This window comes from Streptomyces novaecaesareae (assembly GCF_000716875.1).
Lineage (GTDB): Bacteria > Actinomycetota > Actinomycetes > Streptomycetales > Streptomycetaceae > Kitasatospora > Kitasatospora novaecaesareae.
On the sequence record NZ_JNWQ01000057.1, the window covers coordinates 1 to 45,135 of the forward strand.

Sequence of the window (45,135 nt, forward strand, 5' to 3'; positions counted from 1 at the left end):
GCTCCGCAGTGGCTCCCTCCTCCGCCTTGCGATGCACGCACCCCAACGCCGCCCCGCCCGCCCTCCGGGCGGACGACGGGAGTCCGAAGACAGGCCCTAGCGGTTCGGCAGCGCACACGCCGCCGTACCCCCCGGCAGCCGGTGCCGGTTGCGCGCCACCCACCGGTACGCCAGGGCCGCCACCGGCCGCACCGGCGCCGCCGTCAACACCGCGCCCAGATACGCCCACGCCCCACCGGAGCGCATCAGCAGCCGCGCAACCGCCTGTGCGCCCCCGTACACCCGCCCCGTCGGCGTCACCCACAGCACCTCGCGCTCCGCCCGCTCGGCCGACACCTCGCCCCGGCCGCCCGCGCGCGCGTCCAGCCCCGCCAGGTCCGCGAACTGGAACGCCTCCGCCTCCCAGCCCCCCGAGGCCAGCGTCTGCCGCAGGTACCGCTCGGCCCACCGCACACACGACGAACAGAACGCGCAGTCCCCGTCGAATACCAGCACCGGATCCTTCACAGCGGCTCCCCTATCCTCGGCTCCCCCACCATCCTCCTCCACCCCACCCCGGCCGGCCCCGGCGGGTATCGACCGGCCCCGAGCCGGGCATCATGCCTCCCGAGCCCGGCACGGCTCGATCGTGACGGTACTTCAGACGATCATCGGCGCCGGGGTACCGCGGCACGGTAACCTGCCGCTGACAAGGGGAGGAGGGGACGCCACCGTGACCACACTCGACATGACCCCGGGTGCGCAGATACCCCGAACGGACGCCGGCCCGCAGACCGCCGTCACCCAGGCGCTCTCCTCGGCCGCCTACCGCGACGGCGAGGTCGGCGCCTTCGTGGAGGCCGTCACCGACGCCAAGGAGAAGAAGGGCCGCTTCGCCCTCTTCCGCCCCAACGCGGGTGAAGCCTTCAGCAAGGCGCTCGTCTCCCGCGCCCTCGGCGGCGGCCGCAAACCCCTCGTCCCGTCCTTCGGCGTCGACACCCGCCAGGTCGTCGAGCACTGCCTGGCCGCCGAGGAACTGCGCCACACCCGCGACCGCAAGCTCACCGGCATCACCCTCGTCACGGGCGTGCTCGCGCTCCCCGGCACCCTGCTCTGGCTCGCCGCCTTCCAGGTCCGCGCCTGGCTCAAGCGGGACAACCCGAAGAACGCGGCCGTCTTCGGCGCCATCACCCTCCTCCTGGCCGCCGTCCTGGCCGTCGTCTTCACGGTGCGCCCCCCGGCCACCGGCGCCCTGGGCGTCTACCTGCGCATCACGATGCTGGCCCCGGTCATCGGCTGGTACCTCGCCCGCCGGATCGTCCTGCGCTCCGCCAAGGACATGCGCGCCCGCTGGCAGTCCCTGGTCGAGGGCAGCGCCGTGGCCGCCACTGTCGCCAAGGCCGTCCCCCGCGACGACCTCGACAAGAAGGCCGTCGACCTGCGCGACAAGCTGGGCCGGCTGGACGCCGAGCAGGAGACCAACGTCCAGCACTACGCCGTCCCCAAGGGCATCCTCGGCGCCGGCCGCCGCTGGGGCGAGTGGCGCCTCGCCGACACCCTCCACCCCGCCGAGGGCCACGCCGACTTCCGTGCCTTCCACCCCTGGGACCTGGTCCGCCGGATCTCCTCCCACCTCAAGGGCCTCGGCATCAGCCACGTCGCCAACAGCGGCATCCCCAACGTGGCCATCAAGCAGTGGGTGGTCTTCGACATCGGCGCCGGCGCGGACGAGATCAGCCGCCCCGGCAACGCCGACATGGACGGCGACCGGATGCGCGACTTCGCCGTGCAGAGCATCGCCGACAAGCAGACCTTCCCCGGCGGCCCCCGGCACTACCTCGCCACCCAGTTCATCACCCACGACGGCAAGCTGGTCATCACCTTCACCGTCACGGTCACCCTGCTCGCCAACGTGCTGACCATCTCGGTGGCCGGCTACGCGCTCGGCCCGGTCAAGGGCGTCTTCTTCGACAAACCCAAGGACAAGGAGAAGACGGTCGCCAAGACCGTGAAGTTCTGGGAGGAGCGCACCGTCAAGCTCCCCCTGATCGACAACGACGAGGTCGTCCGCCAGGCCGTCCGGGCCCCCTTCTACCGGATGCCCGGCCTGCTCGGCTGGCTCGGCGGCGGACTCGGCCTGCCCGAGCCGTTCGGCCTGCGGCACGTCTGGGTCGGCCGCGCCTGGGACAGCCGCACCATGATCGACAACGCCATGAACGCCTCCGTGCCGGTCCTCAACGCGGTCCACACCGCCACGCTGGAGTTCCTCCAGGAGCACGACCTCGACGCCGACCGCTTCTTCAAGAACCGCACCTCGATCATCAAGTCCGAGGCGCAGGGCAGCCGGCCGTACGACGTCGACACCTTCAACGCCGGCTGAGCCCGCACGCACGCGGAGGGGCCCGCCACCGAGGATCTCGGTGACGGGCCCCTTCTCGCGCCGCCGGTCAGCCCTGCGGCCAGACCTCGGCCAGCATCTTGCGGGTGTCCGCCAGCAGCTGCGGCAGCACCTTGGTGTGGCCCACCACCGGCATGAAGTTGGTGTCCCCGCCCCAGCGCGGCACCACGTGCTGGTGCAGGTGCGCCGCGATCCCGGCGCCGGCCGCGGTGCCCTGGTTCATCCCGATGTTGAACCCGTGCGCCCCGGAGGCCGCACGCAGCGCGGTCATCGCCTTCTTGGTGAAGTCGGCCAGCTCGGCCGTCTCCGCCTCGTCCAGGTCCGTGTAGTCGGCCACGTGCCGGTACGGGACCACCATCAAGTGGCCGCCGTTGTACGGGTAGAGGTTGAGCACCGCGAACACGGCACTCCCCCGGGCGATGATCAGCCCCTCCTCGTCGCTCAGCGACGGGATCGCGCAGAACGGACAACCGTCGTCCGGAGCCGGGCCGGTGGGCTTGTTCTCACCCTGGATGTACGCCATCCGATGGGGGGTCCACAGGCGGCGGAAGCCGTCCGGCTCACCGACGCCCCGCTGCAGTTCCGGCTCAGTCGTCATGCTGATCAGCATATTCGCCCGACCGGGCTTGCAAAGCCGCGCGGGGCAGACTCTTGAAGAGCCTGCCCCGCGCATCCCCGCGTGGGCGGGGCCGATGGCACCTTGGCCTTGTGCGCATTCCGCATCGGGCCACCCCCGCTCAGGCGGGGACTACGTCACACCTGGATACGGCGCGCCACAGCATCAACGATCTCGGCGATCGCCTCGTCGACTGGCACGCCGTTCTTCTGCTCGCCGCTGCGGTAGCGGAAGGACACCGCACCCGCCTCGACGTCGTCGTTGCCGGCGATGAGCATGAACGGCGTCTTGGAGCGCTGCGCGTTCCTGATCTTCTTCTGCATGCGGTCGTCCGAGGTGTCCACCTCGACCCGGATCCCGTGCTTCTTGAGCTCGGCCGCGACCTCCAGCAGGTACGGCACGTGCTCGTCGGTGATCGGGATGCCGGTCACGGTGACCGGGGCCAGCCACGGCGGCATGGCGCCGGCGTAGTGCTCCAGCAGCACCGCGAAGAAGCGCTCGATCGAACCGAAGAGCGCGCGGTGGATCATGACCGGTCGCTGGCGCGAGCCGTCCGCCGCGGTGTACTCCAGGTCGAAGCGCTCGGGCAGGTTGAAGTCCAGCTGGATCGTGCTCATCTGCCAAGTCCGGCCAATGGCATCTTTGGCCTGCACCGAGATCTTCGGCCCGTAGAAGGCCGCGCCACCCGGGTCCGGCACCAGCGGCAGGCCCTGCTTCTCGGCCACGCTCGCCAGGACGGCGGTGGCCTCCTCCCAGGTCTCGTCGCTGCCGACGTACTTGACCGGGTCCTTGGTCGACAGCTCCAGGTAGAAGTCGGTCAGACCGTAGTCACGGAGGAGGTTGAGCACGAAGGTCAGCGTGGAGTCGAGCTCCGCCGCCATCTGCTCGCGGGTGCAGTAGATGTGCGCGTCGTCCTGCGTGAAGCCGCGGGCCCGGGTCAGGCCGTGCACGACGCCGGACTTCTCGTAGCGGTACACCGTCCCGAACTCGAAGAGGCGCAGCGGCAGTTCACGGTAGGAGCGACCGCGCGCGTCGAAGATCAGGTTGTGCATCGGGCAGTTCATCGGCTTGAGGTAGTAGTCCACGCCCTCGTCGAGCTGCATGGGCGGGTACATACCGTCCGCGTACCAGTCGAGGTGGCCGCTCTTCTCGAAGAGCTTCCCCTTGGTGGCGTGCGGGGTGTAGACGAACTCGTAGCCCTCTTCCTCGTGCCGCTTGCGCGAGTAGTCCTCCATCGCCCGGCGGATGATGCCGCCCTTGGGGTGGAAGACGGCGAGGCCGGAGCCGATCTCCTCGGGGATCGAGAAGAGGTCGAGCTCGTTGCCGAGCTTGCGGTGGTCGCGCTTCTCGGCCTCGACGAGGAAGTCGAGGTGGGCCTTCAGCTCGTCCTTGGTCGGCCAGGCGGTGCCGTAGATGCGCTGCAACTGCGGATTCTTCTCGCTGCCGCGCCAGTAGGCGGACGCGTTGCGCATCAGCTTGAACGCCGGGATGTGGCGGGTGCTGGGCAGGTGCGGGCCGCGGCAGAGGTCGCCCCAGCACTGCTCGCCGCTCTTGGCGTCCAGGTTGTCGTAGATGGTGAGCTCGCCGGTGCCGACCTCGACGTCGGCGCCCTCGCCGGCGGTGGCGGCGGAGCCCTTGAGGCCGATCAGCTCCAGCTTGTACGGCTCGGCGGCCAGCTCCTCGCGGGCGGACTCGTCGGTGACCACGCGGCGGGAGAACTTCTGCCCGCGCTTGATGATCTCCTGCATGCGCTTCTCGATGGCCTTGAGGTCATCGGGGTGGAACGGCTTCTCGACGTCGAAGTCGTAGTAGAAGCCGTCCTTGACCGGCGGGCCGATGCCGAGCTTGGCCTCGGGGTAGAGCTGCTGCACGGCCTGGGCCATGACGTGCGCGGTGGAGTGGCGCAGGATGTCGAGGCCGTCCTTGCTGCCGATCTCGACCGGCTCGACCTCGTCGCCGTCCTGGACGGCGTAGGCGAGGTCCTTGAGCTGGCCGGCGACGCGGGCGGCGATGATCGAGCGGTCGTCGGCGAAGAGCTCGGCGGCCGTGGTGCCCGTCGTCACCACGCGCTCTTCCCGATCGGGTTCGCGGCTGATGATTACCCGGACGTCCGTCACCGGTCTCTCCTGACGTGCTGGATTTCAGAGGACGCAACACTGCGCTGCGCGTGACGATGGTACCGAGAGCGCCGCCCCCACCGTCCACCTACGTCCCTACTCCCCCTTCTTGGTCCGCCTCGCCGAGCGACTTCAGCAGCCGCTCCCGGTCCCCCTCCTCCCAGCCGCACACCTCCAGGCCGTGCGCGCGGGTGAGCCGGCGGAAGCCGCCGTGCCGCTCCAGCCGCCCGGAGACCCGGACCGGCAGGCCCGCGAGGTGGGCCTCGGCGGCGAGCCGGTAGTCGGGGTCGGGCAGGCGGAGCTTGAGGTCGCGGATCTCGGCGCCGCCGAGGACGCGCAGCCGTACCGAGCCCGGTCCGGCGGGGTCGTTGCGCTTGAGCCGGGTGACGACTCCGACCACGGTGACGGCGACGGCGGGCTCGATCCGCTCCAGCAGTTCGGCGGCCTCGGTGAGGGCGGGCAGGTCCCCTGGGGAGAAGTCGAGGACGATCCGGCGGTCTCCGAAGCCTCCCGGCGTCCCGGCGGCGGGCGACCAGGCGACGGAGAGCCGGGCCGCCGTGGCGTCGCGGACGAGTTCCTCGACGGACTGGACGAGTTCCCGGCTGACCCCGGCCTGGACGGCGTTCTCGAAGGCCTCGGGCCCGCCGCTGACCCGGCGGTAGTCGACCGCGTCGCGCAGCGCCTCCAGGGCGCGGACGAGGGTGGTGACGGCGGCGCGGCCCTCGGGGGCGGGGCTGTACGCGGTGAGGGCGGCGCCCTGTTCGACCACCAGGACGCGGTCCAGGAAGTCTCCGGCCAGGCCGTCCAGCCGGGCGCCGAAGTAGGCGGCCCGGGTGCGGGCGGCCTTGGCCCCGGCGGCGAGCATTCCGCGCGCCGCCTGCCGGAGCCGCTCGGCGTCGTCCCAGGAGGTGGCGTCAGCGGTGCCGGGCGGTTCGCGGTGCCAGCGCAGTTCGTCGCCGGGGACGGCGAGGGCGAGCAGGATCGAGCGGGCGGAGGGGGTATGGGAGCGGGAGAGCGCGGTGACGGCGTCGGCGAGGAGTTCGACCGCGTCGTCGAAGCCGTCGCCGGCCGGGACGAGCAGGCTGGTGCCGGGTTCGCCGTCGGGCGGGGTCCAGCGTCCGTACCGGGCCGCCGGGCCGCCGCGGCGGATCCAGCCGTGCCGGGCGAGCAGGGTGGCCAGCACCGCGGGGTCGACAGTGGCCGGGTCGGGCAGGGGGCGGGCCGGCTCACCCGGTCCGTGCGGCGGTGTCATGGGGTCGGTTCCTCGCTGCCGGGGCCGGCCGGTCACGGGCTGCCGCCCGCGCCGACCCGGGCCATGATGTCGCAGAGCGCGCGGTCGTCGAAGACCTTGTCGGTGGGCACCCGGACGTTGGTGCGGCGCTGTCCGGTGACCGGGTGGCCGGCCAGGTTGACCCAGTAGCAGCAGTGGCGCAGTTCCAGAGCGTCCGGGCGGGCCCGGAGCCAGTGGTCGACGCTGCTCGGCAGCAGCATCACGACCAGGATCCGGGGTACGGCGACCCTGGCCCGGGCGAGTTTGCGCAGGTGGTCGTTGTCCAGGGTGAAGCTGAAGAACCGTCCGGCCGGGTCGGGGGCGATCTGCTGGGTGGCCTTGAGCTGGATCTTGATGGTGACCTCGTCGTCCACCTGGTGCGCCCGGGAGCCGTGGTTGACCTGCCAGTCGATGCCGTTGTCCGGGAACGGCTGGGAGAGCGAGCAGCCGGCCGCGGCGGCGACCGCGTGCAGGTAGCCGACCTGCAGTGTCTCCATGCAGGCGGTGACCGCGAGGTTCCCCCGCAGGACGGCCGCCGCCCCCTCGGGCTGCGGCTGTGTCAGTGCCATCGCCCCCGTCGCCTCCCCGGGGCTCCGGGCCCGTCCGGATTCGAACGGCGCCAGTCATACGAAACGGGACGGTCATGGGCAGGATCCCCGGTCGGGCCTGGGCCAAACGGGTTGAAGCGGCGTCAGAACCGGGTATCAACCGGGCGCGGCAACGCTCGTCTGAGGGGCAGTCATGCAGCAGCACTGGTACACCGGCCCACTCGCCTCGTTCGACACCGAGACCACCGGCGTGGACGTGGAGACCGATCGGATCGTCTCCGCCGCCCTGGTCGTCCAACTCGCCCCGGGCGCACCGGTGCGGACCACCACCTGGCTCGCCGATCCGGGCGTCCCGATCCCGGACGGCGCCCGCGCGGTGCACGGCATCTCCGACGAGCAGGTGCGCACCCACGGCCGCCCGGCCCGGGCGGTGGTGGCGGAGGTCACCCGCGCGCTGGCGGCCGAGGCGCGGGCCGGGCATCCGGTGGTGGTGATGAACGCGCCGTACGATCTGACGCTGCTGGACCGGGAGTTGCGCCGCCATCACGGGCTGACGCTGACCGGCGGGCTGGAGGGGTGCAGCCTGCTGGTGGTGGATCCGCGGGTGCTGGACAAGCACGTGGACCGTTACCGCAAGGGCCGCCGGACGCTGACCGACCTGTGCGCCCACTACGGCGTGGAGCTGGCCGGGGCGCACGACGCGGCGGCGGACGCGACGGCGTCGCTGGCGCTGACCCGGCGCATAGGCGCCCGCTACCCGGCGGCGCTCGGCGGCCTGACGGCGGCCGAACTGCACCTGCGGCAGACGGTCTGGCACGCGGCGCAGGCGCGCGGGCTGCAGAGCTGGTTCGACCGCTCGGGGGCGACGGAGCGGGTGGACCTGTCCTGGCCGCTGCGGCCGGCCCGGTGCGGCTGCGGGCGCCGGCTGGAGTCGGAGCACGTGTGCGAGGCGGCGGCGTAACCGGGCGGCTCACGGCTTCCCGAGCCCTGGACGCGCCGCAGGCCCTGACCGGTTTCCTGGTCAGGGCCTGCGTGCTGTCCGGTGGGCGATACTGGGATCGAACCAGTGACCCCTTCGGTGTGAACGAAGTGCTCTCCCGCTGAGCTAATCGCCCGGGCAACGAGAAGAACCATAGCACCATTCGGGGGTCGTCGTACAACTCGCCCCTTCGGGGGTGCGGCCGGCACATCCGCAGAACTCGCACTCCGCACGGATGGTGACAGTGCCTCAGCCGATTACGGACGGCCCTTCAGAAGGATTCCGGAAATACATGTGAGGCCCAGCCGATAATCGACTGGGCCTCACATATCACAATGCATTCCGGTGGGCGATACTGGGATCGAACCAGTGACCCCTTCGGTGTGAACGAAGTGCTCTCCCGCTGAGCTAATCGCCCGGGTGCAGGGAAAACATTACCGCATCCCGGAGGGTGGTCCGAACACCCTCCCCGCTCGCGGCCCCGACCCCGGGCGGCTCAGCTCCGGCCCAGCTGCCAGGGGACGACCATGCCGTACCGGGCGAGGTACCAGCCGCCCGCGCCGACGAGGGCGGCCAGCCCGATCGCGGTGACCGCCAGGTTGCGGCGGCGCACCCTCGGGTCCATGGCCCGCCGGGCGGCCTCGGCGACCTTGCGTCGGGTCCAGCGCAGGGCCAGCCGGGCCCAGACGAACTCGGTGGCCCAGATCCCCATGCCCAGGAAGATCACCACCCAGCCGGGGCCGGGCAGCGGCAGCATGACCACGCCGAGCCCGACCACGGCGAGGCCGGCCAGGAAGATCGCCGCCTGCCAGGCCCGGTGCAGCGCCGGGGATCGACGGACGAAGGCCGGGGCTCGGGAGCCCACCGCCCGGCCGTCGTCGACGGCCGCGTCATCCGCTGTAGTCGCTTCACCCGTTCTCGTGTTCCCGCCCGTCTTGTCGTTTCGCACAGTCATGCCAGGAAACTAACCAAGAAGTGCCTCGCTAATGCCAGGCCCGGCCGCCCCGTGGCGATTCCGCAATGCGCCGTAAGGGGTACGACTCGCGCCCGAATCGGGACAGAGGGGTTTACATCGGTCTTGGGGGTGGGATGGTCCGTTCGCCGACGTGCGATTCCCCGAGCGCACACTGAGCGAAAGGCCATGGCGCTTATGAACACCACGGTCAGCTGCGAGCTGCACCTGCGCCTCATCGTGTCCAGCGAGTCCTCACTGCCCGTCCCCGCGGGCCTGCGCTACGACACCGCCGACCCCTACGCCGTGCACGCCACGTTCCACACGGGCGCCGACGAGACCGTGGAGTGGGTGTTCGCCCGAGATCTCCTCGCGGAGGGGCTGCACCGACCCACCGGTACCGGCGACGTCCGGGTGTGGCCGTCCCGCAGCCACGGGCAAGGGGTGGTCTGCATCGCGCTTAGCTCTCCGGAAGGAGAAGCCCTGCTGGAGGCCCCGGCCCGGGCGCTTGAGTCGTTCCTCAAGCGAACGGACGCCGCCGTGCCACCCGGCACCGAACACCGTCACTTCGACCTCGACCGGGAGCTCTCCCACATCCTCGCCGAAAGCTGACCCCGACCGGAGGCGGTCACGCCCCGCCGTCGGCGGGGCCGTACCCCCTGCCGTCATCGCAGCCGTCCTACTCGGGGGCACGGCAGCGGACTCAGCCGCGCACGACGCGGCCTCGGGGCCGGTGGACGGCCCGCTCCCACCGGAGCGGGCCCGCAGCACCGAAGGCGCCCGGCACCGTAGCCGGCCATCCGAACGGGTGGCCGGCCTCGGTGTCGGGCGTCGACGTCTTTCCGGGGTCGCACGCACCACCGGGCCCGGACACCACTCCGAGCCCCGGGCGGCGGGTCGGCGCCCGGTTTCGGACGCTCTGACGGGATCCGCACACGCCTTCGAAAGAACGCGCCACCCTTCTGGCACAAGGCCCGGTATGGTCTGGGGTAACCGTGGACGCGGGGTATCGGAGTCCCCCTGCGCGAGGAGCCCCCAACGTGCTGATCACCCATGACACCGAGTGCGCGCTGAGCATCCTCGTGGAGCTGCTCAACACCGCGCCCGAGGTGTGCGGCGCCGAGCGACTGCCGGACGTCGCCGCACTGGGCGCCTTCGTGGTCGGCCAGGAGATCAGCGAGATCGACTCGCTGACCGAGGACGACCTGTGCCGGGTGCACGAGCTGCGCACCCGGCTGCGCGAGGTGTTCGGGACGGAGTCCACCGCGGAGGCCGCCGAACTGGTCAACGCGATCGTCGCCGCCGCCGGCACCACGCCCCGGCTCACCGACCACGACGGCCACGACTGGCACATCCACTACTTCGCGCCGCACGCCGCGCTCGGCGACCACCTGGCGGCCGAGCTGGGCATGGCGCTGGCCTTCATCCTCATGGCGGGCGAGCGGGAGCGGCTGCGCCGGTGCGAGGCGCCGGACTGCGCGCGGGTCTTCGTCGACCTCTCCCGGAACCGCTCCCGGCGCTACTGCGACAGCCGCACCTGCGGCAACCGGCTGCACGTCGCCGCCTACCGGGCACGGCAGCGCTCGGCGGAGACCGTCCCCTCCGCCTGACCCCCGGTGCGCTCAGATCCCGCGCTTGCGGAGGATCTCCTCGATGTCGGCGAAGTCGCCCAGGCCGTCGTCCCGCTTGCCCCCGGCCTGCTTCCTGGCCGCCTTCGGCGCCTGGGCGGCCGGCGCCAGGGCCTGGCGTTCGGGCGCCGGGCCGGCGACCGCGGGGCGCTCCGGCGCGTTCTCCACCGCGCTGCCACGGCGGCCCACCCAACGGGTGGTGACCAGCAGGACCGCGGAGACGCCCAGCAGCACGACACCGGTCCACACCCGGGGGTCGAAGACCAGCTTCGCCGCCCAGTCGGTGAACGCCCGGCCGATCGTGCTCGCCAACGGGAACAGGCCGGTCAGATAGAGCCCGGCGGGCAGCAGGGCCACCGCGAACCAGCGGGTCGCCGAGAGGAAGCGCCGGCGGTAGGCCCGTAGACTCGCGACGGCCACCCCGGCCGCCGTGAGGATGAAGCTGATCGCCGCGCTCAGCACGGGGCCGCCTCTTCGCGTCCGGTCTTCCTGGTCATCGGTGCCTCCCTGTCGGTGCGCCCGCGGGCGCACCGCCGGCCGGAGCGGGCGCCCACTAGTGGAACACTGGGGGAATGATCGATGGTTCCCTCCCCCGCCTCGAGTTCTGGTGCGACCTGCAGTGCCCGGACTGCCGCACCGCGCTGGACGACGTACGGGCGCTGCGCGCACGGTACGGCGACGCCCTGTCCGTGGAGCTGCGGCACTTCCCGCTGGAGAAGCACAAGCACGCCTACGCCGCCGCCGAGGCCGCCGAGGAGGCGTTCGCCCAGGGGCTGGGCTGGCCGTTCGTCGAGGCCCTGCTGGCCCGAGTCGAGGAGCTGGACGCGCGTGGGCAACAGGTGCTGCTGGATGTCGCCCGGGAGGTCGGGGTGGACGTCGAGGAGGTCGACACCGCGCTGATCGACGGCCGGCACATGCTGACCGTCGACGCCGACCAGGCCGAGGGGAAGGCGATCGGGGTCACCGGCACGCCGACGTACGTGATCGGCCGCGAGCGGCTGGACGGCGGGAAGAGCCAGGAGGGGCTTCGGGAGCGGATCGAGGCCGTCATCGAGGCGGCCAGGGCTTCCTGACGGCACGTCAGAGTGCCTTGCCGTAGAGGCGTTCGGTGACCCGGTAGCCGAGCGAGCCGTAGAGCCGGACGGCGACGGCGTTGTCGGCGAAGACGTTGAGGCCGAGGTTGCGCACCCCGGCGGCGAGGCACTCCCGCTCGGCGAGCAGCATCAGGGTGCGGCCGTGTCCCCGGCCCCGGTGGGCCGGGGACACCTCGACCACCATCACCCAGGCGAGCGGTTCGCCGTCCGGCAGGTCGCGCAGGTGCAGGGCCAGCCAGATCGAGCCGTACGGGCCCGGCCCGCCGTCGGCGCCGTACAGGCTGCTGAGGACGACGCCGGGGGTCCCGGCACCCTCCGGCAGCCGGTGCCGCCGTCCGCCGTCCACCTTGGCGCGGGCCTGCTCCTCGGTGAGGCCGGAGGCGACGAGCGCCCGGGTGAAGCGCTCCGCGCCCTCGTCGAGCCAGGCCCGGAGGGCTTCCGCGCCGATCGGACGCACGGCCAGCCCGGCGGGCAGGGCCGGGGCGTCGGTCAGGCGCTTGCTCATGGTCCGCATCCGCTCGGTGTAGCCGAGGGTGGCGGCGAGGGAGCGGGCGATCGACGCCGGTTCGGGGATCCGGACGTCCACCCGGACGCAGCCCCAGTTGCGCAGCACCTCCTCGGCGGCGAGCGCGCCGAACGTGCCACGGCCACGGCCGCGCGCTTCGGCGACTTCCAACTCGGATATCTCGCCCCAGAGTTGGCCGCCGTTCGGGGTGGCGGTGGTGCGCAGCGCGCCGACCGGGTGGCCGTTCGACAGGATCCGCCAGCGTCTGGTGCGGCCGCCGGCCGCGGTGGGTGTCTCCGGGCCCTCGGGGCGCAGCGTGGTGGTCATGTGGTGGTCCCTTCCCCCTGCCGGGAAGGTTATCCACGAGTGTCTCCAGGCGGCCGGTTCGGCCTTCCGGAGCGGGCGGATCAGGGGTCGAGGTCGTCGCCGCTGCGCTCGGTGAAGACGGCCATGGCCTTGGCGGTGACGGGGCCGATGCCGGGCAGCTCGCGGTCGTCGACGCGGGTGACGGCCTGGACGTCACGGGTGGTGGAGGTCAGGAAGATCTCCTCGGCATCCTGGAGGGCGTCGAGCGGGAGGTCGGCCTCCTCGGCGCCGCACCAGTCGACGACGAGCTGCCGGGTGATGCCGGCCAGGCAGCCGGAGGCGAGGGTCGGGGTGAGCAGGCGGCCGCCGATGACCACGAAGACGTTGGAGCCGGTGCCCTCGCAGAGCCGGCCGGCGGTGTTGGCGAACAGGGCCTCGGAGGCGCCGGCGCGGTGGGCGGCGGCCAGGGCGACGACGTTCTCGGCGTACGAGGTGGTCTTGAGGCCGGCGACGGCGCTGTGCTCGTTGCGGCGCCAGGGGACGACGACGGCGGCGGTCTCGTCCGGGCGGCGGGTGAGGGCGCCGAGGGCGACGACGAGCGTGGGGCCGGTGGTGCCGCGCTCGGAGCCGAGCGGGGCGTTGCCCCCGGTGTAGGTGACCCGCAGGCGGCCGAGCGGCGCGGGGTTGGCGGCGAGGACCTGGGCGCAGGCCTCGCGGACCAGGTCGTGGTCGGGGTCGGTCAGGCCGAGGCCGCGGGCGGAGCGGGTGAGCCGGTCGAGGTGGCGGGTGACCGCGAAGGCCTCGCCGTCGACGGCCTTCATGGTCTCGAAGACGCCGTCGCCGGTGGTGAGGCCGTGGTCGAGGACCGAGACGGCGGCATCGGCGGAGTCGACGAGCGTGCCGTTGACCCAGCTCGTGGTGCGCTTGTGCATCGAGGGCTGCTCCTCAGCGGTGGGGCTCACGACCCGGTCGGGTCGGGTTCGGTGCCCGACGCTATCGCGACCAGGCGGGCGGCCTTCAGTTCCGTTTCCGCCCACTCGCGTTCGGGGTCGGAGCCCCAGGTGATGCCGGCGCCGGTGCCGAAGCGCAGGACGGGTGTGCCCGGGTCGGTCCGGTCGAGCCAGAAGGTGCGGATGCCGACAGCGAGTTCGGCCTCGCCGCGGTCGGCGTCGACCCAGCCGACGGCGCCGCAGTACGGGCCGCGCGGGGCGGTCTCCAGGGCGTCGATGATCCGCAGGGCGCTGGACTTGGGGGCGCCGGTGACGGAGCCGGGCGGGAAGGTGGCGGCGAGGAGTTCGGGCCAGCCGGCGTCCTCGCGCAGGGTGCCCTCGACGGTGGAGACCAGGTGGACCAGGCCGGGGTGTTTCTCGACGACGCAGAGGTCGGGGACGGTGACGCTGCCGCTCTCGCAGACCCGGCCGAGGTCGTTGCGGACGAGGTCCACGATCATCACGTTCTCGGCGTGGTCCTTGTCGAGGAGGTCGTGCTCGGTGCGGCCGGTGCCCTTGATCGGGCCGGAGGAGACGGTGCGGCCGGTGCGGCGCAGGTAGAGCTCGGGTGAGGCGGTGGCGATCTCGACGCCGTGCGCGGGCAGGCGGATGGTGCCGGCGTAGGGGGCGGGGTTGCCGTGGGCGAGGAGGCCGGTGAGGGCGTCGATGTCGCTGCGGGCCGGGTCGGGCAGCGGCGCGGACAGGACGCGGCAGAGGTTGGCCTGGTACACCTCGCCGGTGGCTATGTGCTCGCGGATGCGGCGCACGCCCGCGGTGTAGGCGGTGCGGTCCATGGAGCTGTGCCAGCTGCCGGCGTCCGGGCCGCGCCAGCCGGCGCCGGAGGGCGGGGCGGGGGCGGGGCGGACCTCGTCGAAGCGGGCGCAGGTCAGCCGGCCCTCGAAGTCGTAGGCGACGGCCCAGTGGCCGGAGGAGTCGAGGGCGGCCGGGTCCGAGGTGACGTCGCGCAGTCCGGTGGCCAGTCGGCCGCCGAAACGGGCGAGCGGGGTGCTGGGGTCGGGGTGGCCGGACACGGTTCTCCTGCGCGGTGTTGCTGGGCGGCGGTGCCTGAAGTGTAGGTCGGGGGCGCGGGCCCGGCTCGGGGGGCGCCCGCGACCGGGCGCGGGCCGGGGCGTGAGCAGTCCCGGGCGTCGCTCCGGTGTGCGCCGGGTGGCCTGCGGATGATCGTCCGGGAGCGTCGCAGGTGGCGGCCGGTGACCGGTCGGGAGGGCTGACGGCACGGCACTCGGCGGGCATCCCCTCGGCATGCTGCGGGAACGGATTTTTAGCTGGCCCGGGAATCCGCTAGAGTTCAACACGTCGCCAGGGAGCGCAGCCGGGAAAACCGGCGGAGATCCCCGGGAGACAGGCGGACGTGGCTCAGTTGGTAGAGCATCACCTTGCCAAGGTGAGGGTCGCGAGTTCGAATCTCGTCGTCCGCTCGATGGAGAACAGTGTAAGATCGTTCTTCGTGTGTTGCCTGGTGGAGTGGCCGAGAGGCGAGGCAACGGCCTGCAAAGCCGTGTACACGGGTTCAAATCCCGTCTCCACCTCCAAGAGGATCACCCGGTTCTGCCGGGAGACCTCCCCGCGCGATTAGCTCAGCGGGAGAGCACTACCTTGACACGGTAGGGGTCACTGGTTCAATCCCAGTATCGCGCACGTCGGGTCCTCCGGGATCTGCTGCAAGACCGCCTCACCAGGCGCGATTAGCTCAGCGGGAGAGCACTACCTTGACACGGTAGGGGTCACTGGTTCAATCCCAGTATCGCGCACGTCGGGTCCTCCGGGGCCTGCTGCAAGACCGCCTCACCAGGCGCGATTAGCTCAGCGGGAGAGCACTACCTTGACACGGTAGGGGTCACTGGTTCAATCCCAGTATCGCGCACAGTAACGGCCGGGGCCGTGATCCGTCAGGATCACGGCCCCGGCCCTTTTGCGTCGGCCCTCCGGTGGCGGTGCCGACGTTGCGGAAGAAGAAGAGCCGCGTACGGACGCCCTCACCGACGTCCGTACGCGGCGTCTCCGCCTGCCGGGGCGCTCTGCGCACCGCTCTCGCCCGTCCGCGAGTCATCGCGGCCGCGGCCTCCCCGGCGGCACCGCTCCCCGTCCCCTGGGGACCGGTGCCCGTTCTGTGGCCGCCCCAGGGGCGGCGCCTTCTCGCGTCCTCGTCAGCGGCTGATCAGATCGGCGACGGCCTGCGCCTGGTTCGCCATCTGCTCCCAACCTCCGAAGAGGATCACCAGGAGCACGGCGCACGGCAGGGCCATGGCCAGGGCCACCGCGGGGTGCCGGGTGGGCTGCTCGGTGGTGGACCGGGACTGGACGGAGGCCGGCCGACGGCGGCGGGGGGTTCCCGTGAGCTGCGGTGCCATGCCCTTACTCCTGATCCGGTCGAGTTGGCGCGGTGGACGGCTTACCTCGGGGGACGAGCTCCCCGTCCACCGCTGGACACAACGCTATTGGCCACGGGGTCCTTCGGACGTCATGCCGTCGTACTGTTCCTCGGACGTCCCGGAGGATGACGCCCGGACTCGGGGACTACTACCGCAGGGGGAGGGAAGATTGACCCGACCCCCGGGGGAACCCTGAGGGGGAACCCCGAGAAGCGCTCCGGCACCCCTCTGACCTGCGGGTCAACGCAAGATCAGACAATCCCACGGCGGCTTGAGGTGTTGCGTATCAGCACACCGCAGCGGGCAGTCCGTAAGCTGTGCCAGACAGGAACTGACGATGGCCCAACCGACGGGGCCTCACCCACAGGCTGACGGGGAACGGAACATGGCGATGATGCGGCTGAGGCGTGAGGACCCCCGCATCGTCGGGCCGTACCGCCTGCACCGGCGGCTCGGCGCCGGCGGCATGGGCGTGGTGTACCTCGGCTCCGACCGCCGCGGACAGCGCGTCGCCCTCAAGCTGATCCGCGCCGAACTCGCCGAGGACCAGGAGTTCCGCACCCGCTTCGCCCGTGAGATCGCCGCCGCCTCCCGGATCAGGGGCGGCTGCACCGCCCGCGTGGTCGGCTCGGACATCGAGGCCGACCGGCCCTGGCTGGCCACCGCGTACGTGCCCGGGCCCTCGCTCTACAAGCGGGTCGGCGACGAGGGGCCGCTGAGCTGGCCCGAGGCCGCCCGGATCGGGGCCGCGCTCGCCGACGGGCTGGTCAAGGTGCACGAAGCCGGCGTCGTCCACCGGGACCTCAAGCCCTCCAACATCCTGCTCTCCCCCCGGGGCCCGCGGATCATCGACTTCGGCATCGCGTGGTCGCGCGGCGCCAGCACCCTCACCCACGTCGGCACGGCCGTCGGCTCCCCCGGCTTCCTCGCACCCGAGCAGGTGCGCGGGGCCGCCGTCACGCCCGCCACGGACGTCTTCGCCTTCGGCGCCACCCTCGCGTACGCGCTCACCGGGGACACCCCGTTCGGGTCGGGGGCGTCCTCCGAGGTGATGCTGTACCGGGTCGTCCACGAGGAGCCCGACCTGTCGGCGGTGCCGCCGCAGCTGGCGCCGCTCATCCGGGCCTGCCTGGCCAAGGAGCCCGCCGAACGGCCCGGCGCGGCGGCCCTGCACGAGCGGCTCAGCGAGCTGGCGGTGCGCGGTGCGGCGGCGGGGGCTGCCGGCGGTGGAACGCGAACGGCACGTCCGGGGCGCGGGGCGTCCGCGCCCGCCCCGCAGGACGGTGCCCGCCAGGGTGTTCCGGCGCCCGGGCGCTCGCCCGAGCCTCCCGCCGCGGCGCGAGCCCGTGCGGCGGCCGGGCGACCGGGGGCGCAGGCGTCCGGGGGCGCGGGGCGGCGTCCGCAGGGCATGGGTGCCCCTCTCCCCCGGCCCGAGCCGACGCCCGTGACCCGTCCGCTGCGAACGGACCGTCCGGACCGACCTCAGACGCCTCCCCCGGCGCGCCCCGGCACCCGTGACCGGGCCAGACCCCGGGACCGCCAGCACACCCCCGCGCCCGGCGGGCGGCCCGGCACCGCGCGGCAGCGGCTGCTGCGCCAGCGGCTGATCGTCTTCGTGACCGTGACGGTCGGGGTGGCGCTGGCCATCGCGGCGGCGCAGGGCTGCGAGAACGGGAGCGACCAGGGGCTGCGGCCGCCGGCCGGAACGGTCGCGAGTGCGAAGGCCGGTACGGGCGGTGGCGGCGGGCCGGCGGTACCGGGGACCTCGGCGGACGTCGCCCCGCTGCCCTCGGCCACGCCGCTCCCGGCGGCGGCCCGCGGCGGTGCCGCGGCGGACGGCGCGTTGACGCCCCCGCAGGGGCCGGTGCCGGCCGTCGACTGGCCGAACCGCAGCTACTCCGACGGGGCGGGCGGGCCCGTCATCGCGCTGAAGGACGGGCACTCCGTCGGGGCCGGGCCTCAGGTCGCGCTGAGCGCCGTGCTGCCGGCCCGGTACAAGGGCCTGCCGGCCACGGTCGTCGTCCTGCGGCGGGCGGAGGGCTCGGCGCCGGTCGACCTCGTCCAGCTCTACACCTTCGCCGGGGACACCCCGGTCGCCACCACCTCCCGTACCTCGGCGGCGGACCCGCAGGCTGCGGCCGCCTGGCGGCTCGACGGCAGCACGGTCGTCCGTGAGGAGCGCGTGGCCGCCACCGGCGCCGTCACCTCCACCCGCTACACCGCCCGCGCCGACGGCACCCTCGACGAGTCCTGGCCCGGCGCCGTCGCCCCCGGCCTCCCCACCCCGCCGCCCGCCGCCGCCCCGGCCCCGCCCACGGCGGCCGCGGGCTGACCGACTTCCGGTGAAGTCGGGGCCAGCCTCCGGGTCAGGGGGTGGTGACGGCGTAGAAGGCCACCGCCGCGGCGGCGCCGACGTTGAGGGAGTCGATGCCGTGGGCCATCGGGATGCGGACGGGGTGGTCGGCGGCGGCGATGGCCTGGGGGGTGAGGCCGTCGCCCTCGGCGCCGAGCATGAGGGCGGCCTTGGGGAGGCGCTGCGGGGTGAGCGTGGAGAGGTCGACGGCGTTCTCGGCGGGGGTCAGCGCGAGCAGGGTGAAGCCGGCGGCGCGGACGGTGTCGAGGGCGGCGGGCCAGGGGTCGAGCCGGGCGTACGGGACCGCGAAGACGGCACCCATGGAGACCTTGACGGCGCGCCGGTAGAGCGGGTCGGCGCAGTCGGGTGAGAGCAGGACGGCGTCCATCCCGAGGGCGGCGGCGCTGCGGAAGATCGCGCCGAGGTTGGTGTGGTCGACCAGGCCCTCCAGGACGGCGACCCTTCGGGCCCCGGTGAGGACGTCGGCGGCGTCGGGGAGGGGCTTGCGTTCCATCGAGGCGAGGGCGCCGCGGTGGACGTGGTAGCCGGTGACGGCTTCGGCCAGCCCGGGCTCGACCACGTGGACCGGCGCCTCGGCCTCGGCGATGACGTCGGCCATCACGTCGAGCCACTTGGCGGTGAGCAGCATCGACCGCATCCGGTAGCCGGCGGCGAGGGCGCGGCGGATGACCTTCTCGCCCTCGGCGATGAACAGGCCCTCGGCGGGTTCGCGGCGGCGGCGCAGTTCGACGTCGGTGAGGCCGGTGTAGTCGGCGAGGCGGGGGTCGGCCGGGTCGGTGATGGTGCTGGGTTCGGACATCCTGCGATCTTGCCAAGCCGGGGTGGGGATGGCCAAACGGCCGACGGGACGGGGTGGTCCCCGGCTGGCGGGAGTGCAAATATGACCGTATGGCCCGTTATCCGGGCCGATCCTGGGTTCCGTCGGCCTCTGGCGCCACTGGCTCCACCGGCTCCACCGGTGGGCGCCCACACGGTCGGCCACAGCTGCCGCGCGCGAAGCGGCGGTGGCCGGTGTGGCACCGGTCGGTGGCCGGGCAGGTGTTCGCGCTGCAGATCCTGGTCGTGCTGCTGCTGGTGGCGGCCGCCGTGGTGGCGCTGGTGGTGCAGTCGCACCGGGACGCCGACAACGAGGCCCGCAACCGGTCGGTGGCGGTCGCGCAGACCTTCGCCAACTCGCCGGGCATGGTCGACGCGCTGCGCTCCCCCGACCCGACCGCGATCCTGCAGCCGAAGGCGCAGTCCGCGCGGATCGCCTCGGGTGTCGACTTCATCGTGGTGCTGAACAACCAGGGCATCCGCTACACCCACCCGAACCCGGCCCGGATCGGCCAGAAGTTCGTCGGCAACTACCAGCCGGCGCTGCACGGCCAGGTCGTGACCGAGCACATCACCGGCACGCTCGGGCCGCTGGTGCAGGCGGTGGTTCCGGTGTACTCGCCGGACGGCCAGGTGGTCGGGCTCGTCTCGGCGGGCGTCACGCTGGCGAACGTCAACACGGCGAGCGAGCGCCAGCTGCCGGTGGTGCTGGGCGCGGCAGGTGGCGCGATCGGGCTGGCCACGCTCGGGTCGGCGCTGATCAGCCGTCGGCTGCGGCGGCAGACGCACGGGCTGGGCCCGGTCGAGATGACCCGGATGTACGAGCACCACGCGGCCGTGCTGCACGCGGTGCGCGAGGGCGTGATGATCGTCGGCGGGGACGGGCGGCTGCTGCTCTGCAACGACGAGGCGCGGCGGCTGCTGGACCTGCCGCCGGACGCCGAGGGCCGCCCGGTGGCCGAGCTGGGCCTGGAGCCGGCGCCGCTGGAGCTGCTGACCGCCAACCGCCAGGTGACCGACGAGGTGGTGCTGTCCGGGGAGCGGCTGCTGGCGGTGAACGTCCGGCTGACCGACCAGGCGGGCGGGCCGCCCGGCTGTGTGGCCACGCTGCGTGACTCCACCGAGCTGCTGGCGCTGTCCGGCCGGGCCGAACGGGCCCAGCGGCGGCTGCGGCTGCTGTACGACGCCGGGGTGACGGTGGGCAGCACGCTGGACGTGACGCGGACGGCCGAGGAGCTGGCGCAGGTCACGGTGCCGCGGTTCGCGGACTTCGTCACGGTCGACCTCGCGGAGCAGGTCCTGGCGGGTGAGGAGCCTCCGGCGGGCACCTCGTTGGGGCGGATGCGGCGGGCGGCGGTGGCGGGCGTACGGGACGACTCGCCGTTCTACCCGGTCGGCACGGTGCTGGACGTGGTGCCCGGCTCCCCGCTGGCCTGGGCGCTGCACAGCGGGGAGCCGGGACTGGAGCCGGACCTGAGGGAGACCCGGCAGTGGCGGGAACAGGACCCGGAGCGGTCCGCGCAGGCGCTGGCGTACGGGGTGCACTCGCTGGTGCGGGTGCCGCTGCGGGCGCGCGGGGTGCTGCTCGGGGTGGCCCGGTTCTGGCGGGCGCAGCGGGCGGAGCCGTTCGAGCCGGACGACCTGGCGCTGGCGGAGGAGCTGGTCTCGCACGCGGCGGTGTGCATCGACAACGCCCGCCGCTACACCCGGGAGCACGCGATGGCGGTGACGCTGCAGCACAGCCTGTTGCCGCGCAGCCTGCCGGCGCAGAACGCGCTGGACGTGGCGCACCGCTACCTGCCGGCCCAGGCCGGGGTGGGCGGGGACTGGTTCGACGTGATCCCGCTGCCGGGCGCGCGGGTGGCGCTGGTGGTCGGGGACGTGGTGGGGCACGGGCTGCACGCGGCGGCGACGATGGGCCGGCTGCGGACGGCGATCCACAACTTCTCGACCCTGGACCTGCCGCCGGACGAGCTGCTGGGGCACCTGGACGAGCTGGTGAACCGGATCGACCAGGACGAGGCGGCGGGCGGTGAGAACGCCGGACTGACCGGGGCGACCTGCCTGTACGCGATCTACGACCCGGTGTCGCGGCGCTGCACGATGGCCACCGCCGGGCACCCGCCGCCGGCCGTGGTGGACCCGCAGGGCCGGGTGGTGTTCCCGGAGCTGCCGACCGGGCCGCCGCTGGGGCTGGCGGTGCTGCCGTTCGAGACCGCCGACGTGGAGCTGGCGGAGGGCAGCCGGCTGGTGCTGTACACGGACGGGCTGGTGGAGGACCGCGAGCGGGACATCGACGAGGGGCTGGAGCTGCTGCGTTCGGCGCTGACCGGCCCGCCGCGCACGCCCGAGCAGACCTGCGCGGACGTGCTCGGGGCGCTGCTGCCGGCGCACCCGCAGGACGACATCGCGCTGCTGGTGGCGCAGACCAGGGTGCTGGCGCCGGACCGGGTGGCGGAGTGGGACGTGCCCTCGGACCCGGCGGCGGTGGGGGCCGTCCGGGCGGAGGTGGCGCGGCGGCTGGCGGGCTGGGGGCTGGACGAGGCCGCGTTCGTCACCGAGCTGATCCTGAGCGAACTGGTGACCAATGCGATCCGGTACGGCTCCGGGCCGATCCGGGTGCGGCTGCTGCGGGACCGTGCGCTGATCTGCGAGGTGTCGGACGGCAGCAGCACCTCGCCGCACCTGCGGTACGCGGCGACCGAGGACGAGGGCGGGCGCGGGCTGTTCCTGGTCGCGCAGTTCGCGGACCGCTGGGGGACGCGGTACACGGCGACCGGGAAGGTCATCTGGGCGGAGCAGCCGCTGGAGTAGGAAGTCGGACGGGCCGACTTCCCACTCCGGGCTTCCTACTCCCGGCTTCCTACTCCCGGCTTCCTGCTCCCGGCGTGCGGGCCTACTGCCGGAAGGCGGCGGCCAGGACGTTGACGACGTCACCGATGACGATGACCGCCGGGGGCTTGACGCCCTCGGCCTCGACCACGGCGGCGACGGTGCCCAGGGTGGCGTCCACCCGGCGCTGGGCGGCGGTGGTGCCCTCCTGGACGATCGCGACCGGGGTGTCCGCCGCACGGCCGTACTCGACCAGCCGGGCGGCGATCGCGCCGATCTTGTCCACGGCCATCAGCAGCACCAGGGTGCCGCTCATCTTCGCCGCGGCCTCCCAGTTGGTCAGCGAGCGCTCGTCGTCCGGGCCGACGTGGCCGGAGATCACGGTGAACTCGTGCGTCATGCCGCGGTGGGTGACCGGGACGCCGGCCGAGGCGGGGACGCTGATCGAGCTGGAGATCCCGGGCACCACGGTGACCGGGAGGCCGGCCTCGGCGCAGGCCAGCAGCTCCTCGCCGCCGCGCCCGAAGACGTACGGGTCGCCGCCCTTGAGCCGGACCACGAACTTGCCGGCCTTGGCGTGCTCGATCAGCGTGCGGTTGATCGCCTCCTGGGCCATGAACCGGCCGTACGGGATCTTGGAGGCGTCGATCACCTCGACGTGCTCGGGCAGTTCGGCGAGCAGCTCGCGCGGGGCGAGGCGGTCGGCGACCACCACGTCGGCGTCGGCGAGCAGGCGGCGGCCGCGCACCGTGATCAGGTCCGGGTCGCCGGGGCCGCCGCCGACCAGGGCGACGCCGGCGCCGTGCGAGCGGTACTGGCGGGCGGCCAGCGAGCCGTCCCGCAGGCCGTCCACGATGGCGTCGCGCAGGGCGGCGGAGTGCCGCGGGTCGCCGGTGAGGACGGCCACGGTGGCGCCCGCGTCACGGCCGCTGGCCGGGGTCCAGGCGGAGGCGGCGGAGGCGTCGTCGCTGCGGGAGCAGAACACCCGCTCGCGCTCGGCCTCCGCGCTGACGGCCGTGTTGACCGCCGGGTCGTCGGTGGCGACGAGGGCGTACCAGGCACCGGCCAGGTCGCCGTCCTGGTACGGACGGGCGTGCCAGGTGAGCTCGCCCGCGTCGGCCATGGCCTGGACGGCCGGGGTGGTCGACGGGGATATCAGGTGCAGGTCGGCCCCGGTGGCGATCAGGGCGGGCAGCCGCCGCTGGGCGACCTGGCCGCCGCCGATCACGACGACGCGGCGGCCGGCCAGCAGCAGGCCGACCGGGTACGGCGTGCGGCCCTCGGTGCTCGGGTGCGGGTTGGGCGCGGTCATCGGCGGTGCTCCTGATCGGGGATGAGTGTTGGGGACGGTACGGCGAGACACCGCTCCGCGGACCGGCGCGCCCTCGGGCCGGTCCGCGGAGCGGTGACGGACGTGCGTCAGGCCTTCTCGGTGACCCCGGCGGAGTCGAACGTGGCTACATCGTGCATCGCCCGGGCCGCGCTCTGCACCAGCGGCAGGGCCAGCAGGGCGCCGGTGCCCTCGCCGAGGCGCAGGTCGAGGTCGATCAGCGGACGCAGGCCGAGCTTCGCCAGCGCGGCCTGGTGGCCGGGCTCGGCGGAGCGGTGGCCGGCGATGCAGGCGGCCAGCACCTCGGGGGCGATCGCCTTGGCGACCAGTGCGGCCGAACCGGCGATGACGCCGTCCAGGATCACCGGGGTGCGCAGCGAGGCGGCACCCAGCAGGAAGCCGGCGATCGCCGCGTGCTCCAGGCCGCCGATGGCGGCGAGGACGCCGACCGGGTCGCTCGGGTCGGGCCGGTGCAGGGCCAGCGCGGCGCGGATGACCTCGATCTTGCGGGCGTGGGTCTCGTCGTCGATGCCGGTGCCGCGGCCGGTGACCTCGGCCGGGTCGAGGCCGGTGAACACCGAGATCAGGGCGGCCGAGGCGGTGGTGTTGGCGATGCCCATGTCGCCGGTGACCAGCGCCTTGTTGCCCGCCGCGACCAGGTCGCGGGCGGTCTCGATGCCGACCTCGATGGCCTGCAGGGCCTCCTCGCGGGTCATCGCCGGACCCTGGGTCATGTCCGCCGTACCGGGGCGGACCTTGCGCGGCAGCAGGCCGGTGGCACGGCCCTGCTGGACGGCGTCCGGCAGCTCGGCGGCCACGCCGACGTCGACCACGCAGACCTCGGTGCCGATCTGCTTGGCGAAGGAGTTGATCACCGCTCCCCCGGCCAGGAAGTTGCCGACCATCTGGGCGGTCACCTCCTGCGGCCAGGGGCTGACGCCCTGGGCGTGCACGCCGTGGTCACCGGCGAAGATCGCCACGCAGGCGGGCTCCGGGATCGGCGGCGGGCACTTGCGGGACAGGCCGCTCAGCTGGGCGGAGATGATCTCCAGCATGCCGAGCGAGCCGGCCGGCTTGGTCATCCGCTTCTGCCGGTCCCAGGCCTCGCCCAGCGCCTTGGCGTCCAGCGGGCGGATGCCGCGCAGCGTGTCGGCGAGCAGGCTCTGCGGCTCCTCGCCGGGCAGCGCCCGGTTGCCGTACTGCTCCTCGTGCACGACCCAGGACAGCGGGCGCTTCTTCGCCCAGCCCTGCTGCTCCAGCTCCGGCTCGCCCGGGAAGGAGTCGACGAAGCCGACGCACAGGTAGGCGACGACCTCCAGGTGCTCGGGCAGGCCGAGCTCCCGGACCAGCTCCTCGTCGTCGAAGAAGCTCACCCAGCCGACGCCCAGGCCCTCGGCGCGGGCCGCCAGCCAGAGGTTCTCGACGGCCAGGGCGGCCGAGTACGGGGCCATCTGCGGCTGGGTGTGGCGGCCCAGGGTGTGCCGGCCGCCCCGGGTGCGGTCGGCCGTCACCACGATGTTGACCGGGGTTTCGAGGATCGCCTCGATCTTGATTTCCTTGAACTGCTTCGCCCGGCCCTTGGGCAGCGAGTCCGCGTACGACTCGCGCTGGCGCTCGGCCAGGGCGTGCATCCGGCGGCGGGTCTTGGCCGACCGGATCACCACGAAGTCCCAGGGCTGCGAGTAGCCGACGCTGGGCGCGGTGTGGGCGGCCTCCAGGACCCGGATCAGCACCTCGTGCGGGATCGGGTCAGGGCGGAAGCCGTTGCGGATGTCGCGGCGCTCGCGGATCACCTGGTGGACGGCCTCGCGGCCGGCCTCGTCGTAACCGGGGGCGGCCGGGCCGCGCGGCTCGGCGGGCTCCTCGGGCTGCGGCTCCTCGGGGTGCTGCTGCTCCTGCTGCTGCGGCTCCTCGGCAGACGGCTGGTCGGCCTGCTGCTCTGCGGGCTGCTCGGCCTGCGGCTCCTCGGGGGCGGAGGGCTCGGGGGCCTGCTCCTGGAGGGGCTCGGCGGTCTCGACGGCCTCGGCACTCTCGGCCGCGGCGGCCACCGGCTCGGCGGCGGCTTCGGCGGCAGCCTCGGTCGGCGCCTCGGCAGCGGGCTGGGCCGGCTCGGCGACCGGCTCGGCGGTGCCTTCGGCCGCGGCCTCGGTCGGGGTCTCGGCAGGGGTCTCGGCCACGGACTCGGTCTCCGGCCCGGCCGGGGTCGGCTCGGCGACGACCTCGGCGGAGGCCTCGGCACCGTTCTCCGCAGCCTGCTCGACCGTGGTCTCGGCCGACTGGCCGACAGCCTCCGGCGCAACCTCGGCGACGGGCTGCTGCTCGGACTCCTGCGCGACGGCCTCGGCGGGCTGCGCCGGCGCGGCCTCGACAGCAGCCTCGACGGCAGTGTCGGCAACCGGCTCGGCGGCGGCATCGCCGGGCGCCGCCACGGGCTGCTCCGCCTGCGCTGCCTCCTCCGCCTGCTCCGCGACCGGCTCCGCGACGGTCTCCGCCGGGACGGCCTCCTGCTGCTGCGGCTGCTCGGCCTCCGCGACGGGCTCGCCGACAGCCTGGCCGGACGGCATCTCACCGGTGCCCGCGGCGGTCTCGGCAACCGGAGCGGCGACGACCTCCGGCGCGGCCACGGCGGACTCGCCGGCCTCGGCGACCTCAGCGGTCCCGGCGGCCTGGACGGCCTCGCCCTCGGCACCGGAAGCGGCCTGAGCCGCCTGGACGGCCTCGCCGCCCTCGGCGGCCTGCGGCGCGTCGGCGGCCGCTATGGGCGCGGGCTGCTGCGGCGCCGCCTCCTCGGCCGCCGGGGCCTGCCCGGCCGCCTCGACCTTGGGCAGGCCGTGCGAGGTGGGCGCGGCGAGGAAGGCGGAGATCCGGCGCGGCTGACCGGCCGGGGCGGCAGCCTCGGGCTGAGCGGCGTCCTCGACGGCGACGCCGTCGACGGCAACGCCCTCGGCAGCGACGGGGGCGGCGGCGACGGGTACGGCCTCGGCCACGGCCTGGGCGGCCTCCGCCACGACCGGCTCGGCCACGAGGTCCTGCGGCGCGACCTCCTGCGGCGCGACGGCGACGGCCTCCGCGACGGCCTCGGGCGCTGCCGGGGCCTGGGCGGCGTGAGCGCCCTGGCCGGCCTGAGCCGCCTCCGGCAGCTCGACGACCTCGATCACCTCGATCGCCCCGATCGTCTCGACCGCCATCACGGCCTCGACCGGCTGGGAGGCGAGTGGCACCTGCACCGCCTGCAGGGCGTCCTGCGGGTAGGGCAGCTGCTGCCCCTCCGTCATCGGAGCGCCCTGGACGGCCGGGGCGACCGGCGGCGCCGGGGCCATCGGGGCGGCCTGCGGCACGGCAGCCTGCCCCGGGACGGCGGCCTCGGCCATCGGCGGCCGGCCGACGACCGGGATGCCGTGCGCGGGCGTGCCGCCCAGCGACGGGCCGCGGTCGGCCAGCGAGCGGACCGGGACGTGGCCGGTCATCAGCGACGGGTCCGGGATCGGCGGGCCGGCGTGCAGCGGGCGGCGCGGCTGCTGAGCCTGCGTCATCGGCTGCTGCGCCTGCGGCTGCATCTGGACGGGCTGCTGCGGGGCGTGCTCGGCACCGAGCACCGGCGGGTCCACCGGCGGCCAGGACGGCTCGACCGGCATGCCGTCCTGCTGCGGGGCGAGCGGCAGTTGCTCGGCCGGGACGGACGCCATCGGCTCGCCCCAGGAGCCCTGCGGGCCGGGCATCAGCAGCACGTCGTCCTCGTCGTCCAGGCCGTCCGGCTGGTCGAGGAAGTGGAAGGCCGGGCGCGGGGCGCCCTGGTCGACGGCCCAGCCGTCGCCGGGGACACCGGGCGACGGCATGCCGGGGACGGTGAAGCCGGGCTGGCCCTGCGGCGGGATGACGCCCGCGCCCGGGGGCATCGTGCCGGGCATGCCGCCGACCGGGGCCGCCTGGTTCGGGATCACACCGCCGTCCGTCGCGACGCCCTGCAGGGGTGCAACGCCCGCGACGCCCTCCGGTCCGCCGAGCGGGTCGGGCCCGGCGTGCGGGTGCTCCGGCAGTCCCTCGCCCGGGACGTGGCCGCCATCGGTCATTGTCAAAGCTCCTTCCAGGCCGCTGCCGCGCCCTTGGCGACGCGATCACCGATCGCAGCGCCCATCCGCACGGGCCGGGCCTGGCCGACCCGCCCCTCAACCACACGCGGCCGCCGCGCCATGGCGCTGCGGCCCAAGTCCTTCCGGCGCGCTGCGGCACCCCGGCCCGGCGTACCACCCCCGAGGGACGGCACGTCGTCTGAAACAACGACAACCCGGAGCAACCGGCACGACCGCACCGGACCCTACGGCATTCTCCAGGTCCGGCACGAGGCCCGTCGAATTGCCCACACTCCGAGCGGAATCGGGTTGCACCGCGTCAAAAAGGTGACAAACCGACCGAATCGGGTGGGTCGCCGACGGCTGCAGCCGCCCAGGACGTCACACTACCGGCCCGGCGCGGTCACCTCTCGAATCGGTGTCCGGATGCGACCTGGATCACCGTCGCCGCCACCGGACGGCCCCGGCCCACGCCCGAGGCCTTCACACGATCTGCTCACCCCAGAGCACCAGCACGCCGGTTCCGCCCGCCCCCAGCTCCAGCCCGCCGCCCTCCCCCACAGACAGCAACGGAGTCGACTGCAGCAACGCGCCGTCCGCCCGGTAGCCGGCCTCGCCGATCGCCCGCCGGACCTCCTCCGCCTCGGCGAAGGTCCGGGGCAGCGCGACGAAGCGCTCCGGCCTGCGGGCCAGCACCGCGCGCACCACGTCCGGGCCGCCGGACTCCACCACCGCCGCGTCCGGCTCGGGCAGGCCGCCCAGCACCTCGGGGCCGCTGCCGTACACGGCCTCCACCTCGACGCCGTAGCGGCGGGCGTTGACGGTCAGCCGGGCGCAGGCCGAGCGGGAGCCCTCGACCGCGACCACGGCGGCGCCGAACCGGGCCGCCTCCACCGCGAGGGCGCCGCTGCCCGCGCCGACCGACCAGACCAGGTCCCCCGGACGTGCACCCAGACGGGCCAGCACCAGGGCGCGCACGTGCGCGGGGAGTGCCTCCGACGCGCCCGCCTCAGCCCCCGTGCGCCCGGCGCCCGCGTAGGCGTCGCCGGGGAGCGCCCAGCCGCGGTCCGCGCCGGGGTAGCCGACCGGGCGCCCCGCCAGCCAGCCGGCCGCCTGGTCCACCGCGGCGGCCTGGGCGGCGCCGCCGATCACCAGCACCACGTTCGGGTCGCGCCAGACGTGGTCGGCGATCCGGTCGGAGGTGAGGACGGTGACGGCCTCCTCCGGGGTGCCGAGGGCCTCGCAGACCACGAAGGTCCGGTGCACCCCGCGCAGCATCAGGGCGAGTTCGGCGGGCCCGGCGCCCGGGGCGGTGAGCACCGCGACCTTCGGGTGGGCCCGGCAGATGTTGGCCGCGCGGCGCAGCCGCCCGCCGTGGGCGCTGACCACCTGGGCGTCCTCCCAGGGCATGCCGGCCCGGGCGAAGGCGGTGGCGACGGAGGAGACGGCGGGCAGCACCTCCAGCTCCAGGCCGTACTCGGGGCGGCGCAGGGTGCGCACCACGCCGAAGAAGCCCGGGTCGCCCTCGGCGACCACGACGGCGGCGCCGCGGTGCTCGGCGATCCGGCGGGCGGCCTGCCTGATCTCGCCGAGGGTGATCCGCTCGGCCGCGTCCGGCACCGGGAGGGCGTTCAGTTGATAGGGGGCGCCGGCCACCAGGGTCGCCGCGGCGAGGGCCGCACCGGCGGCCTCGGTCAGCGGCGTGCCGTCCCACCCGATGACCGTGATCCGGTCAGCCATCTGCGGCCGTTCTCCCTCGACTCGGTGCGCCACTCGCTCGCTCGCGCCGTCGTGCGGCGCCGGTGGAGAGGCTACCGGGTGTCGTCCCCCGGGCGCCGACATCTCGCACATACGTCCGGGGTGATCGGGTGGCTTGGGAGCCGGCTCAGTCCCGCAGCACGTAGCGGTGGTCGCCGTGCCAGCCGTCGTGGTGCAGTTCGGGCGACTCCAGGTCCTCCGGGAGCAGGCTCCACAGGATGAGGTCGCTGCGGCTCTCCGCCACGAGCTCGCCGGACTCGCCGCGCACTATCCAGGCGCTGCGCAGCACGCCCTCGCTGATGCCGCCGATCTTCTGGGCGACCTGCTGGGCGGCGGTGTTCCCGGCGGCGGTGCGCAGCTCCAGGCGCAGGAAGCCGCGATCCTCGAAGAGCCACTGGGCGACGCCGAGGACGGCCTCCGGGGCGTAGCCCTCGCCGCGGGCCCAGGCGGCGGTCACGTAGGAGATCTCGGTGCTGCGCAGCCGCCAGTCGGTGTTGCGCAGTTCGACCAGGCCGACCAGGCGCTGGGTCAGGTGCTCGGTGACGGCGAGGACGATGCCGCGGCCGGCGGCCCGGTGGGCGGGGGCGAGGGTGCGGGCGAGTTCGGCCGCGTACTCCTCGGTGAAGGGGTGCGGGAGGTCCGTCCAGGCCAGGACGAGGTCGTCGGCCATCATCGTGGCCAGGCCGGGGGCGTCGTCCTCCGCAAGGGGTCGCAGCAGCAGCCGTTCGGTGCTGATGGCGGTCTCGGGGAAGCTCGCTGCCATGCCGTCTCTCCTCGCCGGGTCGTGAACACAACACCGTACGCCTGCGTCGCACTCCGGGTACCACCCGGTGCGCCGCCCGCACGACGGTACGTCAGAACGCCTTTGCCCGGGGCGTCCGAGGTGCATACTGCCCGACCGGGCCCCGCCGAGGTGCGGCGGGGCCCGGTCGTCGCGGCGTAGCGCGGTGCGACGGATCAGAAGGCCGGGATGACCGAGCCCTGGAAGGTGTCGTTGATGTACTTCTTGACCTCGTCGGAGTTCAGCAGCTCGGCGAGCTTCTTGACCCGCGGGTCGTTCTCCTTGCCCTTCTTGACGGCGAGGATGTTGGCGTACGGGTTGCCGTCGGCCTTCTCCAGGACGAGGGCGTCGGTGGCCGGCTTCAGGCCGGAGTCGAGCGCGTAGTTGCCGTTGATGACGGCGGCGTCGAGGTCGGCGACGGAGCGGGGCAGCTGGGCGGCCTCCAGCTCCTTCCACTTGAGGTTCTTCGGGTTGCCCGTCACGTCGGCCGGGGTGGCGGTGGTGGTGACGCCGTCCTTGAGGGTGATCAGCTTGTTGTCGGCGAGCAGCTTGAGCGCCCGGCCCTCGTTGGTGGCGTCGTTGGGCAGACCGATGGTCGCACCGTCCGGCAGGTCGGCGATCGCCTTGACCTTCTTGGAGTACAGGCCCAGCGGCTCCAGGTGCACGGGCTCGACCGAGACGATGTTCGTGCCGTGCTTCTTGTTGAAGTCCTCCAGGTACGGGACGTGCTGGAAGTAGTTGGCGTCGGCCGAACCGTCCTGCACCGCCGTGTTGGGGGTCACGTAGTCGGTGACCTCCTTGATGTCGAGCTTGAGGCCGGCCTTGTCCGCGAGGTTGTCCTTGACGAACTTCAGGATCTGCCCGTGCGGGGTGGGGCTGGCCACGACCTTCAGCGGCGCGTTCGGGTCCGAGGAGGACGAGCCGGAGCTGCTGCAGGCGGCCAGCGAGAAGGCGAGGCCGGCGGTGGCGAGGACACTGGTGAACTTCACAACGGTGCGCACGAAAAGTGCCTTTCTGCGTGATTCGGGGAGCCGCGTCCGGTGTCGGACGGGGGAGGTCTAGGAGGCGACGAGGTCCTTGTCGGGAGTCGTCGGGGTGCGGCCCAGCAGGCGGGTCCGGCCGCCGGCGCGGCCGCGGTGGGCGAGGCGGCGGACGGCGAAGTCGCCGATCAGCTGGACGGCCGTGACGATGATCACCAGCTCGGCCACGATGACCCACATGAAGGCCGTCTCGAAGCGCTGGTAGCCGTAGTTGACGGCGAGGGTGCCGAGGCCGCCGCCGCCGACCGTGCCGGCCATCGCGGAGTAGCTGACCAGCGTGATGACCGTGGTGGTGATCGAGGCCACGATGCCGGGCAGCGCCTCGGGCAGCAGGGTCTTGCGGACGATCGTCCAGGTGCTGCCGCCCATCGACTGGACCGCCTCGACCAGGCCGCGGTCGACCTCACGGACGGAGGTCTCGACCAGGCGGGCGAAGAACGGGATGGCGCCGATGGTCAGCGGCACGGTCGCCGCCTGCCAGCCGATCGAGGTGCCGACCAGCCAGCGGGTGAAGGAGATCAGGGCGATCATCAGGATGATGAACGGCACCGAGCGGGCGATGTTCACCACGAAGCCGATGGCCTTGTTGACGGCCCGGTTGGCCAGCAGGCCGCCCTTGTCGGTGAGCACCAGCAGGACGCCCAGCGGCAGGCCGAGCAGCACGGTGACGAGTGCCGACACGCCGACCATCTGGAAGGTCTCCTGCGTGGCCGGCCCCATCAGGGCCCACATCTGGTCCCAGGTCATGCCACCGCTCCGTTCGCCGCACCGATCACGTCCACCTGCAGGCCCTGCTCGCGCAGGTAGCCGATCGGCACCACGTTGTCCTGGTGGGCGCCGGACAGCTCGACCCGCATCCGCCCGACCATCCGGCCGGCGATGGTCTCCACCGCGGCGCCGAGGATGTTGATGTCGATCTGGTAGGTGCGGGCCAGCTGGGAGACGAACGGCTGGGCCGAGGTGTCGCCCTGGAAGGTGATCTCCAGCACGGTGGAGCCGGGGTGGCCGGTGCCGAACTCGCTGAGCGGGAACAGCTCGCGGGCCAGCTCGGAACCGGGCTGGGCCAGCAGGTCGGTGAGCCCGCCGGACTCGATCACCCGGCCGCCGCGCATCAGGGCGGCGGAGTCGCAGACGGACTTGATGACGTCCATCTCGTGGGTGATCAGCAGGACGGTGAGGCCGAGCTGCTGGTTGAGGTCGCGCAGCAGCTTGAGGATCGAGCGGGTGGTCTCCGGGTCGAGCGCCGAGGTGGCCTCGTCGGAGAGCAGCACCTTGGGGTCGCCGGCCAGGGCGCGGGCGATGCCGACGCGCTGCTTCTGGCCGCCGGAGAGCTGGTTGGGGTAGCTGCGGGCCTTGTCGCCGAGGCCGACCAGGTCCAGCAGTTCGGCGGCCTTGCGGCGGCGCTGGGTGCGGTCCAGGCCGATGATCTCCAGCGGCAGCTCGACGTTCTGCTGCACCGTCCGCGAGGACAGCAGGTTGAAGTGCTGGAAGACCATGCCGATCCGGCGGCGCGCCTCGCGCAGCTCCCGGCCCGCCCGGTTCTCGCCACCGGACAGCGCGGTCAGCTCGACCCCGTCCACGGTGACGGTGCCGGAGGTCGGGCGCTCCAGCATGTTCACGCAGCGGATGAGGGTGGACTTGCCGGCACCGCTGGTGCCGACGACTCCGTAGACCTCGCCCGGGCGGACGTGCAGGTCGACGCCGGCGAGGGCGGTCACCTCGCGGCCTCGGGAGCGGTAGACCTTCGTGAGGTCCGTGGTGGTGATCACAGCGGCTTCCGTGGGTCGGGGGCGGGCGGCGTGGATCGACCGCCCGACCGGATTGCGGTCGGCGGTGACTTACGGCGCTTCGCCAGGGGGATCCGGACCTGCCACCCCTTGATCGTGGCCGTTGGACGGCCGGGCCGCGCGACGGCGTGGCCCTTACGAGTCACCGGCGCCCGCGGGTCGGCGGGCACGGCAAGGGGAGGGGTACGGAGAGGAGGGGCGCGCTCGCACGGGCGGGAGCGACGCCGGAGTCTCGCTTCGGGGCGCGAGGGGAGGCACCCTCAGGGGGCGCCGGGGGCGGTGGCCCTCAGCAGTGACACATTCGACGGCACATGGCACGCTCACCTGCCGGCAGCGTGCCGGTGGGGGTCCAGTTCGTCGTCGCAGTCATGTGAGCCAGTAAAACAGATGGGTCGTAGTACGCCCAATTGTTTGACAGCAGTGTCCGCAATGCGGACACTCGCGCCTCTGACCAGCGGAGATACGACTCGGCGCCGCCACCGGATCGTCCGGATGGTGGCGGCGCCGAGGGCGGCTGCGCGGGCGGCGGGCTCAGGCCGTCGCGGCGAGCGGGGTGCTGGCGAGCGGCGTGGCGGCGGGCTTCTCCAGGTGGACGAAGCTCAGCCGGTTGCTGACCTGCTCGACCCGGGTCTGCCGGTAGCCCTGACGGGCGTACAGGCGCAGGTTGCCGAGGCTGCGGTGGCCGGTGAACAGGCGGTAGGCGCTCACCGGGCCCTCCTCGGCGAGGCGGCGCTCCAGCGCGTCCAGGAGGCGGCCGCCGAGGCCGTGACGCTGCATCCGCGGGTGGACGACCAAACGCCCTATCCGGCCGACGCCGTCGGCGCCGATGCGGCCGCGGACGGTGCCGACCACCTCGTCGCCCAGCCGGGCGACCAGGAAGTGCTGCTCGGCCAGTTCGGCGCGCAGGCTCTCCAGGCTCTGTGTCAGGGGCTCCAGGGCCCAGTCGCCGTACAGCTCGGCCTCGGGCTGGTAGCCGAGGTACTGGAGCTTGAGGATCTGCTCCGCGTCCTCGGCCTCCGCAGCCGAGATGATCACGCTCATGCCCATGTGGAGGGGCCTCCCCAGTCGTCGTGCCCGGCGCGCAGAGGGTGGCGCGCTCACGCTCAGTATCCGAGTGATCGCGTCACCGTCAAGAGCTGCGTTCGCCAGCGCTCTACCCGGGTGTCAGCTTCCCTCAACCTTCGGGGGGCCGGACGTGGCGAGGGTCACGTCGGGGCGGAGGGGGCCGGTGGGGCTGGAGAGGCGCGCGGGAGCGGGCGGAGGCACGGGCGGGAGAGGGTTCGCGGGGCGGGGCCGGGGTGCCTCCCCGGGGCTCATGGGTAGCGCTCCGCGTGGAGCAGCGTCCGCAGGCAGGCCAGGCAGCGGGAGCGGGTGGGGCCGATGGAGCCCCGGGGCATGCCGAGGCGTTCGGAGAGCTCGCGGTAGGTGGGTGGCGGGTCCTCGGCGAGGGCGGCGATCAGTTCCGGGCAGCGGCCGGGCAGGGCGGCGACGGTCTCGCGGACCACACGGCGGCGGCATTCGGCGAGGTAGACGTCCTCGGCGGAGGGGACGGGGGGAAGGGTGGTGCACACACCGTGCATGACGGCCCGGGGCGGGGCCGGTTACGCCCGGGCCGGGGCGCGGACGCCGGAGGGGCGCGCCGGTCGGACCGCCGCGCCCCTCCCCCGCTGACCTCCGGTCAGCCCTGGACCCACTCCTGCTGCCGCGCCAGGTCCGCCTTCACCTCGGCGAGCTGGACCGCGACCGCCGAGGGGGCGGTGCCGCCGCGCCCGTTGCGGGAGGCGATGGCGCCGTGCACGCTGAGCACCGACCGGACCTCGGGGGTCAGGTGCTCGGAGATCGCGGCGAACTGCTCGTCCGTCAGGTCGGACAGCTCGATGCCCTCGGCCTCGCAGACCTTGACGCAGGCGCCGGCCACCTCGTGCGCGACCCGGAACGGCACGCCCTGCTTGACCAGCCACTCGGCGATGTCGGTGGCGAGCGAGAAGCCGGCCGGGGCCAGCTCCTCCAGCCGCTCCCGGTGCACCGTGAGGGTGGCCATCATCCCGGTGAACGCGGGCAGCAGCACCTCCAGGGTGTCGCAGGAGTCGAAGACCGGCTCCTTGTCCTCCTGGAGGTCCCGGTTGTAGGCCAGCGGCAGCGCCTTGAGGGTGGCCAGCAGGCCGGTCAGGTTGCCGATCAGCCGGCCGGACTTGCCGCGGGCGAGCTCGGCGATGTCCGGGTTCTTCTTCTGCGGCATGATCGAGGAGCCGGTGGAGAAGGCGTCGTGCAGCGTGATGAAGCCGAACTCCTTGGTGTTCCAGATGATCACCTCCTCCGCGATCCGGGAGAGGTTGATGCCGATCATCGCGGTCACGAAGGCGAACTCGGCGACGAAGTCGCGCGAGGCCGTGCCGTCGATGGAGTTGCCGACCGAGCCGCCCTCGAAGCCGAGGTCGGCGGCGACGGCCTGCGGGTCGAGGCCGAGCGAGGAGCCGGCCAGGGCCCCGGAGCCGTACGGGGAGACGGCGGTGCGGGCGTCCCACTGGCGCAGCCGCTCGGCGTCCCGGCCGAGGGCCTGCACGTGCGCGAGGACGTGGTGGGCGAAGAGCACCGGCTGGGCGTGCTGGAGGTGGGTGCGGCCCGGCATCGCGGTGTCCGGGTGCGCCTCGGCGAGGCCGACGAGGGCCTGCTGGAGGTCGAGCAGCAGGCCGCCGATGGTCTTGGCGTGGTCCCGCAGGTACATCCGGAACAGCGTGGCGATCTGGTCGTTGCGCGAGCGCCCTGCCCGCAGCTTGCCGCCGAGGTCGGGGCCGAGGCGCTCCAGCAGTCCGCGTTCCAGGGCGGTGTGGACGTCCTCGTCGGCGACGGTGCCGGTGAAGGTGCCCGCCTCGACGTCGGCGAGCAGCTGATCCAGGCCGGCCAGCATGCCGGCGAGCTCGGCGTCGGAGAGCAGGCCCGCCTTGTGCAGGACCCGGGCGTGGGCCTTGGAGCCGGCGATGTCGTACGGCGCGAGGCGCCAGTCGAAGTGGACCGAGGCGGAGAGCTTGGCCAGCGCCTCGGACGGGCCGTCGGCGAAGCGCGCGCCCCAGAGGCGGACGTCGGCGGACTGCTGGGCGGTCATCGCGGAGCTCCTTCATGCCTTCATGCCTGTGCAGCGGATGGCATAAGTATGCACCAAGGCGTATGGAACACAAAACCCCGGCCGACGGCCCGGGGAATCCGAGGGGCCGTCGGCCGGGGTTGTCCGGGGCGGGGCGCTACTGCGCCTTGGCCTGGGCGAGTTGCATGAGGTGGTCGGCGAGCGCCTGGCCGCCGGCCGGGTCCCGGCTGATCAGCAGGACGGTGTCGTCGCCGGCGATGGTGCCGATGATCTCGAACACCTCGGCCTGGTCGATCGACGAGGCCAGGAACTGCGCGGCGCCGGGCGGGGTGCGCAGCACCACCAGGTTGCCGGAGGCCGTCGCGGAGACCATCAGCTCGCCGGCCAGCCGGGCCATCCGGCCCTCGCTGGCCGACTCCCCCATCGGCGCGCGCGGCGTGCGGTCGCCGCCCTCGGCCGGGACGGCGTAGATCAGCGCGCCGTCCCGGTTGCGGATCTTGACCGCGCCCAGCTCGTCCAGGTCCCGCGAGAGGGTGGCCTGGGTGACCACGAGTCCGTCGTCGGCGAGCAGCTTGGCGAGCTGGCTCTGCGAACGCACGGGCTGGCGGGTGAGCAGGTCCACGATCCGCCGGTGGCGCGCCGTGCGGGTCTGCGGGACCTGCGGCGTCGGCCCGGCGGCGGAAGGGCCGGAGTGGGAAGCGGTCATGTGATTATTCTCCCGGACGGCGGTCAACTCGCATCGGCCGGGGCGCCCTCGCGCACCGTCCGGAGGATGCCCGGCAGCGCCGCGAGGAAGGCGTCCGCCTCCTGCTCGGTCAGCACCAGCGGCGGGGCCAGCCGGACGGCGTCCGGGACGGCCGCGTTGACCAGGAAGCCCGCGTCCTGCGCCGCGGCCTGGACCGCGGCCGAGACCGGCTCGGTGAGCACGATGCCGAGCAGCAGTCCGGCCCCGCGCACGTGCGAGACCAGCGGGTCGCCGAGCGCCTCGACGCCCTGCCGCAGCCGCTCGCCGAGCTTGCGGGCGTGCTCCAGCAGGCCCTCGGACTCGATGGTGTCCAGCACCGCGAGCCCGGCCGCGGCGGCCACCGGGTTGCCGCCGAAGGTGGTGCCGTGCTGGCCCGGGGTGAGCAGCTCGGCGGCCTCCCCGAAGGCGAGCACGGCGCCCATCGGCAGGCCGCCGCCGAGCGCCTTGGCCAGGGTCACCACGTCCGGCTCGACGCCCTCGAAGGCCTGGTGGGCGTACCAGTGGCCGGTGCGGCCGACGCCGGTCTGGATCTCGTCCAGAACCAGCAGGGTGCCGGTGGCCCGGGTGATCTCGCGGGCCGCCCTGAGGTAGCCGTCGGGCAGCGGGATCGCGCCGTTCTCGCCCTGGATCGGCTCCAGGAAGACGGCGGCGGTCTCGGTGGTGACGGCCGCGCGCAGCGCCTCGACGTCGCCGAACGGGACGTGGGTGACGTCACCGGGCAGCGGGCGGAACGGGTCCTGCTTGGCGGGCTGGCCGGTGAGCGCGAGGGCGCCCATGGTGCGGCCGTGGAAGGCGCCCTGGAGGGCGACCAGGTGGGTGCGGCCGGTCCGCCGGCTGATCTTGAACGCGGCTTCGTTGGCCTCCGCGCCGGAGTTGCAGAAGAACACGCGGCCGCCCTCCCGGCCGTCCAGCGCCAGCAGCCGCTCGGCGAGGGCGATGGTGGGCTCGGCCATGAAGAGGTTGGAGACGTGGCCGAGGGTGGCGATCTGCCGGCTGACCGCCTCGACCACGGCCGGGTGGGCGGTGCCCAGGGCGTTGACGGCGATGCCGCCGAGCAGGTCGGTGTACTCCTTGCCGTCGGCGTCCCAGAGCTTGCTGCCCGCGCCGCGCACCAGCGGGATCCGGGGGGTGCCGTAGTTGTCGGTGAAGGCGTGCTGCCACCGGCCGGTGAGCTGCTCGTTGTGCGTCATGCCAGTCCCCCGGTCACGGTCGGTTCGTCGTCCGGCACGACCATCGTGCCGATGCCCTCGTCGGTGAAGATCTCCAGCAGCAGGCTGTGCTGCACCCGCCCGTCCAGGACGCGGGCGGTGCCCACGCCGGAGCGGACGGCGCGCAGGCAGCCCTCCATCTTGGGGAGCATGCCGCTGGCCAGCTCGGGCAGCAGCTCCTCCAGCTCGCTCGCGTTGAGCTGGCTGATCACGTCGTCGGAGTTCGGCCAGTCCTTGTAGAGGCCCTCGACGTCGGTGAGGACGACGAGCATCTCGGCGCCGAGCGCGACCGCCAGGGCGGAGGCGGCGGTGTCGGCGTTGATGTTGTAGACGTGGCCGTCGGCGCCGCGCGCGATCGAGGAGATCACCGGGATCCGGCCGTCGGCGATCAGCGCCTTCACCGCGCCGGCCTCGATGTTGACGATGTCGCCGACCAGGCCGATGTCCACCTGCTCGCCGTCCACGACCGCGTAGCGCTTGACCGCCGTCATGGTGTGCGCGTCCTCGCCGGTCATGCCGACGGCGAACGGGCCGTGCCCGTTGAGCAGGCCGACCAGCTCGCGCTGCACCTGGCCGGCCAGCACCATCCGGACCACGTCCATGGTCTCGGGGGTGGTGACCCGCAGTCCGTTGGTGAAGTTGGACTCCAGGCCGAGCTTGTCCAGCTGGGCGCTGATCTGCGGGCCGCCGCCGTGCACCACGACCGGGTGGAGGCCGGCGTAGCGGAGGAAGACGACGTCCTGGGCGAAGGCCGACTTGAGGCTGTCGTCCACCATGGCGTTGCCGCCGAACTTGATCACGACGGTCTTGCCGTGGAAGCGCTCCAGCCACGGCAACGCCTCGATCAGCGTCACGGCCTTGGGCAACGCGGTGTTGTTGCGGGCCTGTTCGCCCTTGGGTGCGATCTGCACGGGATTCCCTCGTCGATGGGGGTCCCCCCGGCCGGAGGTTGGGGGAGGATGTCGCGGATCTGGTGGCCGCGGATCGGGGTGTCGCGGGTCAGGATGCCGCGGACGAAGTGACGCGGATCAGGTCGAGTAGGCGCTGTTCTCGTGAACGTAGTCGGCGGTGAGGTCGTTGGTCCACAACGAGGCGTCCGCCGTACCGGCGTTGAGGTTCGCGGTGATGACGACCTCACGGCCCTTCATGTCCACCAGGTCGCGGTCCTCGGCCACGCCGCCGTCCTTGCACACCCACACGCCGTTGATGGCGACGTCCAGCCGGTTCGGGTCGAAGGCGGCGGTGGTGGTGCCGATCGCGGCCAGCACCCGGCCCCAGTTGGGGTCCTCGCCGTGGATGGCGCACTTGAGCAGGTTGTTGCGGCTGATCGTCCGGGCGACGTCGACGGCCTCGTCCTCGGTGGCGGCACCGGTGACGTCGATCCGGATGTCCTTGCTGGCGCCCTCGGCGTCGCCGATCAGCTGGCGGGCCAGGTCGGCGCTGACGGTGCGGACGGCCTCGGCGAACTCGGCCTGGTCCGGGGTGAGTCCGGACGCGCCGGAGGCGAGCAGCAGCACGGTGTCGTTGGTCGACATGCAGCCGTCGGAGTCGATCCGGTCGAAGGTGGTGCGGGTGGCGCCGCGCAGCGCGGCGTCCAGGCCGGCGCCGTCCACGGCGGCGTCGGTGGTGAGCACGACCAGCATGGTGGCGAGGCTCGGGGCGAGCATGCCCGCGCCCTTGGCCATGCCGCCGACCGTCCAGCCGGCCGGGCTGGTGACCTGGGCGGTCTTGTGCACGGTGTCGGTGGTCTTGATGGCGATCGCGGCGGCCTCGCCGCCGGTCTCGCTGAGCTCCCCGGCGGCCAGGGTGACGCCGGGCAGCAGGATGTCCATCGGCAGCCGTACGCCGATCAGGCCGGTGGAGGCGACGGCGACCTCGCCGGCGTTGAGGCCCAGCTCCGCGGCGACCTTCTCCGCGGTGGCGTGGGTGTCCTGGAAGCCGAGCGGGCCGGTGCAGGCGTTGGCGCCACCGGAGTTGAGGACGACGGCGGAGACCTGGCCGCCCTTGAGGACCTGCTCGGACCAGAGCACGGGCGCGGCCTTGACCCGGTTCGCGGTGAAGACGCCGGCGGCGGCGAGCGAGGGGCCGTCGTTGACCACCAGGGCGAGGTCGGGGGTGCCGGAGGCCTTGATGCCGGCGGTCACGCCGGCGGCCCGGAAGCCCTTGGCGGCCGTCACGCCCACGTTGCCAGAAGTACTCACGGTGCGACTCCGTTCACGGGAAGGCCCAGCTCCTCGGGCAGGCCCAGGGCGATGTTCATGCTCTGCACCGCGCCGCCGGCGGTGCCCTTGACCAGGTTGTCGATCGCGCTGATCGCGATGATCCGCCCAGCGGTGGCGTCCAGGGCGACCTGGACCAGGGCGGTGTTGGCGCCGTAGACGCTGCTGGTCTGCGGCCACTGCCCCTCGGGCAGCAGGTGGACGAAGGGCTCGTCCGCGAACGCCTCGGTGTAGGCGGCGCGCAGGCTCTCGGCGCCCACCCCGGGCTTGGCCTTGGCCGAGCAGGTGGCGAGGATGCCGCGCGGCATCGGGACGAGGGTGGGGGTGAAGGAGACGGTGACCGGCTCGCCCGCGAGCGGGGTGAGGTTCTGCACCATCTCCGGGGTGTGCCGGTGGACGCCGCCGACGCCGTACGGGCTGACGCTGCCCATCACCTCGCTGCCCAGCAGGTGCGGCTTGGCGGCCTTGCCGGCGCCGGAGGTGCCGGAGGCCGCGACCACCACGGCCTCCGGCTCGGCGAGCCCGGCCGCGTACGCGGGGAACAGCGCCAGGGATACGGCGGTCGGGTAGCAGCCGGGTACGGCGATCCGGTTGCTGCCCTTCAACGCGGCGCGGTGGCCGGGGAGTTCGGGCAGGCCGTAGGGCCAGGTGCCGGCGTGCGCGGAGCCGTAGAACTGCTCCCAGTCGGCGGCGGCCCGGAGCCGGAAGTCGGCGCCGCAGTCGACCACCAGGACGTTCTCGCCGAGGGCCTCGGCGACGGCGGCGGACTGGCCGTGCGGGAGCGCCAGGAACACCACGTCGTGGTCGGCCAGCACCTCGGGGGTGGTGGGTTCGAGGACGCGGTCGGCGAGCGGGATCAGGTGCGGCTGCAGCGCGCCCAGTCTGGTGCCCGCGTTCGAGCCGCCGGTCAGCGCCCCGATCTCCACCTCGGGGTGGCCGAGCAGCAGGCGCAGCACCTCGCCGCCCGCGTATCCGCTCGCGCCGGCGACGGCGACTCGCAATGCCATGGCGTTCCTCCTTTGTCGTGGCATGAATATACGCGTGAGGGAAAATCCATGCAAGGAGTATGTGCGGGAGCCCCGCCCCGGGGTGAACCCCCGGTCAGCGCTTGACGGCCCGCAGCACCACGAACTTGGGGTTCCCGGCCACGAGTTGGCAGTTGCCGAAGAGGCGGCGCAGCTTGACGTGGTAACCGAGGTGGCGGTTGCCGACCACCCAGAGTTCACCGCCGGGCCGCAGGGCCCGCTTCGATCCGGTGAACATCCGCCAGGCGGTGGCGTCGGTGGTGGCCTGGTGGGAGTGGAACGGCGGGTTGTTGAGCACCAGGTCCACCGAGCCGGGGGCGATCACGTCCGGCGCGAGCGCGTCGGCGGCCAGGAACTCGGCCCGGGCGTCCGGGCCCAGGTTGGTGCGGAAGGTCTCCTCGGCGGAGGCCACCGCCTGGTGCGACTCGTCCACGAACAGCAGCTCCGCGCCCGGCCCGGCCAGCGCGGCGGCCGTCCCGACCACGCCGTTGCCGCAGCCCAGGTCCACCACCCGGTCACCGGGGGCGGGGGTCGGCAGGTGGGCGAGGAAGAAGCGGGTGCCGATGTCGAGCCGCTCGGCGCAGAACGTCCCCGCGTGGTTGACGACCGTACGGCCGGAGGCGGGGCCGATGCCCGACGGCAGCGCGTAGCGGTGCGGCCACGGGCTGGGACCGGGGGCGAGCGCCGGGTCCGGCGTACACAGGATCAGCCGGGCCTTGCGGACGGCGAGCGAGGTGCGGGTCGGCCCGAGGATCCGCTCGAAGAGCCGGAGCGTGGAGGTGTGGACCTCGGTCACCATGCCGGCGCCGACCACCACGGTGCCCGGGTGGACGGCGGGGGCCAGCCGGTGCAGCTGGTCCTCCAGCAGGGCCAGGCTCTTGGGGACGCGCACCAGCAGCACGTCGATCCGCTCCGGCGGGGTGTCCCGGGTGGTCAGCAGCCGGCCCTCGTCGACGGCGGAGCCGTCCCGGGCCAGGTTGGCCGCGGTGGCCTGCCGGCCGAGGTGGGAGTCGGTGATCTGGAACGGCCGGTGCTCGGCGAGCGCCGTGGTCAGCGCGCCCCAGCGGTCGCCGAGGACGGCGATCCGGCAGCCGGCCAGCTCGGTCACGGCGCCGTCCGCGCTGTCCGTCTCGCCCGCGAGGTGGCGCAGCAGGTACTCGTCGGCGGCGTCCCAGGCCCGCAGCCGCTCGCGCGGGTCCTCGGGGAAGCGGGTGAGGTCGAAGGTGCCCCACGGGGTGGCGAACGGGGACGCGGCGGGCGTGGGCGCGGCGGGCGTGGTCTGCGGATTCATCGTGTTCTCAGGCTATCGGACGGGGTCCGGGGAACAGTTTTCGATGAAAGCCGCCGGACGGATACTGGAAGGGCCCGACCGAGAGGGGTGAGGGTGATGGACTGGAAGCTCGAAGTCGTGGTGGTCCCGGTGTCCGACGTGGACCGCGCGAAGCTCTTCTACGAGGAGCAGGCCGGCTTCACGGTCGACCACGACACCCGCCTGCGGGACGGGCTCCGCGTGGTCCAGCTGACTCCCCCCGGATCGCGCTGCTCGATCGTGGTGGGCAAGGGCGTGATCGACGCGCCGCCCGGCTCGGTCAAGGGGCTCCAACTGGTGGTGGCGGACATCGAGAAGGCGCACGCCGAACTGGCCGCGCGGGGCGTGCAGGTCAGCCCCGTCCAGCACTTCGTGGCCGGCGCCCGGGTGAACGGCCACGGCGAGGCGTGGAACAACTTCGTGTTCTTCAACGACCCGGACGGCAACGGCTGGGCCGTCCAGGAGGCGCCGTCCGCGGCGTAGGCCCCCGGCCCGGGCGCTTGGGTAGGCTCCGAGGATGGCTGAACACGAGGGAAGCGTGCGGGTGGACAGCTGGATCTGGTCGGTCCGGCTGGTCAAGACGCGGGCACTGGCGGCGGCCGCCTGCCGCGCCGGGCACGTCCGGGTGAACGGCGAACGGGCCAAGCCGGCCCAGGCGCTGAAGCCCGGGGACGAGGTACGGGTCCGCGAGGAGGGGTACGAGCGGGTCGTGGTCGTACGGCAGCTGATCCGCAAGCGCGTCGGCGCCGCGGCCGCGGCGGAGTGCCTGGTCGACAACAGCCCGCCGCGGCCGCCGCGCGAGTTCGTCGCGGCGGCCGGGCAGCGGGACCGCGGGACGGGACGCCCGACCAAGCGGGAGCGCCGCGATCTGGACCAGCTGCGCGGGCTCTGAGGCCCGCCGGCCGGCTCGGCGTGTTCTACGCGGCGGTGTCGGTGAGCACCTTGGCGAGGAAGGCGTCGAGGTTGCCCACCGTACGGGCGATCTGCTGCTCCAGCGGCAGCGACTCGTCGGGCCGGGTGACCAGGGCGGACTTCTTCAGCCCGCGCACGTAGAGCGAGCAGGCGAGGTCGGCGCAGATGTACGTCCCGACCGTGTTGCCCTCGCGGCCGGCCGCCCCGGCCCGGCGGGCGGCGAGCAGCGCGACGCCGGTGCCGGCGTGCGCGGTGATGCACAGCGAGCACACGTTGGTCTTGGTGAGGCTGCGCCGTACCGTCGGCACCCGCAGCGTCACGCCGACCGGCTCGCCGCCGTGCACGGCCACCAGGTAGGCGCGGTCGGGCGCGCCCTGGTCCCGCCAGCCGAGGAAGTCCAGGCTCTCCCAGGGCAGTTCGGCCAGGCCCCGGGGCAGGTTGAGCCGACGGGCCTCGCCCTTGGAGCAGTTGACGAAGGACGCGCGGATCTCGTTCTCACTCAGGGGTTCCATGCTGCGGAAGCTAACACCGCCGCGCGCGCCCTGTCGCGTCAATTTCTCCCGGCTTCTCCCGGCTTCTCCCGGTACGAACCGGGCCGTCCGGGCGGGTGAGGGGTTGTCAGTGGGGCTGCGTACGCTTCTCGGGCCCGGCCCCGGTGCAGGAGGGGGGCGCCGGGGCCGGGCGGTGTCCTGGTCTGGTGGTGTCCTGGCCGGGCGGGCTACTGCTTGAAGGCGACGCCCGCGTAGGCGGAGACGTCCTGCCAGCCCTCGGGGAGTTCGGTGGTGGGGACGTGGCCGGCGGTGGGCCGCCAGAGCGGGAGCTGGACGAGGCCGGGGCCGGCGAACTCGAAGTCGCCGAAGAAGGGTTCGACCCCGGCCCGGGGGCGCAGGACGAGGGGGGCGCTGGCGCTCTTGTAGATGCGGGTGCCCTCGTCGGCGCTCTCCCGGGAGGCGAAGTCGGGGCTGCCGTGGGAGAGGATCAGCGCGCTGCCCGGCGCGAGCGCGTCGCGCAGGGTGCGGACGATCTGCTGCGCGCCGTCCTCGTCGCGGATGAAGTGCAGGACGGCGACGAGCATCAGCGCGACCGGCTGGGAGAGGTCGACGGCGGCGGCCAGTGCGGGGTGGCCGAGTATCGCGGCCGGGTCGCGCAGGTCGGCCTCGATCACCGAGGTGTGCCCGATGGGGTGGCCGGCCAGCAGGGCGCGGGCGTGGGAGGCCACGATCGGGTCGTTGTCCACGTACACCACGCGGGCGTCCGGGGCGACGCGCCGGGCGACCTCGCTGGTGGAGCCGACGGCGGGGATGCCGGTGCCGATGTCGACGAACTGGCGGATGCCCCGGCCAGCCACGAACTCCACGGCGCGGCCGAGGAACTGCCGGTTGGTGCGGGCGAGCAGCGGCAGCGCGGGGTAGGCGGCTATCGCGGCCTGGGCGGCCTTGCGGTCGGCCTCGAAGTTGTCCTTGCCGCCCAGGTAGTAGTCGTACATCCGGGCCGTGTGCGGGATGCCGGTGTCCAGTTCGCTCGGCGGCTGCCAGTCGTCCGCTCTGGCCCAGTGCCAGTCGGTGTCGGCCGCCCGCCCCGCCGCAGTGTCCTCGTCCATCCCGTCCGCCCCCAATGCACAATGCCGGAAATGTGGCTACCGCCCGTCAACACGCGGTGCGCGGCGATCGTATCCAACGACAAGCTGTGGAAACAGCGGGAGTTCAGGTTCACGCAACGCCCGTAGACAGAGTGTGTGCACGTCAAATGAGGTACGGACCGGTCATACCGGATCGCCCGCCGGGCCCACCCTCTCTATGCTGGCTGCCGATGACTGCCGACCGCCGCACCGTACTGCGCACCACCGCCAAGCTGGCCGCCCTCACCGCCACCGGCGGCCTCCTGGCCGCCTGCGGCACCGGCGCACCCCGCCGGGCCGACCCCGGGGCGCTGGCCGCGCACCCCGGCACCGTCGATCCGCAGCACACCACCGACCCGGCGTGGAACGGCGGCGAGGGCCCGGCCTCCCCCGCCCCGACCGCCCCGGCGGAGCCGCAGGCCACCGCCGAGGCGGCCGCGGCCGCCCCCCAGCCC

General features: G+C 73.5%; 38 protein-coding genes, 7 tRNA genes and 2 pseudogenes. 15 read left to right on the forward strand and 32 right to left on the reverse strand.

Annotated features, from left to right (window positions below; translation table 11 throughout):
• Positions 1-96 precede the first annotated feature (96 nt).
• On the reverse strand, positions 97-495 hold the full coding sequence (locus tag OP86_RS21425) for a thiol-disulfide oxidoreductase DCC family protein (RefSeq protein WP_342447788.1): 399 nt from the start codon (positions 493-495) through the stop codon (positions 97-99).
• 217 nt (positions 496-712) lie between these two features.
• Here OP86_RS21425 and OP86_RS21430 point away from each other — a divergent pair, with 217 nt between their 5' ends.
• Positions 713-2,359 carry a hypothetical protein gene (locus tag OP86_RS21430; protein ID WP_030056259.1) on the forward strand — a complete coding sequence of 549 codons (1,647 nt, stop codon included), beginning with the start codon at positions 713-715 and terminating at the stop codon, positions 2,357-2,359.
• 67 nt (positions 2,360-2,426) lie between these two features.
• Here OP86_RS21430 and OP86_RS21435 read toward each other — a convergent pair whose 3' ends face one another.
• The 4 genes from OP86_RS21435 to OP86_RS21450 form a co-directional block, all read right to left on the reverse strand.
• A complete protein-coding gene (locus OP86_RS21435; RefSeq protein WP_030056260.1) occupies positions 2,427-2,987 on the reverse strand; it encodes an HIT family protein in 561 nt (186 codons plus the stop codon).
• Positions 2,988-3,130: 143 nt separating this feature from the next.
• Entirely contained in the window at positions 3,131-5,110 is a 1,980-nt protein-coding gene (gene thrS / locus OP86_RS21440) for a threonine--tRNA ligase (protein ID WP_030056261.1), read from the reverse strand.
• An 88-nt stretch (positions 5,111-5,198) separates the two neighbouring features.
• Complete coding sequence (locus OP86_RS21445) at positions 5,199-6,362, reverse strand: hypothetical protein (RefSeq protein ID WP_051830378.1); 1,164 nt, start codon at positions 6,360-6,362, stop codon at positions 5,199-5,201.
• 32 nt (positions 6,363-6,394) lie between these two features.
• Positions 6,395-6,949, reverse strand: coding sequence for a DUF4365 domain-containing protein (locus OP86_RS21450; protein ID WP_030056263.1), 555 nt, complete (start codon positions 6,947-6,949; stop codon positions 6,395-6,397).
• Between the two features lie 172 nt (positions 6,950-7,121).
• Between OP86_RS21450 and OP86_RS21455 the strand changes: the two genes are divergently transcribed.
• A complete protein-coding gene (locus tag OP86_RS21455) occupies positions 7,122-7,889 on the forward strand; it encodes an exonuclease domain-containing protein (protein ID WP_030056264.1) in 768 nt (255 codons plus the stop codon).
• 82 nt (positions 7,890-7,971) lie between these two features.
• Here OP86_RS21455 and OP86_RS21460 read toward each other — a convergent pair.
• The 3 genes from OP86_RS21460 to OP86_RS21470 form a co-directional block, all read right to left on the reverse strand.
• A tRNA-Val gene (locus OP86_RS21460) sits at positions 7,972-8,043 on the reverse strand.
• Positions 8,044-8,253: 210 nt separating this feature from the next.
• A tRNA-Val gene (locus tag OP86_RS21465) sits at positions 8,254-8,325 on the reverse strand.
• A 78-nt stretch (positions 8,326-8,403) separates the two neighbouring features.
• The gene (locus tag OP86_RS21470; protein WP_051830379.1) at positions 8,404-8,772 is read right to left on the reverse strand and encodes a TIGR02611 family protein; all 369 of its coding nucleotides are present in this window, start codon (positions 8,770-8,772) and stop codon (positions 8,404-8,406) included.
• Between the two features lie 285 nt (positions 8,773-9,057).
• Between OP86_RS21470 and OP86_RS21475 the strand changes: the two genes are divergently transcribed.
• Positions 9,058-9,471, forward strand: coding sequence for an SsgA family sporulation/cell division regulator (locus OP86_RS21475; protein WP_030056266.1), 414 nt, complete (start codon positions 9,058-9,060; stop codon positions 9,469-9,471).
• 428 nt (positions 9,472-9,899) lie between these two features.
• On the forward strand, positions 9,900-10,469 hold the full coding sequence (locus tag OP86_RS21480; RefSeq protein ID WP_030056267.1) for a CGNR zinc finger domain-containing protein: 570 nt from the start codon (positions 9,900-9,902) through the stop codon (positions 10,467-10,469).
• Between the two features lie 12 nt (positions 10,470-10,481).
• On the opposite strand, the gene OP86_RS21485 is transcribed toward OP86_RS21480, so the two are convergent.
• Positions 10,482-10,949: a hypothetical protein gene (locus OP86_RS21485; protein WP_030056268.1), complete on the reverse strand. Its 468-nt coding sequence runs from the start codon at positions 10,947-10,949 to the stop codon at positions 10,482-10,484.
• A gap of 110 nt (positions 10,950-11,059) precedes the next feature.
• Here OP86_RS21485 and OP86_RS21490 point away from each other — a divergent pair, with 110 nt between their 5' ends.
• Positions 11,060-11,560, forward strand: a complete 501-nt coding sequence (locus OP86_RS21490; protein WP_030056269.1) for a DsbA family protein — start codon at positions 11,060-11,062, stop codon at positions 11,558-11,560.
• 7 nt (positions 11,561-11,567) lie between these two features.
• Here OP86_RS21490 and OP86_RS21495 read toward each other — a convergent pair whose 3' ends face one another.
• From OP86_RS21495 to OP86_RS21505, 3 genes are all read right to left on the reverse strand, one after another.
• Positions 11,568-12,413: a GNAT family N-acetyltransferase gene (locus OP86_RS21495; protein WP_030256182.1), complete on the reverse strand. Its 846-nt coding sequence runs from the start codon at positions 12,411-12,413 to the stop codon at positions 11,568-11,570.
• 80 nt (positions 12,414-12,493) lie between these two features.
• Positions 12,494-13,324 (reverse strand): aminotransferase class IV, encoded by an 831-nt coding sequence (locus OP86_RS21500; protein WP_030056272.1) that lies wholly within the window; start codon positions 13,322-13,324, stop codon positions 12,494-12,496.
• A 26-nt stretch (positions 13,325-13,350) separates the two neighbouring features.
• On the reverse strand, positions 13,351-14,412 hold the full coding sequence (locus OP86_RS21505) for a chorismate-binding protein (RefSeq protein WP_030056273.1): 1,062 nt from the start codon (positions 14,410-14,412) through the stop codon (positions 13,351-13,353).
• 335 nt (positions 14,413-14,747) lie between these two features.
• Here OP86_RS21505 and OP86_RS21510 point away from each other — a divergent pair.
• The 5 genes from OP86_RS21510 (at position 14,748) to OP86_RS21530 (ending at position 15,266) form a co-directional block, all read left to right on the forward strand.
• A tRNA-Gly gene (locus OP86_RS21510) sits at positions 14,748-14,820 on the forward strand.
• 40 nt (positions 14,821-14,860) lie between these two features.
• Positions 14,861-14,934: transfer RNA gene (locus tag OP86_RS21515), tRNA-Cys, on the forward strand.
• Positions 14,935-14,968: 34 nt separating this feature from the next.
• Positions 14,969-15,040, forward strand: a tRNA-Val gene (locus tag OP86_RS21520).
• A 41-nt stretch (positions 15,041-15,081) separates the two neighbouring features.
• Positions 15,082-15,153 (forward strand) — tRNA-Val (locus tag OP86_RS21525).
• A 41-nt stretch (positions 15,154-15,194) separates the two neighbouring features.
• Positions 15,195-15,266 (forward strand) — tRNA-Val (locus OP86_RS21530).
• A gap of 283 nt (positions 15,267-15,549) precedes the next feature.
• Here OP86_RS21530 and OP86_RS21535 read toward each other — a convergent pair.
• Complete coding sequence (locus OP86_RS21535; protein WP_030056274.1) at positions 15,550-15,753, reverse strand: hypothetical protein; 204 nt, start codon at positions 15,751-15,753, stop codon at positions 15,550-15,552.
• A gap of 406 nt (positions 15,754-16,159) precedes the next feature.
• Between OP86_RS21535 and OP86_RS21540 the strand changes: the two are divergent.
• Positions 16,160-17,524 (forward strand): annotated as a pseudogene (locus OP86_RS21540) (serine/threonine-protein kinase); the annotation flags it as partial.
• Between the two features lie 616 nt (positions 17,525-18,140).
• Here OP86_RS21540 and OP86_RS21545 read toward each other — a convergent pair.
• Positions 18,141-18,947: a TrmH family RNA methyltransferase gene (locus OP86_RS21545; protein ID WP_030056275.1), complete on the reverse strand. Its 807-nt coding sequence runs from the start codon at positions 18,945-18,947 to the stop codon at positions 18,141-18,143.
• Between the two features lie 89 nt (positions 18,948-19,036).
• On the opposite strand from OP86_RS21545, the gene OP86_RS21550 reads away from it, so the two are divergent.
• Positions 19,037-21,778: a SpoIIE family protein phosphatase gene (locus OP86_RS21550; RefSeq protein WP_078588536.1), complete on the forward strand. Its 2,742-nt coding sequence runs from the start codon at positions 19,037-19,039 to the stop codon at positions 21,776-21,778.
• 82 nt (positions 21,779-21,860) lie between these two features.
• On the opposite strand, the gene cobA is transcribed toward OP86_RS21550, so the two are convergent.
• The 16 genes from cobA to OP86_RS21630 all read right to left on the reverse strand — a co-directional run bounded on the left by cobA (position 21,861) and on the right by OP86_RS21630 (position 42,132).
• Positions 21,861-23,108 (reverse strand): uroporphyrinogen-III C-methyltransferase, encoded by a 1,248-nt coding sequence (gene cobA / locus OP86_RS21555; protein WP_051830380.1) that lies wholly within the window; start codon positions 23,106-23,108, stop codon positions 21,861-21,863.
• 107 nt (positions 23,109-23,215) lie between these two features.
• A complete protein-coding gene (gene cobT, locus OP86_RS21560; RefSeq protein ID WP_078588537.1) occupies positions 23,216-27,196 on the reverse strand; it encodes a nicotinate-nucleotide--dimethylbenzimidazole phosphoribosyltransferase in 3,981 nt (1,326 codons plus the stop codon).
• Between the two features lie 483 nt (positions 27,197-27,679).
• Positions 27,680-28,936: a precorrin-6y C5,15-methyltransferase (decarboxylating) subunit CbiE gene (gene cbiE, locus OP86_RS21565; protein WP_030056281.1), complete on the reverse strand. Its 1,257-nt coding sequence runs from the start codon at positions 28,934-28,936 to the stop codon at positions 27,680-27,682.
• Positions 28,937-29,081: 145 nt separating this feature from the next.
• On the reverse strand, positions 29,082-29,717 hold the full coding sequence (locus tag OP86_RS21570; RefSeq protein ID WP_030056282.1) for a GNAT family N-acetyltransferase: 636 nt from the start codon (positions 29,715-29,717) through the stop codon (positions 29,082-29,084).
• A gap of 194 nt (positions 29,718-29,911) precedes the next feature.
• On the reverse strand, positions 29,912-30,736 hold the full coding sequence (locus OP86_RS21575; RefSeq protein WP_030056283.1) for a MetQ/NlpA family ABC transporter substrate-binding protein: 825 nt from the start codon (positions 30,734-30,736) through the stop codon (positions 29,912-29,914).
• A 57-nt stretch (positions 30,737-30,793) separates the two neighbouring features.
• Positions 30,794-31,522 carry a methionine ABC transporter permease gene (locus OP86_RS21580; RefSeq protein ID WP_030056284.1) on the reverse strand — a complete coding sequence of 243 codons (729 nt, stop codon included), beginning with the start codon at positions 31,520-31,522 and terminating at the stop codon, positions 30,794-30,796.
• Positions 31,519-32,544 carry a methionine ABC transporter ATP-binding protein gene (locus OP86_RS21585; protein ID WP_030056285.1) on the reverse strand — a complete coding sequence of 342 codons (1,026 nt, stop codon included), beginning with the start codon at positions 32,542-32,544 and terminating at the stop codon, positions 31,519-31,521. The genes OP86_RS21580 and OP86_RS21585 overlap by 4 nt, the downstream gene beginning before the upstream one ends.
• 549 nt (positions 32,545-33,093) lie before the next feature.
• Positions 33,094-33,609, reverse strand: a complete 516-nt coding sequence (locus OP86_RS21590; RefSeq protein ID WP_030056286.1) for a GNAT family N-acetyltransferase — start codon at positions 33,607-33,609, stop codon at positions 33,094-33,096.
• Between the two features lie 266 nt (positions 33,610-33,875).
• On the reverse strand, positions 33,876-34,133 hold the full coding sequence (locus OP86_RS21595; protein WP_157849803.1) for a sigma-70 RNA polymerase sigma factor region 4 domain-containing protein: 258 nt from the start codon (positions 34,131-34,133) through the stop codon (positions 33,876-33,878).
• A 107-nt stretch (positions 34,134-34,240) separates the two neighbouring features.
• Positions 34,241-35,665 (reverse strand): argininosuccinate lyase, encoded by a 1,425-nt coding sequence (argH, locus tag OP86_RS21600; protein ID WP_030056288.1) that lies wholly within the window; start codon positions 35,663-35,665, stop codon positions 34,241-34,243.
• Positions 35,666-35,801: 136 nt separating this feature from the next.
• Positions 35,802-36,350, reverse strand: coding sequence for an arginine repressor (locus OP86_RS21605; protein ID WP_030056289.1), 549 nt, complete (start codon positions 36,348-36,350; stop codon positions 35,802-35,804).
• Between the two features lie 23 nt (positions 36,351-36,373).
• Complete coding sequence (locus OP86_RS21610; RefSeq protein WP_030056290.1) at positions 36,374-37,579, reverse strand: acetylornithine transaminase; 1,206 nt, start codon at positions 37,577-37,579, stop codon at positions 36,374-36,376.
• Positions 37,576-38,508 carry an acetylglutamate kinase gene (argB, locus tag OP86_RS21615; protein ID WP_030056291.1) on the reverse strand — a complete coding sequence of 311 codons (933 nt, stop codon included), beginning with the start codon at positions 38,506-38,508 and terminating at the stop codon, positions 37,576-37,578. Before argB ends, OP86_RS21610 begins: the two co-directional genes overlap by 4 nt.
• Positions 38,509-38,625: 117 nt before the next feature.
• Complete coding sequence (gene argJ, locus OP86_RS21620) at positions 38,626-39,780, reverse strand: bifunctional glutamate N-acetyltransferase/amino-acid acetyltransferase ArgJ (protein WP_030056292.1); 1,155 nt, start codon at positions 39,778-39,780, stop codon at positions 38,626-38,628.
• Between the two features lie 14 nt (positions 39,781-39,794).
• Positions 39,795-40,823 carry an N-acetyl-gamma-glutamyl-phosphate reductase gene (argC, locus tag OP86_RS21625; protein WP_030056293.1) on the reverse strand — a complete coding sequence of 343 codons (1,029 nt, stop codon included), beginning with the start codon at positions 40,821-40,823 and terminating at the stop codon, positions 39,795-39,797.
• 94 nt (positions 40,824-40,917) lie between these two features.
• The gene (locus OP86_RS21630; protein WP_051830382.1) at positions 40,918-42,132 is read right to left on the reverse strand and encodes a methyltransferase; all 1,215 of its coding nucleotides are present in this window, start codon (positions 42,130-42,132) and stop codon (positions 40,918-40,920) included.
• Positions 42,133-42,228: 96 nt separating this feature from the next.
• Here OP86_RS21630 and OP86_RS21635 point away from each other — a divergent pair, with 96 nt between their 5' ends.
• Together OP86_RS21635 and OP86_RS21640 are read left to right on the forward strand one after the other, a co-directional pair.
• Positions 42,229-42,633, forward strand: a complete 405-nt coding sequence (locus OP86_RS21635; RefSeq protein ID WP_030056295.1) for a VOC family protein — start codon at positions 42,229-42,231, stop codon at positions 42,631-42,633.
• Positions 42,634-42,667: 34 nt separating this feature from the next.
• A complete protein-coding gene (locus OP86_RS21640) occupies positions 42,668-43,042 on the forward strand; it encodes an RNA-binding S4 domain-containing protein (RefSeq protein ID WP_030256195.1) in 375 nt (124 codons plus the stop codon).
• Positions 43,043-43,067: 25 nt separating this feature from the next.
• Here OP86_RS21640 and OP86_RS21645 read toward each other — a convergent pair whose 3' ends face one another.
• Together OP86_RS21645 and OP86_RS21650 are read right to left on the reverse strand one after the other, a co-directional pair.
• On the reverse strand, positions 43,068-43,574 hold the full coding sequence (locus OP86_RS21645) for an FBP domain-containing protein (RefSeq protein WP_030056296.1): 507 nt from the start codon (positions 43,572-43,574) through the stop codon (positions 43,068-43,070).
• A 206-nt stretch (positions 43,575-43,780) separates the two neighbouring features.
• The gene (locus tag OP86_RS21650) at positions 43,781-44,662 is read right to left on the reverse strand and encodes an SAM-dependent methyltransferase (protein WP_078588538.1); all 882 of its coding nucleotides are present in this window, start codon (positions 44,660-44,662) and stop codon (positions 43,781-43,783) included.
• Positions 44,663-44,871: 209 nt separating this feature from the next.
• On the opposite strand from OP86_RS21650, the pseudogene OP86_RS36775 reads away from it, so the two are divergent.
• Positions 44,872-45,135 (forward strand): annotated as a pseudogene (locus OP86_RS36775) (hypothetical protein); the annotation flags it as partial.

Bases quoted from the DNA above. Each gene is read 5' to 3' on its own strand.
- argH (WP_030056288.1), bottom strand. From the start codon at position 35,665: ATGACCGCCCAGCAGTCCGCCGACGTCCGCCTCTGGGGCGCGCGCTTC.
- OP86_RS21550 (WP_078588536.1), top strand. From the start codon at position 19,037: ATGGCCCGTTATCCGGGCCGATCCTGGGTTCCGTCGGCCTCTGGCGCC.
- OP86_RS21475 (WP_030056266.1), top strand. From the start codon at position 9,058: ATGAACACCACGGTCAGCTGCGAGCTGCACCTGCGCCTCATCGTGTCC.
- OP86_RS21450 (WP_030056263.1), bottom strand. From the start codon at position 6,949: ATGGCACTGACACAGCCGCAGCCCGAGGGGGCGGCGGCCGTCCTGCGG.
- argC (WP_030056293.1), bottom strand. From the start codon at position 40,823: ATGGCATTGCGAGTCGCCGTCGCCGGCGCGAGCGGATACGCGGGCGGC.
- OP86_RS21590 (WP_030056286.1), bottom strand. From the start codon at position 33,609: ATGGGCATGAGCGTGATCATCTCGGCTGCGGAGGCCGAGGACGCGGAG.
- OP86_RS21650 (WP_078588538.1), bottom strand. From the start codon at position 44,662: ATGGACGAGGACACTGCGGCGGGGCGGGCGGCCGACACCGACTGGCAC.
- OP86_RS21435 (WP_030056260.1), bottom strand. From the start codon at position 2,987: ATGCTGATCAGCATGACGACTGAGCCGGAACTGCAGCGGGGCGTCGGT.
- OP86_RS21645 (WP_030056296.1), bottom strand. From the start codon at position 43,574: ATGGAACCCCTGAGTGAGAACGAGATCCGCGCGTCCTTCGTCAACTGC.
- OP86_RS21495 (WP_030256182.1), bottom strand. From the start codon at position 12,413: ATGACCACCACGCTGCGCCCCGAGGGCCCGGAGACACCCACCGCGGCC.
- OP86_RS21500 (WP_030056272.1), bottom strand. From the start codon at position 13,324: ATGCACAAGCGCACCACGAGCTGGGTCAACGGCACGCTCGTCGACTCC.
- OP86_RS21580 (WP_030056284.1), bottom strand. From the start codon at position 31,522: ATGACCTGGGACCAGATGTGGGCCCTGATGGGGCCGGCCACGCAGGAG.
- OP86_RS21490 (WP_030056269.1), top strand. From the start codon at position 11,060: ATGATCGATGGTTCCCTCCCCCGCCTCGAGTTCTGGTGCGACCTGCAG.
- OP86_RS21605 (WP_030056289.1), bottom strand. From the start codon at position 36,350: ATGACCGCTTCCCACTCCGGCCCTTCCGCCGCCGGGCCGACGCCGCAG.
- OP86_RS21610 (WP_030056290.1), bottom strand. From the start codon at position 37,579: ATGACGCACAACGAGCAGCTCACCGGCCGGTGGCAGCACGCCTTCACC.
- OP86_RS21445 (WP_051830378.1), bottom strand. From the start codon at position 6,362: ATGACACCGCCGCACGGACCGGGTGAGCCGGCCCGCCCCCTGCCCGAC.
- OP86_RS21535 (WP_030056274.1), bottom strand. From the start codon at position 15,753: ATGGCACCGCAGCTCACGGGAACCCCCCGCCGCCGTCGGCCGGCCTCC.
- OP86_RS21455 (WP_030056264.1), top strand. From the start codon at position 7,122: ATGCAGCAGCACTGGTACACCGGCCCACTCGCCTCGTTCGACACCGAG.
- OP86_RS21570 (WP_030056282.1), bottom strand. From the start codon at position 29,717: ATGGCAGCGAGCTTCCCCGAGACCGCCATCAGCACCGAACGGCTGCTG.
- cobT (WP_078588537.1), bottom strand. From the start codon at position 27,196: ATGACCGATGGCGGCCACGTCCCGGGCGAGGGACTGCCGGAGCACCCG.
- OP86_RS21640 (WP_030256195.1), top strand. From the start codon at position 42,668: ATGGCTGAACACGAGGGAAGCGTGCGGGTGGACAGCTGGATCTGGTCG.
- cbiE (WP_030056281.1), bottom strand. From the start codon at position 28,936: ATGGCTGACCGGATCACGGTCATCGGGTGGGACGGCACGCCGCTGACC.
- OP86_RS21630 (WP_051830382.1), bottom strand. From the start codon at position 42,132: ATGAATCCGCAGACCACGCCCGCCGCGCCCACGCCCGCCGCGTCCCCG.
- OP86_RS21635 (WP_030056295.1), top strand. From the start codon at position 42,229: ATGGACTGGAAGCTCGAAGTCGTGGTGGTCCCGGTGTCCGACGTGGAC.
- cobA (WP_051830380.1), bottom strand. From the start codon at position 23,108: ATGACCGCGCCCAACCCGCACCCGAGCACCGAGGGCCGCACGCCGTAC.
- OP86_RS21545 (WP_030056275.1), bottom strand. From the start codon at position 18,947: ATGTCCGAACCCAGCACCATCACCGACCCGGCCGACCCCCGCCTCGCC.